Origin of the sequence: Vibrio sp. LaRot3 (genome assembly GCF_027587025.1) — a bacterium.
In the GTDB taxonomy this organism is placed as follows: domain Bacteria; phylum Pseudomonadota; class Gammaproteobacteria; order Enterobacterales; family Vibrionaceae; genus Vibrio.
In genome coordinates this window covers 1-55974 of record NZ_JAPPTI010000004.1, presented here as the reverse complement: position 1 = coordinate 55974, position 55974 = coordinate 1, and the positions used below count along the sequence as shown (strand labels likewise).

Annotated in this window: 65 protein-coding genes (1 of these 65 only partly in view); 18 read left to right on the top strand and 47 right to left on the bottom strand. The window is 45.8% G+C overall.

Translation table 11 applies throughout. The features are described 5' to 3' along the window. From icmH to rplT, 11 genes are all read left to right on the top strand, one after another. Positions 1-335, top strand: partial view of a type IVB secretion system protein IcmH/DotU gene (icmH, locus tag OH461_RS10820; protein ID WP_270020632.1) — the end only. 439 nt of this gene lie to the left of the window's left edge; the window shows 335 of its 774 coding nt (coding positions 440-774); the start codon falls outside the window, past its left edge; its stop codon occupies positions 333-335. A gap of 17 nt (positions 336-352) precedes the next feature. Next, positions 353-2950: a type VI secretion system ATPase TssH gene (gene tssH, locus OH461_RS10815; protein WP_270020631.1), complete on the top strand. Its 2598-nt coding sequence runs from the start codon at positions 353-355 to the stop codon at positions 2948-2950. After that, positions 2951-4513, top strand: a complete 1563-nt coding sequence (locus tag OH461_RS10810) for a sigma-54 interaction domain-containing protein (protein WP_270020630.1) — start codon at positions 2951-2953, stop codon at positions 4511-4513. Further along, positions 4510-5115 carry a type VI secretion system-associated protein VasI gene (gene vasI, locus OH461_RS10805; RefSeq protein WP_270020629.1) on the top strand — a complete coding sequence of 202 codons (606 nt, stop codon included), beginning with the start codon at positions 4510-4512 and terminating at the stop codon, positions 5113-5115. Before OH461_RS10810 ends, vasI begins: the two co-directional genes overlap by 4 nt. An 8-nt stretch (positions 5116-5123) precedes the next feature. After that, on the top strand, positions 5124-6479 hold the full coding sequence (gene tssA / locus OH461_RS10800; RefSeq protein ID WP_270020628.1) for a type VI secretion system protein TssA: 1356 nt from the start codon (positions 5124-5126) through the stop codon (positions 6477-6479). 16 nt (positions 6480-6495) lie between these two features. Then, positions 6496-10035, top strand: coding sequence for a type VI secretion system membrane subunit TssM (gene tssM, locus OH461_RS10795; protein WP_270020627.1), 3540 nt, complete (start codon positions 6496-6498; stop codon positions 10033-10035). A 349-nt stretch (positions 10036-10384) separates the two neighbouring features. Continuing rightward, the gene (locus tag OH461_RS10790; protein WP_270020826.1) at positions 10385-12013 is read left to right on the top strand and encodes a methyl-accepting chemotaxis protein; all 1629 of its coding nucleotides are present in this window, start codon (positions 10385-10387) and stop codon (positions 12011-12013) included. Positions 12014-12295: 282 nt separating this feature from the next. After that, positions 12296-14224 carry a threonine--tRNA ligase gene (thrS, locus tag OH461_RS10785; RefSeq protein ID WP_270020626.1) on the top strand — a complete coding sequence of 643 codons (1929 nt, stop codon included), beginning with the start codon at positions 12296-12298 and terminating at the stop codon, positions 14222-14224. A gap of 3 nt (positions 14225-14227) precedes the next feature. After that, positions 14228-14779: a translation initiation factor IF-3 gene (gene infC / locus OH461_RS10780; RefSeq protein ID WP_270020825.1), complete on the top strand. Its 552-nt coding sequence runs from the start codon at positions 14228-14230 to the stop codon at positions 14777-14779. 114 nt (positions 14780-14893) lie between these two features. After that, positions 14894-15088: a 50S ribosomal protein L35 gene (gene rpmI, locus OH461_RS10775; RefSeq protein ID WP_004401085.1), complete on the top strand. Its 195-nt coding sequence runs from the start codon at positions 14894-14896 to the stop codon at positions 15086-15088. 40 nt (positions 15089-15128) lie between these two features. Further along, a complete protein-coding gene (gene rplT, locus OH461_RS10770) occupies positions 15129-15482 on the top strand; it encodes a 50S ribosomal protein L20 (RefSeq protein ID WP_004401084.1) in 354 nt (117 codons plus the stop codon). A gap of 78 nt (positions 15483-15560) precedes the next feature. On the opposite strand, the gene OH461_RS10765 is transcribed toward rplT, so the two are convergent. Then, positions 15561-16514, bottom strand: coding sequence for an integron integrase (locus OH461_RS10765; RefSeq protein WP_270020625.1), 954 nt, complete (start codon positions 16512-16514; stop codon positions 15561-15563). A gap of 258 nt (positions 16515-16772) precedes the next feature. Between OH461_RS10765 and OH461_RS10760 the strand changes: the two genes are divergently transcribed. The 3 genes from OH461_RS10760 to OH461_RS10750 all read left to right on the top strand — a co-directional run bounded on the left by OH461_RS10760 (position 16773) and on the right by OH461_RS10750 (position 19684). Beyond that, positions 16773-17393: a hypothetical protein gene (locus OH461_RS10760; protein ID WP_270020624.1), complete on the top strand. Its 621-nt coding sequence runs from the start codon at positions 16773-16775 to the stop codon at positions 17391-17393. 142 nt (positions 17394-17535) lie between these two features. After that, positions 17536-17934, top strand: a complete 399-nt coding sequence (locus OH461_RS10755; RefSeq protein ID WP_270020623.1) for a hypothetical protein — start codon at positions 17536-17538, stop codon at positions 17932-17934. Positions 17935-18088: 154 nt separating this feature from the next. Then, positions 18089-19684, top strand: a complete 1596-nt coding sequence (locus tag OH461_RS10750; protein ID WP_270020622.1) for a P-loop NTPase fold protein — start codon at positions 18089-18091, stop codon at positions 19682-19684. 93 nt (positions 19685-19777) lie between these two features. Here OH461_RS10750 and OH461_RS10745 read toward each other — a convergent pair whose 3' ends face one another. From OH461_RS10745 to OH461_RS10520, 46 genes are all read right to left on the bottom strand, one after another. Next, positions 19778-20338 carry a hypothetical protein gene (locus OH461_RS10745; protein ID WP_270020621.1) on the bottom strand — a complete coding sequence of 187 codons (561 nt, stop codon included), beginning with the start codon at positions 20336-20338 and terminating at the stop codon, positions 19778-19780. Positions 20339-20346: 8 nt separating this feature from the next. Continuing rightward, complete coding sequence (locus OH461_RS10740; protein ID WP_270020620.1) at positions 20347-21276, bottom strand: hypothetical protein; 930 nt, start codon at positions 21274-21276, stop codon at positions 20347-20349. Beyond that, a complete protein-coding gene (locus OH461_RS10735; RefSeq protein ID WP_270020619.1) occupies positions 21276-21875 on the bottom strand; it encodes a YmfQ family protein in 600 nt (199 codons plus the stop codon). The genes OH461_RS10740 and OH461_RS10735 overlap by 1 nt, the downstream gene beginning before the upstream one ends. Then, complete coding sequence (locus OH461_RS10730) at positions 21863-22942, bottom strand: baseplate J/gp47 family protein (RefSeq protein ID WP_270020618.1); 1080 nt, start codon at positions 22940-22942, stop codon at positions 21863-21865. The genes OH461_RS10735 and OH461_RS10730 overlap by 13 nt, the downstream gene beginning before the upstream one ends. A 3-nt stretch (positions 22943-22945) precedes the next feature. Further along, positions 22946-23392, bottom strand: coding sequence for a phage GP46 family protein (locus OH461_RS10725; RefSeq protein WP_270020617.1), 447 nt, complete (start codon positions 23390-23392; stop codon positions 22946-22948). After that, positions 23392-23949, bottom strand: coding sequence for a phage baseplate assembly protein V (locus OH461_RS10720; protein ID WP_270020616.1), 558 nt, complete (start codon positions 23947-23949; stop codon positions 23392-23394). Before OH461_RS10720 ends, OH461_RS10725 begins: the two co-directional genes overlap by 1 nt. Beyond that, entirely contained in the window at positions 23946-24995 is a 1050-nt protein-coding gene (locus tag OH461_RS10715) for a phage baseplate assembly protein (RefSeq protein WP_270020615.1), read from the bottom strand. Before OH461_RS10715 ends, OH461_RS10720 begins: the two co-directional genes overlap by 4 nt. Then, positions 24988-26211 (bottom strand): DNA circularization protein, encoded by a 1224-nt coding sequence (locus OH461_RS10710; RefSeq protein ID WP_270020614.1) that lies wholly within the window; start codon positions 26209-26211, stop codon positions 24988-24990. The genes OH461_RS10715 and OH461_RS10710 overlap by 8 nt, the downstream gene beginning before the upstream one ends. Beyond that, positions 26211-28052, bottom strand: a complete 1842-nt coding sequence (locus tag OH461_RS10705; RefSeq protein WP_270020613.1) for a hypothetical protein — start codon at positions 28050-28052, stop codon at positions 26211-26213. Before OH461_RS10705 ends, OH461_RS10710 begins: the two co-directional genes overlap by 1 nt. Before the next feature lie 111 nt (positions 28053-28163). After that, entirely contained in the window at positions 28164-28559 is a 396-nt protein-coding gene (locus OH461_RS10700) for a phage tail assembly protein (RefSeq protein ID WP_270020612.1), read from the bottom strand. A 62-nt stretch (positions 28560-28621) separates the two neighbouring features. Then, positions 28622-28972 (bottom strand): phage tail tube protein, encoded by a 351-nt coding sequence (locus tag OH461_RS10695; protein WP_270020611.1) that lies wholly within the window; start codon positions 28970-28972, stop codon positions 28622-28624. Between the two features lie 52 nt (positions 28973-29024). Next, the gene (locus OH461_RS10690; RefSeq protein ID WP_270020610.1) at positions 29025-30524 is read right to left on the bottom strand and encodes a phage tail sheath subtilisin-like domain-containing protein; all 1500 of its coding nucleotides are present in this window, start codon (positions 30522-30524) and stop codon (positions 29025-29027) included. Beyond that, positions 30524-30721: a DUF2635 domain-containing protein gene (locus OH461_RS10685; RefSeq protein WP_270020609.1), complete on the bottom strand. Its 198-nt coding sequence runs from the start codon at positions 30719-30721 to the stop codon at positions 30524-30526. The genes OH461_RS10690 and OH461_RS10685 overlap by 1 nt, the downstream gene beginning before the upstream one ends. Beyond that, positions 30714-31394 carry a hypothetical protein gene (locus OH461_RS10680; protein ID WP_270020608.1) on the bottom strand — a complete coding sequence of 227 codons (681 nt, stop codon included), beginning with the start codon at positions 31392-31394 and terminating at the stop codon, positions 30714-30716. The genes OH461_RS10685 and OH461_RS10680 overlap by 8 nt, the downstream gene beginning before the upstream one ends. A 4-nt stretch (positions 31395-31398) precedes the next feature. Then, positions 31399-31944: a phage virion morphogenesis protein gene (locus OH461_RS10675; protein WP_270020607.1), complete on the bottom strand. Its 546-nt coding sequence runs from the start codon at positions 31942-31944 to the stop codon at positions 31399-31401. An 8-nt stretch (positions 31945-31952) separates the two neighbouring features. Beyond that, positions 31953-32387 carry a gp436 family protein gene (locus tag OH461_RS10670; protein WP_270020606.1) on the bottom strand — a complete coding sequence of 145 codons (435 nt, stop codon included), beginning with the start codon at positions 32385-32387 and terminating at the stop codon, positions 31953-31955. Positions 32388-32389: 2 nt separating this feature from the next. After that, on the bottom strand, positions 32390-32833 hold the full coding sequence (locus tag OH461_RS10665; protein ID WP_270020605.1) for a hypothetical protein: 444 nt from the start codon (positions 32831-32833) through the stop codon (positions 32390-32392). An 83-nt stretch (positions 32834-32916) separates the two neighbouring features. Next, on the bottom strand, positions 32917-33801 hold the full coding sequence (locus tag OH461_RS10660; protein ID WP_270020604.1) for a Mu-like prophage major head subunit gpT family protein: 885 nt from the start codon (positions 33799-33801) through the stop codon (positions 32917-32919). A gap of 42 nt (positions 33802-33843) precedes the next feature. After that, positions 33844-34794 (bottom strand): phage protease, encoded by a 951-nt coding sequence (locus OH461_RS10655; RefSeq protein WP_270020603.1) that lies wholly within the window; start codon positions 34792-34794, stop codon positions 33844-33846. Positions 34795-34884: 90 nt separating this feature from the next. Further along, the gene (locus OH461_RS10650; RefSeq protein ID WP_270020602.1) at positions 34885-36408 is read right to left on the bottom strand and encodes a hypothetical protein; all 1524 of its coding nucleotides are present in this window, start codon (positions 36406-36408) and stop codon (positions 34885-34887) included. Positions 36409-36564: 156 nt separating this feature from the next. Continuing rightward, positions 36565-37368 carry a phage head morphogenesis protein gene (locus OH461_RS10645; protein ID WP_270020601.1) on the bottom strand — a complete coding sequence of 268 codons (804 nt, stop codon included), beginning with the start codon at positions 37366-37368 and terminating at the stop codon, positions 36565-36567. Beyond that, positions 37361-38965: a DUF935 domain-containing protein gene (locus OH461_RS10640; RefSeq protein WP_270020600.1), complete on the bottom strand. Its 1605-nt coding sequence runs from the start codon at positions 38963-38965 to the stop codon at positions 37361-37363. The genes OH461_RS10645 and OH461_RS10640 overlap by 8 nt, the downstream gene beginning before the upstream one ends. 8 nt (positions 38966-38973) lie before the next feature. After that, on the bottom strand, positions 38974-40599 hold the full coding sequence (locus OH461_RS10635) for a terminase large subunit domain-containing protein (RefSeq protein WP_270020599.1): 1626 nt from the start codon (positions 40597-40599) through the stop codon (positions 38974-38976). After that, positions 40596-41174, bottom strand: coding sequence for a DUF3486 family protein (locus tag OH461_RS10630; protein ID WP_270020598.1), 579 nt, complete (start codon positions 41172-41174; stop codon positions 40596-40598). Before OH461_RS10630 ends, OH461_RS10635 begins: the two co-directional genes overlap by 4 nt. A gap of 223 nt (positions 41175-41397) precedes the next feature. Next, positions 41398-41694 (bottom strand): VpaChn25_0724 family phage protein, encoded by a 297-nt coding sequence (locus OH461_RS10625; RefSeq protein WP_270020597.1) that lies wholly within the window; start codon positions 41692-41694, stop codon positions 41398-41400. 3 nt (positions 41695-41697) lie between these two features. Next, a complete protein-coding gene (locus tag OH461_RS10620) occupies positions 41698-42006 on the bottom strand; it encodes a DUF2730 family protein (RefSeq protein WP_270020596.1) in 309 nt (102 codons plus the stop codon). Continuing rightward, positions 42006-42221, bottom strand: a complete 216-nt coding sequence (locus OH461_RS10615; RefSeq protein WP_270020595.1) for a hypothetical protein — start codon at positions 42219-42221, stop codon at positions 42006-42008. The genes OH461_RS10620 and OH461_RS10615 overlap by 1 nt, the downstream gene beginning before the upstream one ends. Next, the gene (locus OH461_RS10610) at positions 42218-42733 is read right to left on the bottom strand and encodes a hypothetical protein (RefSeq protein ID WP_270020594.1); all 516 of its coding nucleotides are present in this window, start codon (positions 42731-42733) and stop codon (positions 42218-42220) included. The genes OH461_RS10615 and OH461_RS10610 overlap by 4 nt, the downstream gene beginning before the upstream one ends. Continuing rightward, the gene (locus OH461_RS10605) at positions 42706-42978 is read right to left on the bottom strand and encodes a hypothetical protein (protein WP_270020593.1); all 273 of its coding nucleotides are present in this window, start codon (positions 42976-42978) and stop codon (positions 42706-42708) included. The genes OH461_RS10610 and OH461_RS10605 overlap by 28 nt, the downstream gene beginning before the upstream one ends. Further along, positions 42978-43541 (bottom strand): glycoside hydrolase family 108 protein, encoded by a 564-nt coding sequence (locus tag OH461_RS10600; protein WP_270020592.1) that lies wholly within the window; start codon positions 43539-43541, stop codon positions 42978-42980. Before OH461_RS10600 ends, OH461_RS10605 begins: the two co-directional genes overlap by 1 nt. A gap of 87 nt (positions 43542-43628) precedes the next feature. After that, positions 43629-43859, bottom strand: coding sequence for a hypothetical protein (locus OH461_RS10595; protein WP_270020591.1), 231 nt, complete (start codon positions 43857-43859; stop codon positions 43629-43631). Positions 43860-44037: 178 nt separating this feature from the next. Next, positions 44038-44841, bottom strand: coding sequence for a Mor transcription activator family protein (locus OH461_RS10590; protein WP_270020590.1), 804 nt, complete (start codon positions 44839-44841; stop codon positions 44038-44040). A 119-nt stretch (positions 44842-44960) separates the two neighbouring features. Further along, positions 44961-45134 carry a hypothetical protein gene (locus OH461_RS10585; RefSeq protein WP_270020589.1) on the bottom strand — a complete coding sequence of 58 codons (174 nt, stop codon included), beginning with the start codon at positions 45132-45134 and terminating at the stop codon, positions 44961-44963. Continuing rightward, a complete protein-coding gene (locus tag OH461_RS10580; RefSeq protein WP_270020588.1) occupies positions 45131-45706 on the bottom strand; it encodes a gp16 family protein in 576 nt (191 codons plus the stop codon). The genes OH461_RS10585 and OH461_RS10580 overlap by 4 nt, the downstream gene beginning before the upstream one ends. Beyond that, positions 45693-46130 (bottom strand): hypothetical protein, encoded by a 438-nt coding sequence (locus OH461_RS10575; RefSeq protein ID WP_270020587.1) that lies wholly within the window; start codon positions 46128-46130, stop codon positions 45693-45695. The genes OH461_RS10580 and OH461_RS10575 overlap by 14 nt, the downstream gene beginning before the upstream one ends. Then, complete coding sequence (locus tag OH461_RS10570) at positions 46123-46323, bottom strand: hypothetical protein (protein WP_270020586.1); 201 nt, start codon at positions 46321-46323, stop codon at positions 46123-46125. Before OH461_RS10570 ends, OH461_RS10575 begins: the two co-directional genes overlap by 8 nt. Beyond that, positions 46316-46507, bottom strand: a complete 192-nt coding sequence (locus OH461_RS10565; RefSeq protein ID WP_270020585.1) for a hypothetical protein — start codon at positions 46505-46507, stop codon at positions 46316-46318. The genes OH461_RS10570 and OH461_RS10565 overlap by 8 nt, the downstream gene beginning before the upstream one ends. Before the next feature lie 57 nt (positions 46508-46564). Continuing rightward, positions 46565-46759: a hypothetical protein gene (locus OH461_RS10560; protein ID WP_270020584.1), complete on the bottom strand. Its 195-nt coding sequence runs from the start codon at positions 46757-46759 to the stop codon at positions 46565-46567. Then, positions 46756-46968, bottom strand: coding sequence for an ANR family transcriptional regulator (locus OH461_RS10555; protein WP_270020583.1), 213 nt, complete (start codon positions 46966-46968; stop codon positions 46756-46758). Before OH461_RS10555 ends, OH461_RS10560 begins: the two co-directional genes overlap by 4 nt. A 9-nt stretch (positions 46969-46977) precedes the next feature. Further along, complete coding sequence (locus OH461_RS10550) at positions 46978-47592, bottom strand: DUF3164 family protein (protein WP_270020582.1); 615 nt, start codon at positions 47590-47592, stop codon at positions 46978-46980. Continuing rightward, positions 47592-47777, bottom strand: coding sequence for a hypothetical protein (locus tag OH461_RS10545; RefSeq protein WP_270020581.1), 186 nt, complete (start codon positions 47775-47777; stop codon positions 47592-47594). Before OH461_RS10545 ends, OH461_RS10550 begins: the two co-directional genes overlap by 1 nt. Next, positions 47762-48007: a hypothetical protein gene (locus tag OH461_RS10540; protein WP_270020580.1), complete on the bottom strand. Its 246-nt coding sequence runs from the start codon at positions 48005-48007 to the stop codon at positions 47762-47764. The genes OH461_RS10545 and OH461_RS10540 overlap by 16 nt, the downstream gene beginning before the upstream one ends. 68 nt (positions 48008-48075) lie before the next feature. Continuing rightward, positions 48076-49026, bottom strand: coding sequence for an AAA family ATPase (locus OH461_RS10535; RefSeq protein ID WP_270020579.1), 951 nt, complete (start codon positions 49024-49026; stop codon positions 48076-48078). 19 nt (positions 49027-49045) lie between these two features. Then, positions 49046-51046, bottom strand: coding sequence for a transposase domain-containing protein (locus OH461_RS10530; protein WP_270020578.1), 2001 nt, complete (start codon positions 51044-51046; stop codon positions 49046-49048). Then, on the bottom strand, positions 51039-51527 hold the full coding sequence (locus tag OH461_RS10525; RefSeq protein WP_270020577.1) for a hypothetical protein: 489 nt from the start codon (positions 51525-51527) through the stop codon (positions 51039-51041). The genes OH461_RS10530 and OH461_RS10525 overlap by 8 nt, the downstream gene beginning before the upstream one ends. A gap of 133 nt (positions 51528-51660) precedes the next feature. Next, positions 51661-51885 (bottom strand): helix-turn-helix domain-containing protein, encoded by a 225-nt coding sequence (locus OH461_RS10520; RefSeq protein ID WP_270020576.1) that lies wholly within the window; start codon positions 51883-51885, stop codon positions 51661-51663. 216 nt (positions 51886-52101) lie between these two features. Between OH461_RS10520 and OH461_RS10515 the strand changes: the two genes are divergently transcribed. The 4 genes from OH461_RS10515 to OH461_RS10500 all read left to right on the top strand — a co-directional run. Beyond that, positions 52102-52797 (top strand): LexA family transcriptional regulator, encoded by a 696-nt coding sequence (locus tag OH461_RS10515; RefSeq protein WP_270020575.1) that lies wholly within the window; start codon positions 52102-52104, stop codon positions 52795-52797. A 596-nt stretch (positions 52798-53393) separates the two neighbouring features. Continuing rightward, a complete protein-coding gene (locus tag OH461_RS10510) occupies positions 53394-54212 on the top strand; it encodes a DUF2971 domain-containing protein (protein ID WP_270020574.1) in 819 nt (272 codons plus the stop codon). A 135-nt stretch (positions 54213-54347) separates the two neighbouring features. Then, entirely contained in the window at positions 54348-54968 is a 621-nt protein-coding gene (locus OH461_RS10505; protein ID WP_270020573.1) for a hypothetical protein, read from the top strand. Positions 54969-55683: 715 nt separating this feature from the next. Continuing rightward, the coding region (locus OH461_RS10500; protein ID WP_270020572.1) for an SDR family NAD(P)-dependent oxidoreductase at positions 55684-55974 on the top strand (291 nt) is incomplete at its 3' end.

The window sequence follows — 55974 nt, the reverse complement described above, 5'->3', positions numbered from 1 at the left end:
AATATCGCACATTACTTGAGTTTATCCACCTCTGCTTGGCACTAGGGTTTGAGGGTAAATATCGAGTTATCGAAAACGGCCAAGCAGAACGCGACAAAGTGATTGCTCATCTACATAAATTATTAGGCTTTGATGAGTTACAACACAGTTTATCTCCATTGGTAGCGAACCCTAAACACAGCGCAAATGTGCCAATTAAATTGAAGCGCCGACTTTCGACATGGCAGGTGTTGTTTTTAATTGGCGGCATTGTATCAGCCGCTTATGTGACCTATTCACAGCTGCTCGCAAGCAACACTGACCATGTATTACAACAACTTCAACAATTACTTTAATTAGCTAGGTGACTATCGTGATTCGCATTGAATTACCCACATTGATTTCAAAACTAAACGAGCAGAGCAAACTGGCCCTCGAGCAAGCGGCCTCGCTTTGTATTGAACAACAGCAACCAGAAGTAACACTGGCACATTACATGGACGTATTGTTAGATAACCCTTTGTCTGATCTACGTACCATTCTTCAACATGCCAACATCGATCACAATGCGCTGAAAGCGGCGATCAAAGAAGATTATACCCGCGAACACACATTAGATACTTTCCCGCCGTTTTCGCCTTTGTTGGTGGAAGCGCTACAAGAGGCGTGGCTGATTTCGACCACTGAGCTTAATCAAACAGAGCTTCGCTCTGGGGCCATTTTTGTCATCGCGTTAGCCAGTAAAGAACGTTATTTGAATCTAGCAGTCAGACGTCTACTTGAGCCATTAACAGCAGAAGCGCTGAAACGTGAGTTTGAATTAGTGGTGGCTAATTCATCCGAGACCCCTGTTGTATCTGATGATAAATCCGCGAAACAGCCGCTATTGGCTGGCGGTCAACAATCGTTAGAAAAGTACTGCAAAAACATAACTCAAGACGCCGAGAAGGGTGAGCTTGACCCTGTACTTTGCCGCGACAATGAAATCAATTTGATGATAGACATTCTATGTCGTCGCCGTAAAAACAACCCAATCGTCGTGGGTGAAGCCGGTGTTGGTAAAAGTGCGTTGATTGAAGGATTGGCTCAGCGCATTGCGAGTGACAACGTCCCTGAAAGGCTTAAAGGGGTGACGATTATGTCACTCGATCTAGGCCTACTCCAAGCCGGGGCTTCGGTAAAAGGTGAGTTTGAAAAGCGCCTGAAAGGAGTGATTGAAGAAGTTAAGCAATCGGCTAATCCAATTATTCTATTTATTGATGAAGCTCATACCTTAGTGGGTGCCGGTGGTGACAATGACGCGGCTAACCTACTTAAACCTGCGCTTGCTCGCGGCGAAATCAGTACTATCGCAGCAACGACATGGAAAGAGTACAAGAAATATTTTGAAAAAGACGCAGCGTTAACTCGCCGTTTTGAAGTGGTCAAAGTGGATGAGCCTTCTGTCGATCAAACGATCGACATTCTTCGCGGTCTTCATCATGTTTACGAAAAAGCCCACACTGTGCTTATTTCAGAAACTGCACTGCAAGCGGCTTCTCAGTTGTCTGCGCGTTACTTGTCAGGACGTCAACTGCCAGATAAAGCGATCGACGTACTTGATACTGCATGTGCGCGAATTGCGATTAACCTTTCTTCGCCACCGAAACGTCTGGCACAGTTAGAAACTCAAAGCGTCCAACGTCAGCGTGAAATTGATATGTTGGAGCGCGCCAAACTTCTTGGCGAAGAAGTGGATGGTATTCGCTTAGATGAACTGCATACATTGCATGATGTGGAAAACGATGAGTATCAAGACCTTCACCAAGCGTGGCAACAGCAACAAGAGATGGTGCAGGGCATTATCGAAGCGCGTCAAATCATTTTAGGTTTCGACAGTGAGGAAGATGAGCAAGAAATCCTAACTGACGCTCAACAGAGTTTACGTGAGCTTACAGAGTCATTTGAAGCGCTATCAACCAAAGAATTGTTGATCCACCCACAAGTCGATGAAGAGCAAATCGCGGAAGTCATTGCCGATTGGACAGGCGTGCCTATCGATCAGATGAAGTCTGATGAGCTCAATAAGATCACTCAGCTTGCAGACACGCTGCGCGAAACCATTAAGGGTCAAGATATTGCCATCGAGCGAGTACATAAAAACTTGCTGACGGCTCGCGCTGATTTACGCCGTGCAGGTCGCCCGAAAGGGGCATTTTTATTGGTTGGCCCGAGTGGTGTCGGTAAGACAGAAACCGTGGTTCAACTGGCCAACCAGCTTTATGGTGGTAAACAGTTCCTCACCACCATCAATATGTCGGAATACCAAGAGAAACATACCGTCTCTCGTTTAATTGGCTCTCCTCCGGGTTATGTGGGCTACGGTGAAGGCGGCGTACTTACTGAGGCGATTCGTAAGAAACCTTATTCAGTTGTACTACTTGATGAAGTAGAAAAGGCACACCCAGAAGTACTGAACTTGTTCTATCAAGCTTTTGATAAGGGTGAGTTGGCAGACGGCGAAGGTCGTTTAATCGACTGTCAAAATATCGTGTTCTTCCTGACTTCAAACTTGGGTTACCAAGCCATTGTTCAACATAATGAAAACCCAGAAGTATTGGATGAAGCACTTTACCCAATTTTGGCGGATTTCTTTAAACCTGCGCTCCTTGCTCGTATGGAGACCATTCCATATCTACCGTTGGATAAATTGGTTCTGGCAGAAATTGTGGCCGGTAAGTTATCCCGCTTAGAGCAAATCTTTAGTCAGCGTTACGGCGCAGAAGTGCTGATAGAAGAGAGCGTTATCGAACTGATTCTGCAACGAGCTAACCGCTCAGAAAATGGTGCTCGTATGCTTGAAGCGATCATTGACGGTCAAGTGCTACCGCCGATTTCACTGGCATTGTTGACTCGTTTAGCCAATCAAGAGCCGGTAAATCAAGTAACGATTCGTGTCGAAGATGATGAGTTTGTCGGAGAGGTGAAATAAATGAAAGGCTGGATGGAATACAGTGTTGAGATCGTAGCAAAGCGTGACCGTCAAACGTTGACATCAAGCTTTTTAGATTCGATTTCTCAACGATTAGCGCTTGAAACAGCGTTTGTGTTAACTCCCAATGCAGAAGGGCGCACGTTGTCTTCCTCCGGCCTTACTCCACAACTGGTCTGGTCGGTAAATGATTTCAACGTCCCTTTTAGCCATGTCATCAACAAATCCGAAGTCAAAGTACTGACCAGTGATGAACTGATCTATTGGCAAAATGACGTTCAATTTAGTCAATTGGCGCAAAAAGTTGGCATGTTCTCAAGTATGGCGATTTACCCCCTACCGCTAAAAGAAAACAAGGTCGCTAACTTATTAGTGATGGTTGGTGACAACGATAAGCTCCACGCTTTAAGTGCCGACCAAGCCTTCTTGCAATATTTGGATCTTTTCTCAAATCAGTTCGCTCTGTTGGATGAAATGGCTTCTAGCAAGCTGAATCAGCAAATCCTCTCTGATTCATTGCAACATGCAGAAACGCGTTGTGAGCGTCAGAAACTGCAAAATGACATGGCTAAAACCTTAGTCGGGACGAGTGTCGCCATGCAGCGACTGCGCGAGAAAATCGTCAGTGCTGCAAGCTCACATTTAGCCGTTATGGTGCAAGGTGAAACGGGGACAGGTAAAGAGTTGGTCGCACAAGCTATTCACCAAGCTTCCAGCCGTAGCAGCCAAGCCATGATAGCGATTAACTGTGCGGCAATCCCTGAAAACTTGTTAGAGAGTGAGCTATTTGGTTATTGCAAAGGTGCTTTCTCAGGTGCCGATTCGGATCGTAAGGGGCTGATCGCGCAAGCAGATGGCGGTACGCTGTTTTTAGATGAAATAGGCGATATGCCTTTGGGCTTGCAAGCGAAATTACTTCGCGTTTTAGAAACCAAGCAGTTTAGGCCGCTCGGTGGTAAAGAAGAGCAGTACTCAGATTTTCGTTTAGTGTGCGCAACGCACGTGAACTTAATTCAGCAGGTAAGAGAAAAACAGTTCCGTCAGGACTTGTACTACCGCTTATGCCAGTTCCCACTCGCTATTCCAACCTTGAGCCAACGTATTGAAGACATTGATGAGCTAGCCCATGGTTTTATTAAACAATATAACCGTGAACATGATGCCAGTATTTCAGGTATCGACTCTTTGGCCATTGATCGCCTTAAGCAGTATGCGTTCCCAGGCAATGTGCGTGAGTTGAAACACTTAATTGAATTTGGCTGCGCACAAACTTTACAGGGCAAACAAATCTCGCTTAATAGTGTGAAAGATAGGCTGCATGTTCTTTCTAATCTTGGTGAGCCTACTCACATCGCAGTGCCAAGTATTGAGCCTTTGCATACCTCAAGCAATGAAATTGAAGCGATTGATGATCTAAAACACGCCATTCGCTGTTATGAGGCTTCGATTATTCAGTCTCGACTCGATAAATATCGCGGAGACCGAGCGAAAGCAGCGCGCAGTTTAGGCATTCCTAAGCGCACGTTAGCGTACAAGTGTCAGAAGCTGGAGTTGATCGGATGAAATTCTTTATCAGCGGTCTCATGGTCTCTGCCGTAACCGTCACCTTACCAAGCATCGCCAGTGAGCAATTATCACAAGCGTATCAATGCGCGGAAATTACCACGCCCAATCAGCGCCTAACTTGCTTTGATCGTGTGTTCGAATCGGCCAAAGTCAGTTCAGGAGAGAAACCGTTGTCGTGGCTATTGGTCAAGCGCTTAGAGCAAGAGAGGTCAGAGGGGGACTTATCCCCGAGAGTTGAGGTCGATGAACAAAATAAACGCGCGCTGATTACTTTGCCATCACAACAGGAAGGCAAAGTGTTGGTGATGAGTTGTATCGACAATATCTCACGCGTTGAGCTTTATTTACCTGAGCCAGTATCGGCGGCGCGCGTGTCTATCTCTGTGTTAAATGGAGAGCGTCAGTCATGGCGCAGTGATGACTCAGGTTTAATCTTTGAAGCCTCCAGAGGGTTGCCTGCGATTTCATTGATGAAGCGTTTAATGAATCGAGAAAGCGTCACTCTGCGCTCTAGTGCTCGTGGTTTTGATGGCTTGCGATTTGAAACCAGTCAGGTAGCGGGTGTTATTGAAGCACTCCGTGACCCGTGTAGTTGGTAGGTTTTGATATGGATATTTCAGATTTTCGCCACAAAGTTACTGCGGCGATAAGCGATGAAAGCCCTGCGGGTATCAAGCTTGAAGATGATGCAGAGTTTGATTTTATTGAACAAGAAATGATGAAACTTGGCACGCTCAATCATACCGACATTAAATGGGATGACGTGCAAAAACAGTGTCTCAATATTCTTGCCAGTAAAAGTAAAGATATTCGCGTACTGGGTTTTCTGCAGCTTTGTTTGCAAAACCATGCGGGTTTAGACCATTACTTAATTTCGATGCGAGTTTGGGTCGATTTTGTCACTCATTTTTGGGAAAACTGTTTTCCAGCTCCGGGTAATAAAGGCAAACGAATTCGCCATAAATACGCTCAATTGCATTTGCAACGTTTCGAGCAAGCATTGGATAAGCTGAATTTCGATGAGCTAACCGAATCTCGCCATCATAACTTTACTCAAACGCTAGAACCATGGGAGCAGGCGTTAGAAGCGATAGAGCTGTCTGAGCTAGATAAGGTCAGCACGTTACTCAAAAGCCGTTTGAATCAGTGGAAGGAGCGTAAAGCGGTAGAGAGTGAGCAAAGCGCTAAGCCAGTTCCTAAGCCGATGACTACAACTTCATCGCGCTCGAGTGACAAAAGCTTAAAGCAAACTTTGCAAGAGCTAGCGCAAGAGGTATCTCAGCAAGAAACGGGCACTCTCTTGGCTATCTCAATGCGTCGTTATGCGGTTTGGCACACGATCACCACCGCGCCCGATCATGATGGTAATGGGGTTACAGCGCTACGTTTTATGTCTACAGAGCGAGCTCAAGAGTATCAAGAGCGCATGGCTAGTCCGGACCTTGAATTATGGCAACAAGTAGAAAATAGCCTTTTGATTGCGCCTTATTGGTTTGATGGTCATTACATGAGCGCACATATTGCGTTGAAGCTTGGCCACCGAGATTGGGCGGATTGTATCGCTCGAGAAGCGAATGCTTTCTTAGACCGATTACCAATTATCAATGACTTATCGTTTAAATCAGGCGAGCCATTTGTTCCTGCTACTGTTCAGCAATGGCTACAAAGCGCCAATGCGCCTTCTGGAGGTAACAGCACCAGTTCTGGAGCGGGCATTCAGCTACCGGATACCGACGATCTAGAACTTGCTATGGCTGAACTGGATAAAGGCTTGTCATCAGCAAGAGAGTTGCGTGAGCAATCGTATTGGCGATACCAAATGGCAGAATTGATGAACAAGTCAAATTTGTCGTCCCTAGCTCGATTACAAAGCCAAGATTTAGTCGAAAAAATAAAGCATGTGACGGTCGAAGAATGGGAGCCGTCACTGATTAAAAAACTGCAAAACTTATCAACGTCGTAGGACAAAGGAAAAACACATGTTGACGTCACTAAGTCGAATTTTAATGCCGATCAGAATGTTGTGGTCAGCGTCAAAACCTACTTTATTCTTGTTATTATTTTTGTTTCCCATCTTCGCGGTTTGGTGGTGGGGAGCCGGGTGGACAATCGATGGTGAACAGCCATTAGCAACGACCACATCGCGAATTTTTTGTACCGTCGCGTATTTGTTGTCGTGGATTTTGGTCTTCTGGGCATGGCAATGGCGAAAACTACGCGTCACCATGCAGGCAGATCAACCAGCGAAACCGGATCCTAAAGAGCTTAAGAAAGCAGAACAAGAGCAGCAACGTTGGTACGAGCGCTTTCATTTTCAGCTTGATGGCGCAATGGAATCAGTACGTTCTTTTTCTAAACAGAGCCAGTTTCCATATCAAACACCTTGGTACCTATGCATCGGCGCTTCTGAGTGCGGAAAAAGCAGCTTAGTTAATCGCAGCGGCGAGACTTTTAAGCGTCAGAGAATCACAACCGATGGTCATGAAGTGGACCTTGATTGTTGGGTTGGTGAAAACTCAATGATTTGGGAGCCAAGCAGCGAACTATTAAATGCTGAACAGGCAAACAATGGTTCAGAGGAAAAAGGCACACAACAAATTTGGAAGAGTTACTTAGAGTGGTTAGCCAAATATCGTCAGCGCCAACCGCTTAATGGCATCATTATTGGTGTAGATGCTGCCAGCTTGATTACTCGCTCAGAAACGGAACGTAAAGCCCAAGCGGCGTTAATTCAAACTCGCCTAGTTGAAATTAACCAAACTCTCTCGAGTCGCGTACCGGTATATTTAGTTGTGACGAAGCTCGATTTGTTGGAAGGCTTTGAGCATACCTTCGCATCATTATCTGCCAAAGAGCGCGCCGAGGCGCTTGGTTTTAGCGTCAACCTTTCTTCTCAAGATGCTAAAACGGCAATTGCCTCTATTGAGTCTCAGTTTGAGCATTGGGCAAAAGATCTGGCTTATCGTGCTAGCGCAGGCATGGGTGAATCGCGTATTGCAGAGCGTGGTCAGCAATTATTTGCCTTTAGTCGTCAGATGAAAGGGCTTAATGAGATGGTCATGAGGCTGCTTAACGAGACCTTTACAGGTGAAGTTGCCCCGAGCGATCTTGGCTTACGTGGTGTGTTCTTAACCTCGGCATTCCAGCAAGGGGTGATGGTGAATGCGTTTTCAGATGCGACCTCACGCCGTTATGAAATCGATAATCCAATTGGTAAAACGGTTCGTAGTAAGGTGTCGCAAGCCTATTTCATTGAGCAGCTATTCCAAGCGGTATTGTATAAAGAAGCAGGATTAGCGTCAGGCAACCTAAGTTCATTGAAAAAGGCAGCGCGTAAAACGCGAGTGATTGGTGGTCTAGGCATTGCTGCTGCTGCCGCGATGGTCGGTGTTTGGCACGTTAACTATCAGCAAAACATTGAACGTTCTGACAGCGTATTGGCGAAAGCGAACAGCTATCAAGCTCTAAATCAAGTGGCTTCATCTACGTCACTTCGCTCAACTATCCAAGCACTTAATGAACTGCGTGATTCTGCTCAAGTCTTTGGCGACTACAAAGGTGATATGGCGGCGATGAAAGACTTTGCGCTCTTTCAGGGGCATAAAATCGCGCCGGAAATTGAGCAAACGTATCATGATGTATTGCAGAAACGCTTTGTTCCATTGTTGCTAGAGCAAGTGGTTTACGAGCTTAAACATGCGAAAAATGATGAGCAAAAACTCGAAGCGTTACGTGTTTATAAGATGGTGGTGGATAAGAGTGGTCGAATTACCCCAATGGTTGAAGAGTATTTCTCTCAGCTGTGGCAGGAGTATTACGTTGGCCGCGCGGCAATGCAAAATGATCTGATGGACCACTTGCTGGTGGCGATGGAAACCTCCGATCTAGAAACGGCAAAAAGTGATGCCGATGTCGATGCAATCATGGCTCTTTACCCACATGACGTGACAATCAAACATGCGCAGTACCAGCTTGGAAAATTGCCGATTGAGCAAAGGGTGTATCAAGGATTACGTCGTAACTCTCAATTTGTACTTGGGCCAGCACTTCATTTGGATAACCTTATTGGACCAAGTTTTGCCTTGGTATTTGATGAACAACGCGCTGCGAATCGTGTATTTACCGTGCCGCAATTATTCACTCCGAAAGGTTTAAATGAATACTTCATTCCTAAACTAGAAAGTGTCTCTGAACTGGCTCTTATCGACAGTTGGGTATTGGGCGAAACCGAATCGACCCAGTTTAGTGAGGCTGACGTACAAGCGCTTCGAGGCATGCTGCTTGACCTCTACATCTCGGATTACGCCCGCTCTTGGACAGATGTACTCGATAAGCTTGATATGCGCTACTTTACGACGCTCAGTGAAAGTACCCAAGTGCTAGAGAACCTTGTAGCCAACGCTGAACCTTTGATGCGTCTACTGCGAGTGGTTGAAGAAAACACCCAAATTGGTAGTGATAATCTGATTGACCAAGCGGTGAGTATTACATGGCAAGCTCAATCGCGTGAGAAGGTCAATCTAGGGTTGAAACGTCACTTTGGCGAGCTGAATGATATGTTAACGCCAGTGGGGGAAAAACCGCCGTATGTACATCAGGTTATCGACTCGATCGATACGCTGCATCAATATCTCGTTGCGATGGAAAAAGCACCAAGCCAAGGTGGAGCAGCATTGGATGCTATCAAAGACAAGCTGTTGTCTCAGCGTGATGACCCAATCGATGCCCTTGCGCGTATTGCTGAAGGTTTGCCGGCACCTTTGAACCGATTGATTGGCAAAGTGGCGGAGGAGTCTTGGTATGTCGTCAAACAGGAGGCGACCGCTCATTTGGGTAAAAAATGGTATCAAGATGTTTACTTGCAGTTTGAGCAGAAGTTGAAAGGGCGCTATCCGTTCAACCCTCATGCGAGAAAAGAAGCGTCTCTGCAAGATTTTGAAGCCTTCTTTGCCCCGAATGGTACGTTGGACGCTTTCTACGCAACGCACTTGAAGCCTCTTATTGTCGCGAGCCGCAACAAAGACGACAGTTCGTTTAATCTACCGATTAATCCGTATGTGCTGCACCAAATCAATCAGTCTCACAAAATTCAACAGGCGTTCTTTAATAAAAAAGGGATACTGGATGTGAGCTTCTCGATAGAGCCACGCAAGTTAACCAGTAACAAGCGAAGAGGGGTACTAAACATCGATGGCCAGTACTTAGCGTATAGCCATGGCCGCCGAGATAGCGTAGAGCTTATTTGGCCAAATAGCTTAAAAGAAAGTGCAGAATCCAAGGTAACGTTAGTTCCTATTCAAGGTAACTCCTCGCCTCGTAGCGTCGTGTTACGTGGTCCTTGGGCATTCTTTAGGTTGCTAGACCAAGGGGAAGTGGTCCGAGCGAGCGCGACCTCTATCGATTATCGCTTCTCATTTGATAATGGCGCAGTGACTTATCGAGTTGCATCTGATGAAGATGACAACCCTTTCACTCAAGATGTATTTAAGTCGTTTAAGCTAACGCGTAACCTCTATTAACCAAAAAATGGAAGTAGTCACTTCATACGGCCATAGTTTTTACTATGGTCGTATTTGTATTTTGTGTGTTTATTTATCCAACAGAGCCTGCTGAAAGTTTGTGCAACAAAGAAGGCGTTGACCTATATGGAACTTAATATTGTTTTTTTTCAGGCAGTTGCTTAAAGCGCCATTGCTTCGACTTAGTCTGCCGGAAAATTGGCACTGAACAATTACAAAAATATCTTAAAATTAATAGCTTACAGGGGTAGACAGCTATTCATATTTTGTAATAAACTTCGCGCTAACAAAACGTTGGGACTATTCCCATTGCATGGATGCGATTAACATTTACTTAGTTGAGGCATACATGCAGTTTTCCCTGAAAAACTTCTCTATTCGCACACAGGTACTCATCCCTGTGCTGTTTATCTCTATTGCTCTGTTTATCGCACTTTGGGTCACTAAAAACAATTTAGAAGCAGAACAAGAATTGGTTGCTTCAAATACAGACTCTTTGGTGTTTTATAAAGATACACTGGCTCATATCGATGATCGTGTTTACCCATTACGTATCAGTGCGGTATACGCGATTTACGATCCAGAACGTCGTGATTCGTTCATGACAGAACTTAAGCAAGGCATGCAAGAGATCCAAGTCGATTTGGATAAGATTGCTGCGCGCGAAACGTTCCGCAGCGAAGCGTTGAATGTAAATCGCGCCATTGAAGCGTACGTTAATTACTCAATTAATGCTGTGAGCTTCTTTGAGCGTCGCGACCAAGGCTTGGTAAGCCAAAAAGAATACAACGATTTTATCGCTCAATACCGTAAAACCGGTAACGTGATGGTATCTGCAATTAACGAGCTATCTCAACGTGTCAACGCAATTTCAAGCGAAGCAATGGAAGAGAGCAATCGTGCCGCGGCGAAAGTTCAAAGCGTTGCAATGTGGACGATTCTGAGCGTGTTCGCAGTATCACTTTCTGTAGCGTGGATTCTATCAGGCATGATCGTCACTCCAGTGCAAAAACTACAAGCAGTAATGCGTAAAGTCGCGCAAGGTGACCTGTCTGTTCGTGCTGACGCTGATGGCGACAACGAGATTGCACAGCTAAGTAATGATGTAAATGTGACTGTTGAACAACTGCATTCAACTGTAGATCAGTTAATCCGCATCAGTGAAGAAGTCGCGTCTGCTTCAACAGAGCTTGCAGCTGTAATGAACCAAGCGGAGAGCAATGCACAACAAGAACTGGCTGAAATCGAACAAGTTGCTTCAGCTGTTAATGAACTATCAAGCACAGCAGACAATGTAAGTGATAATGCACAGCTTGCTGATACAACGGCTCGCGATGCAGACCAGTTAGCACAATCAGCATTGGCTACGTTTAACGAAAGCAGCGATGCAAGCCAGCAGATGAATACTGCCCTGAATGACGCAGCGGTTGTCGTGACTAAGCTAAAAGAGCAATCAGAGCAAATCAACAACGTGATCGAAGTGATCAGCGGTATTTCTGAGCAGACCAACCTACTAGCGCTTAACGCAGCAATCGAAGCGGCGCGTGCGGGTGAGTCAGGTCGTGGGTTTGCGGTTGTTGCTGATGAAGTTCGTATGCTTGCAGCTCGTACTCAAGAGTCGACGGGTGAAATCCAAGCCATCATTGAAGAGCTACAAAAGCAGTCTGGTCTTGCAAACGACAGCATGCAGCTTAGCCTAGATATGCTGAACAAGAACAATGAGCTAGCTCAACAGGCGAACGAAGCACTAATGGGAATTACCGAGTCGGTAGCAAACATTAACGACACTAACACTCAAGTTGCGACGGCCGCTGAGCAGCAGTCACAAGTAACGCAAGACATTAACCGCAACGTGGTGAACATGTCTGAGCTGGTCAACCAAAATGTAACTGGTATCAGCCAAAGCGCGAGCGCAAGTACTGAGCTTTCTCAACTAGCTGAGAAGCAAAAAGCGCAGCTTTCATTCTTCACGCTTTAAGCGTTAAGTTATACCCCAATAAAATGCCGTTAGGAGTTCATTCCTAGCGGCATTTTTGTTTTTGGTCGTTTGCTTGACGTGTTTTGGTTTCAGTAATTTTGTGACTTTGATTGTTATTTTGTTTGGTTAGGTTACAATGTCTGCTTGCCCAACCTGTGCATCCGTACTTGCGCAGAACGGACAACTTACTTTCATTTACTCGCTTAATGCAGCAATCGTTGCACGCATTAAGTAAAAATGCATGTGTTGCTTGGTATGCAACACCACTGTAAAGGAAATTACATGCCTATTATTACACTTCCTGACGGCAGTCAGCGTCAATTTGACAACCCAGTTTCTACTCTTGAAGTCGCTCAATCTATTGGCCCAGGTCTTGCGAAAGCAACCATCGCTGGCCGTGTAGATGGCGTTCGCGTGGATGCGTGTGACCTAATCGAGCAAGATGCAAGCCTTGAAATCATCACAGTTAAAGATGAAGACGACGGTCTAGAAATCGTTCGTCACTCTTGTGCTCACCTTCTTGGTCACGCAGTTAAGCAGCTTTTCCCTGATGCGAAAATGGCGATCGGTCCAACCATCGACAACGGCTTCTACTACGATATCGATCTAGAGCAATCTCTAACGCAAGAAGATCTTGAGAAGATTGAAAAGCGCATGAAAGAGCTTGCTAAGACCAAGTATCAAGTTATTAAGAAAAAGGTAAGCTGGCAGGAAGCGCGTGATGCATTTGAATCACGTGGCGAAACTTACAAAATGGAAATCCTAGACGAAAACGTATCTCGTGATGATCGTCCAGGTCTTTACCACCATGAAGAATACATCGATATGTGTCGTGGCCCTCACGTTCCACATATGGGTTTCTGTCAGCATTTCACGCTACTAAACGTAGCTGGTGCATACTGGCGTGGTAACAGCGATAACAAGATGCTTCAGCGTATCTACGGTACCGCTTTCCACGATAAGAAAGCACTTAAGGCTCACCTAACGCGCTTAGAAGAAGCAGCGAAGCGTGACCACCGTAAGATCGGTAAGCAGCTAGACCTATTCCACATGCAGCAAGAAGCACCGGGTATGGTGTTCTGGCATCACAATGGTTGGTCTATTTTCCGTGATCTAGAAGTATTCATTCGTCAGAAACTGACAGAATACGATTACCAAGAAGTGAAAGGTCCTCTAATCATGGACCGTGTTCTTTGGGAACGTTCAGGTCACTGGGACAAATACGCAGACGCAATGTTCACTACGGCTTCTGAAAACCGCGATTACGCGCTTAAGCCTATGAACTGCCCAGGTCACGTACAGATCTTCAACCAAGGTCTGAAATCTTACCGCGACCTACCGTTACGTATGGCTGAGTTTGGCTCATGTCACCGTAACGAGCCATCTGGTGCGCTACACGGTATTATGCGTGTACGCGGCTTCACTCAGGATGATGCACACATCTTCTGTACTGAAAGCCAAATCCAAGACGAAGTAACGTCTTGCATTAAGATGGTGTACGACACGTACCAAACGTTCGGTTTTGAAAACATTGTAGTGAAGCTGTCTACTCGCCCAGAAAAGCGTGTAGGTTCAGATGAAATCTGGGATCAATCTGAAGAAGCTCTAAAACAGTCTCTTGAAGCGATGAACATCGAATATGAAATTCAAGAAGGCGAAGGTGCATTCTACGGTCCTAAGATCGAATTCACGCTACACGATTGTCTAGACCGTGCATGGCAATGTGGTACGGTTCAGCTAGACTTCAACCTACCTGGCCGTCTAGGTGCAACATACGTAGATGAAAACAATGAGCGTCAAGTGCCGGTAATGATTCACCGCGCAATTCTTGGCTCTCTAGAGCGTTTCATCGGTATTCTGATTGAAGAATACTACGGCTTCTTCCCAACGTGGTTGGCGCCAGAGCAAGCAGTAATCATGAACATTACTGATAAGCAGTCTGATTACGCGAAAGAAGTTGCACAAAAACTACAAAAATGTGGAATTAGAGCCAAAGCGGACTTGAGAAATGAGAAGATAGGCTTTAAAATCCGCGAACACACTTTGAAGCGTGTACCGTATATGCTGGTTTGTGGTGACCAAGAAATGGAAGCCGGTGAAATCGCAGTACGTACCCGTAAAGGTAAAGATCTTGGTAAATTTAAAGTGGATGACTTTATTGCATACATCCAAGACGAGATCTCTACCCGTAAGCTCAATCTGGAGGAATAAACTATTAAAGGCGGAAGACGCGGTCAAGTACCGGCCAAACAAAATGCTCATCGTTTAAACGGTGAAATTCGTGGCGTTCGTGAAGTTCGTTTAACTGGCGCTGATGGTGAGTCTGTTGGTGTTGTTTCTATTCAAGAAGCAGTTGCAGCAGCTGAAGAAGCGGGCATGGATCTAGTGGAAATTAGTCCTAACGCTGAGCCACCTGTGTGCCGTGTTATGGACTACGGTAAATTCCTCTTTGAGAAGAGCAAATCTGCTAAAGAGCAGAAGAAAAAGCAAAAGCAGGTTCAGATTAAGGAAGTTAAATTCCGTCCTGGAACTGATATTGGAGACTATCAGGTAAAACTACGCAACCTGACGCGTTTCCTTGAAGACGGCAACAAAGTGAAGGTAACAATTCGCTTCCGTGGCCGCGAAATGGCTCACCAAGACATCGGTGTTGACGTTCTTAATCGTCTGAAAGAGGACACTGTTGATTTAGCAGTAGTGGAATCTTTCCCTAAGAAGATTGAAGGTCGTCAGATGATCATGGTACTGGCCCCTAAGAAGAAGTAATTAACGGCTTTGCAAGTAAGAAAACCTAGCCGCCTTGCTTTATAGGTAAGTGGCTGGGTTTTGTTCGCCCTAATTACTAATGTTTAACAACTCAACAATGCGGAGTTATTCATCATGCCTAAGATGAAAACCAACAAAGGTGCTGCTAAGCGTTTTAAGAAAACTGCTGGTGGTATTAAGTACAAGCACGCTACAAAACGTCACATTCTGACTAAGCGTACTACTAAGAACAAGCGTCAACTACGTCCAAACGCAATCCTTCCAAAATGTGAAGTGGCTGCAGTTGTTCGTATGATGCCATACGCTTAATTCTTTTTAGTTATCAACCGTTTAGTTTAGGAGAAGCATAATGCCTCGCGTAAAACGTGGTGTACAAGCTCGTGCACGTCATAAGAAAGTTCTAAAACAAGCTAAAGGTTACTACGGTGCACGTTCACGTGTTTACCGCGTAGCTTTCCAAGCAGTTACTAAAGCTGGTCAATACGCTTACCGTGACCGTCGCAACAAGAAACGTCAATTCCGTCAACTATGGATTGCACGTATCAACGCGGCATCTCGTCAAAATGGTCTATCTTACAGCCGTTTCATCAACGGTCTTAAGAAAGCATCTATCGAGATCGACCGTAAGATCCTTGCTGACATCGCGGTATTCGACAAAGCTGCATTCGCAGTTCTAGTTGAAAAAGCGAAAGCTGCTCTTTAATTAGAGTTAGTTATTAGGGTTAAGAAAAGGAGAGCTTAGGCTCTCCTTTTTTATTACCTGAAGAATTTTCAAGGTAAGTTAGAGATTCGAAAGTGGGCTTAAAACGCCGCTCGCGCCTCTATCGATCACATGGGTGTAAATTTGAGTGGTTCTCACATCACTGTGGCCTAGTTGCTCTTGAACCGTGCGTATATCGTCGCCCCCTTCCAGTAAGTGAGTAGCGAAGCTATGCCTAAGCGTGTGGCAAGAGACATTCTTTTCAATATTCGCCCGTTTGGCCGTTGCTTTCACGCTACGCTGAAGCGCTGTTTCGTTGATGTGATGGCGTTTATAAAGGCCCGATTCGCTCTCAACAGTCAGTTTTGTGGACGGAAACAAAAAGTGCCAACCAAATTCAAATTGAGCATTGGGGTGTTTGGGTTTACGAGCTTGGTTAATTGACGTACCGCCATAGCCATTACTCAGCATATCTCTATCATAGTACCTCTTTACTAAGGCAATCTGTGCCTCTAACAGAGGGTGTAGCTCTTTTGCAAGTGTGACCGTTCTGTTCTTACCACCTTTTCCTTGCCAAATCCCATAATCAAAATCAATGTCTTGAACACGCAGCCTAACGCACTCCATTAGCCTCAATCCGCTGCCATACATCAGCATTAAGTGGAGTTGAAACTTAGGGTCAATTTGCTCAACGAAACGCCTCATTTCTGTTCGAGTTAGTACGACCGGAAGTTTTCGGTCTGAGAGAGATTTTTGAAAGCGCATATCTGGCTTAATTGGCGTTTTTAGATAGTCTCGATACATAAACTGCACAGCGTTTAGCGCTAAAGCCTGAGTCTTAACGGAGACCCTATAAGTGACTGCGAGGTCACTCAGAAACTCCTCAACATGCTTGGTATCAAGCTTACTTGGATGCTGAAGATCATGAAAACGGATATAGCGAGAGATCCAAATCAGATAGGCTTCGATGGTTTTGTTCGCATAATGCCTACTCTGCATATACTCTTTGAGGCTGAGCAAAAATTGACTCTTCATAGGTTATCTTGATACTGTTTATTTATACATGTGTATAAATATAGCTACCAGAACAAAATTAGCAGGCTTATTGCAGTATAACTGCGTAATGAAAAGCTCTAATTCATACCTAATATCCCAATATTTCATTAGCTTGTGTGATTCTGCTCAATTAAGGTAAATCATAAAACATGGCAGTATGTGGGTTGATAAAGTGGCTTTTGGTTGTATAGAAAGCGTTAGCACTACCCATATTTTCGATAACAAAGGAGTACGGAATTGGATATGAATCAATTGGCTGAAGCTTTACCAAAAGAAGCTATTACCAAAATAACAGATTTGGCATGCACAACATTTCAAAAGGTAACTTATCCTTTAACCGCTACGACTGCTGGAATTGGGCTACTTATCGAAACCAAGTTTGAAGCTTTAAATGAAATGCAAAAAGTACTTGCAGCTAAAGCTATCGAAAAAGCTAAAGAGAAAGTGGAGCAGGCTAGCTCCGGTACTTCAGAATCAATTAAACCTCAAATCTATTACATAGCACTAGAATGTGCGGACACATTTGTAGATGAGGTTCAGGAAGAAATTTGGACTAATGTACTTGCCCGTGAAACCGTACTGGGTGAAATACATCCGGAAATTGCAAGACTCTTGTCTAAGCTAACAACTGCGGATCTTATGCTTTTAAACGATATAGCGATGAATCAAGAGAAGAATTCATTTAGCCGCATATTAGCTACGTTTAAGAAAGATAAGTCAGCGTTAACTCCTGTTAGAAAAAGCTTTAACCACTTCTATCTCAGTGAGCTCGGTCTAATTACCCATCAGGAAAACCAGTGGATGACAACATATGCAGGTGTAGAATTACTTTGTAGCATCGAACCTTTGAGTTCATAGTGCTAACAAAGCGTTTAAGACGGATTCCCAACGCTTGGCGTTTTCGGCTTTCTTCAGTTTAAGTGTTTATGTCACAATGGTTTAAGTAGGGTGGTTGACGTTGCTCACCACTTAACGCGGCGTTAGGCATTAGGAGTCAAAATTGAATATAGATGGCATTAAAATGCTTCCTAAGATAATCACGGAAGTAAATGAATTAGAGAGTGAATTTAAGGAGTTGTTTGGTTCAGCTGAAGCCAGTATTGCTAAAAGTGTTATCTATTTCTTTCGCTCAGTTCGTCCTGTTCCTAGGTTAAGAGGCGAGTCTGATATCCTATATATTGGTAAGACGAAGCAATCTATTAAAGGGCGATATTTTCAGTATGCGAGACACTTAGCTACAGGCTCTAGTGGTTGCTTTTATCGTTACATTATCAAGAATTATGGCGGTTTGAGACTAGGATACATAGTTGTTGATAACCCAAACGAAATGGAAAAATACTACTTCAATGAGTACCGCTCTGTTTATCTAGAAAACCCGCCTAAATCAAAGGTGGGCTAATGCCTAACAAAGCGTTTAAGACAGATTCGCAACGCTCGGCATTTTCAGTTTGATTCAGCTTTAGAGTTTACGGCACAATATTTAGGTTTGGTGGTGGCGTTGCTCACTACTTAACGCGGCGTTAGCTGTTTCTAAAACTTCGGAGATAAATGAATTGATTGATAACAATAGTAATGTTTCCAACTATTTATCATATTACTATGAGTTACCATACTCTCCAGAGTACGCAGTCCTCATAGATGGTAGTTGGGGAGCTGGCAAAACTTGGTTTGTTAAGAACGGTTTAAACAAGACAGATAGTAAATATTTGTATGTGAGCTTATACGGTGTTACTAGTTTTGAAGAAATAGAAAACTCATTTTTTGAGCAGCTCCATCCCGTACTTTCTTCAAAGGGGATGAAAATCACGTCAAAAATTTTTAAGGGTGTATTGAAGACAGCAATCAAAGTTGATCTGGATTCAGATGGTAAGCCTGATGCTAGCGTTAATTCAACAGTACCGGACATTAAACTACCAGAGTATTTAACTAATACCGATAATTTTATTTTAGTATTCGATGACCTTGAGAGATGCTCGATTAACGTGAGCGATGTTATGGGTTACATTAACCATTTCGTAGAGCATCAGGGTTATAAGGTTATAGTTCTTGCTAATGAAAGTGAGATACTAAAAAAAGACGAAAAATATTCAAAGGTTAAAGAAAAGCTAATTGGTAAAACGTTTAAAATCAAGGCTGATGTCAAAGCGGCACTAAATGTTTTTATAAATGAAGTTAAGACAACTGATGTAAAAGAATTTTTCAGACAAAACTTTGACCTAATGGTTCAGATGTTTGAGAGCTCAAAATTTGAAAACCTACGTCATTTGAAGCATGCAATGTGGGACTTTGAGCGTTTTTATGCATACTTACCTAGTTCTTGTTTTAACAAAAATGGTTTGTTAGAAGACTTGTTTAGCCTTTTTCTGAGTTTTTCGTTCGAGTCTAAAAGTGGTGATTTGTCAGCATCTACCCTAAAAGCACTTCAAGCTAGTATGTACAGTGATATGTTCAATAAAGATAAGGAAAAACAAAAAACACCGTATCAAAAAATTTCAGAAAAATATCCAATGGTCAATTTTTCTGAAACTATCATTGATTTAGAGCTATGGTCTGAATTCATATTCCATGGCTGTGCTAATAGTGAGTCAATTGATTTGTCTATTAACAAATCTAAATACTATCAAACCGAGAATACACCATCTTGGGTAAAGCTTTGGCATTATTTTGACCTAAGTGACGATGATCTCGATATTCTTTACAGTGATGTACAACAGACTTTGAATGAGAAAGAAGTAACTGATGTGAATGTGCTAAAGCACATCACAGGCACATTCTTGAGCTTATCAACTCACGGGGTCATTTCTATTTCAAAGTCCGATATTCTTGCTGAAGCTACTAGTTACGTAGATTATTTAAAAGAAGCGGGCATGTTGGTTAAAAAAGACGATGTTGAGACTCGCTTTATGCGTCGCACTGGTTGGGGAGGTCTAGGCTTTCATGAGCATGAATCTGAAGAGTTTCGATCATTCGTACGATATGTCGACGAAAAAGAAGAAGCAAGTGTAGCCGAGCAAATGCCTGAAGTAGCAACCTCTCTTCTAAACCTTATGGTTGCCGATAATCTTGCATTTGTTCGGCAACTTATATTTATGAATCATGGTGACAATCATTATTACAAAACCCCAATATTGTCCCATATTGAGGTGTAGCTCGTCGCGCCGAATGGAAGTAGAAACCGCTTAAATTGAAAGTTTAGTGTTACTCTCAATTTAAGCGGTTTCTTTGAGTTTAAATCGGTAAGTTTAGATTCTTGGTGGTGTTGGATAAGGGTTCTCAGATTTTATCTTTAGCTCTAACTCATCAATTCGGTCATCAAGAATTTGAGCCTCTTCATTTTTACCTTGTCGAACTTTTCTCGCATATTCAGTTTCAAGTGGATCTGTTAACTCTGAGTAAAGTGCCGCACGTTTAGCATCTACTAATGCGTAATCATGAATGTACTTGTTGCTCTCGTTTGTTACCCATTCCCCGTTGGTGCGTTCATCATACTCAGTTAACGGCTTATCAGGCGTAAAGCCCTCTTTGATCTTTCCAAGCTCAGAAACTACTTTCGATTTCGTGCAATCCGATTCATCATAGATCGTCGCGCCACGATGGTCCTCGATATATTCAGAAGCAATCGCTTTTCCGGATTCATCAAAAACCGCAATAACCGCAAAACCTTGCTTTGGAGGTAGGGGGGCAGATTGCAGAGCGTTTTTGGGAATATGGAACATGCCACCTCTGTACTCAGCTTCGCACATTGCAAGCACTTCTCGCGTGGTTTTGTTTATCGGCCAGTATTTTTTTAGGTTTCCTTTCATTATTACCTCTAAATAATAATCGCCATTGGACGGGCTATGTTTCGTACACGGCTTCTAGCAAAGTCAGCTGTTTTACTACCTTGTCCTGGGCCTGTCATGCCGGAGGTGTTAACTTCACTTACAGTGGAACCGTACCTTAGAGTTATTACTTCTTTTTGGTCGCTCGGTGCATCAAATTCAAAGCCCAGCACTCTAAGATGTTGCGAGTTGTTCATGTTCGGAATTGGGCCATTTTGTCCATCACCATCCCCCATGAATGCGGTTGAATTTTGCCAAGAGTTAATAGTTCGGCCTGGATCAGCGCTTCGTCCTTGATCTAAAACACGCAGGAACTCACCACGAATTTCACCCGTGTTAATAAAATCACCTTCGACTAAATGTGGGTAGCGACGAGCCAACCGCCAATATACAGCGATTGGTAAATCGACGTTAATCTCCATCACTGCAAACTCAGGCGCACTCGTATCAAGCCAGAAAAACGGCATGCCTTCGATGTTACTTACATAAGGCACCCAGTAGAAAGGCTTGTCTGAGTGTTGCCAGCCCAAATGCCGATTGTCGATATCAAGAGGATCTTTACCTGCTAACCACTCTTTATTTGAATACCATTGCCAATAGATGATTTCATTGGCCGTTTTCGTATAGCAAACCTCACCCGTCATATAGACGCGTTTTGGGTCATATTCTGTAAACTGAGAGATACCTTTGCATACAGCTCTGATGGCGACAATTAAGTGATCAAACTTAGCTTGGTCAAACTCAACACCACCTTCTGCCAGCAGATTCTGAAACTCCAAAATCTGCGCATTAAAGTAGTCCGCACCAGGAATACTTGGCTGACCGTTTTTGCCTGATTCAGTGAAAAAGCCAGGGTCGCCAAGTGGGTTCTTGGGCGTTGGTCTTTCTACTGTCTGAGTGCCGTTCTGAAGTGGATGCATTAAAGTCCCTCCGCATAGTGGAAATCGTAATATTTACCGCCCATTTTGTATTTGTTCAGTGTGCACTCTAATACACGTGCGTCACTGTTAATGAGTGGTGTCATAACGTTATCAAGGCAGGTCATGTGAACGTTGGGCATGTCGAACACGGTGACTTTTAACTTATGCCGCCAGCTATCAACCCAAATAGGGTGGGTGCAAGCGCGTAAGCAGTGATGCGGGAGAATGTGTTCAACTTTCACCTTGTAACCGAGTGTTGCGGCTAGCTGTTCGATTTGCCATGTGGCGAGACCGCCTTGCATCTTATCTTTGGTTTCCACCGCATGACGGCGGCTTTGAATATCACCGAGTTGCCCCTCACATTCGGGCAAGCCTAGATAAGCTTCATATTCGGGTAGAAGGATATTCGCTTGCGAGGGTGTCATTTCGATTTCAATCGCGTCACACTGGCTGTCAGTGTCGGCCAGTGCTTTAGCTAGCGCGCGTAGTAGCTTGGTGAGCTCTGCATCATTGCCTTTTGGCCATGCGAGACCTTGCGGCATCAATAACTGCAGAACCTCTAGCCATGCCTCGGTGTTTTGTGCAGTTAAGCGCCCCATACAGGTTCTCCAAAGGTAATAAGTTCATGCTCTTCACTGGTTATGTCGGCAGTCAGCGTGCAGTGGTAATCATCTATACCGTTGGTGCTACCGATGGCAGTACGCACATGAGAGAGTTTAATGGTGCTGTTTGGGTTGGATTTGTCGCGTTCAAGCGCGTTTAAGCTCTGTTTAACGGCTGCGCGAGTTTGGTCGTTATCAGGGGTGAGTGTAATATCGAGTTGAACGGTTTTTAAACGCAGTTTAAACATGACTAGTTCGATGCCACCTGGCGCGCCCACTTCAATGCCGGTGGCTGGGTCTTGATGACGATAGATGTACTGGCTTACCTCTTGTTGTTTGGCATCGGTCGGGATGATGTCGTCAAGGTTGTCACACACAAATGCAAGCCCCATGGTGCTCCCGCCTTGGTACATATCGTATGGCCATGCGCGGGTGACTTCTGGCACTTCAATTGCCCAAGCCTTGTAGTCATGTTCCGCACCACCCATTGGAGGGTTTTGTTTGCGAAAGTACAAACGACCCAACAGCTCGCCGATTGGCTCTCGATTTGCACCGCCATCCATGGTGAGAATGGCGGCTTTTGACTCCAGACCAGGAACAGGGTTAACCAGTGTCAGCTCCATCACTTCGCCGGTTAAATTTCCCTCGCGGCCAGTGGTTGTGCATTGCAGATCAAACGCTATCTCACCGTCACTGATAATATTCGCATTGGTCACGACGTAGCGAAGGCCATTGGCGTGTTGCAATAGAGAATCAACGGGTAGACGACTGTTGGGCTGGCCCTTAATAGTCGCCGTTCCTGCTGCTTTTTTCTCTAGCTTGCGCGGCACGCCTTCATAAGCTGCACGTTCGACAATGGTTTGTTCGTCAGACTTGCTGCTTGGCACGATTTGTTTACTCAACCAGTCGATGTGGTCATGGGTATCACGCTTCGCCGCTGCCGCACCAAAGGCCACGGCACGCTCGGTGCAAATTGGCGGTAAACTACTGAGTTCTAACTCGGTGGCAATGTCGTTTTCAAGCTGACGGGTGATTTCTTTTAAAGATTGCGATTGGTAAGCCATGACTTAAAAGACCTCATTTATAGTATTTTCCCAACGTAGCGCGGCTTCATAACTGAGCTCACTGTCGTCGGGCTTGGTGATAGATATCGCGAGCGAGATTTGATACGCACCGGTGCGTGTCGCAGTCACGATGTAACGCTTGGCGTAGCCATAGTTCACTAGCGGTTTTAATGCTTCCGTGGCGTATTCTTTAGCGAGACTTTTGGTTTCAGTGGTGATTTTTCTGCGCATCAGTAACCACAGGCGAGAGCCCCATTCAAAGTCGCTGTAGGTGTTACCAGGCCAGCCTTTGCGGTCAGTGGATTGATTTGGCAGCTCATCGCTTTCATTGGCGCGTGCATCGGTAAATAGCATCAAAATCACTAGGCTCGACAGGCCATCATCTTGCGCCAGTTGGCCTTCACTAAGGTCATATCGCGCCCCATATTGTGTCCAAATGACTTTAACCATTAGCTGCCTCCATTTGGCTTATGGGTGACTGAGCCTGTTTCATTGTGAGTATGCTGAGTGCTGCTTATGCCGCTGAACAATCCCTCTTTGCCTGTGACGGTTCCTGTCACATCTAAATCGCCCGTGAGCTTGGTTTTCGGGCTGTCGATGAAGCATTCCTCTTCAGCAATAATATTGACGCGCTTAACGCGAATATTAAGCTCGGTGCCAACGCCTTCCATCACGCCGTTCTCCGTGACTTTGAAGTAATGCCCCTCTAGGTGATACAGCGCCGAGTCGCCGCTTTTTAAGTCCTTCAACCGCACCTCTGGGTCTTCCACACAAATTGCTACTGGCGAGGAGGCACTGCCATTGAGTAGGGCAAGTAAGACATCACTGGATTTAGGCGGGACAGAAGTATGGCCATAGTTTTGCCAGCGCGGCACGTTGTCGAGTGTATCGCCTGTCACCACACGTACTTGCAAGAGCTGACGTTGCACCTCATCTCGCACTACCAAGGCTAGGCCGCGAGTGACCAACAATCGGAGTTTATTGGTAATACGCTGAATTGGGCTCACCAGAACATCCCCTTGTCTTGGCTTTGTGGCGTCTCGATAGGCACCTCTAGTGCCTTGGGGGGCATGACGGTTAATACCGTAATGCGGCCACTGTCGCCTTCTTCTAAATCAAAGCCCGCAATTAACAGCTCGTCATTGATGTCTTGAATCGGATCAATAACCTTGACTAACTCATTCATTGGCCACAATCTGCCATTGAATGCCTCTCCCATGCGCCAACCCGTTACCGTAATTTCACTGCTGTTTGATTTGGCTTCGGCATGTTTGATGTGCCATTGGCCGCGGCGGCTCGCGCCTGCGGCAGTGAAAGGCTCTTCAAGCATGACAATCAAAGGGCGGTAGCGAGGGACGGTGACATCCTTCTCCGTGACAGCTTGGTAACCCGTCTTGGCTAAGGTGAACTCGCCCGTGTCAGAGTCGCCTTTTACAGTGACATCGCTGTAGCGCTCTCGCATCGAGAAACGGCCACGTGCAGCGCGGATGTTTTTGCCAGTTTCCAAGGTGATGCCAAGCTTTTTGGTACTGGCGGTGGTGATGACTAAATTGCCATAAGCGTTACTGGTTAGCAGTACACCACGCTGACGGGCTAATCGGTCTAAAAATGCAAACACGGTTTCGCCATGCTCGATACGCACCACATCAAAAGCCGCACCAACATTGGCTTCTACCACCACATCAATGCCAAAAGGCTTACACACATCGTTAGCCAATTGGGTTAACGTGGCGTTATTCCATTGGCCCGTGCTGTGAATGAGAGAGCACTCCACAAGGTCAATGGTCTTGTCGTGACAAATCAACTCGTAGCGTACTTCTTTCGCGTCATAGCTAGGAATGAACTCTGAAATATAACCTGTGGCCACGCACTCATTGCCAATCTCAATCACAATAGGCTCACCCTTGGTCATGATGATTTTGCGCGCTTCATTCCACTCTTTGGTCACACTGAGGCGCACCTCTCCAACAACACTCTTAAGAGAGCGGCGTACGTTGACCTTTTTCCATCCCTCAACGGATTGATTACGTACTTTGGCCACCACGTTATCCATTCTTCACCACCTCAATCTCATAATGAACCGTGATAAATGATGGGCGTGATAGGCGATTGCGCTTAATGATTTGGTCTCGCTGCTCGGTGTCACCGGTTTGCTGATAGGCCAGTAGTGCAACGGGTATCAACCCTTGCGGTTTTACGGTGACCACGTCGGGTAACTGACGAATACGCTCAGCCATATCGATAAGCGCCGCCGCTCTAAGAGAACGTAGGGCACGCCAGCCGCCACGGTTGCCACTTTCAATCGCATCCTCGGCTAAATCGTTAAGCTGCTCATTGAGGACTTTAGACGCCTCACTGGCTTGTTCGCTGTCGTTAAATCCTCCTTCATTGCCAGTAATAGGCGCGGCAATAATCGCTTCGACCTTGCCAATGACGGCACTGGTTTCTAAGGTGCGGTAGGTGACTTTTTGCGTTTCTGCTGCAAGCTTGTCTGACTCATTCCATGTTGGATCATGAGCCTCGGCCATGCCTTTCCAGCGCTGAGCCATCTGGTCATACACATCCAAGCTCTGAGGCATCTCAGTAAATAAGTCCGTGACATCTTCAACAATGTTGGTCACTTCGCGCATTAGCTTGCCAGGGTAAGCCAGCAGGCTTGATACCGAATATTTGAGATGGTCTAAGCGGTCGACCCATTCGCCAATCTCACTGGGTAGTCCTGGTAAGTCCGCTACAAAGCTATCTAAATCATTCAGCGCGTTATCTATTGATTCGCCCAGCGTGAGCTCTTGCTCAGGCGTCAGTTCTTCGGTTTGTTCGTCGAAGTTCTCATGGTTAGCCGCTTTGGCTTGTTCGGCTTTTTCACTGGTATCGGCTTGGGTATCGGCTTTTTCAATGGTTAAGTCATTACCTGCAGCAAACACCTGAAAGCTGACTCGGGCGACGTAAAACTCCTCGTTATCGAAGTCATAATCCACTTCGCCAATTTGTACCTGCAAGATACCAAAGTAAGGGTGCACCAGTTCACCAGGGCCAGCGACATTGAGTGCGGCAATCAGAGCTGAAAATTGCTGCTCAGCATCAGGGCCAACAAACACCGCTCTAATCGTCTCGTTGTTGAGTACGCCGCCATTGTCTTCGGTAAAGCCGCCATCGCGTTTCGGGTATTCGTGGGCAATAGCACGGCGGCCTGTCTTGCCTTTTACCGTCGCAAGAGGAAAGGCAACACCACGAAAGGAGGCTTCAATACGCTCTAGTTCTTCAGCCATTAGTCCTCCATTGCTGCGCCAGGCAGACCACTTAAATCGATAGAAACATTTGGTTCACGACCATCATGAAAGGTTTTTACGCTGACATCGATGCGCCCATTCAGTGGCGAATAGTTGGATCCCGATTGCGGTTGTTGGTAGTCGCCCGTTAGATAACTACTTGGAGCAAAGGTTTTGGGATGATAGCGCTTAGGGTCTGCACCGAAGTACTTCACCATTTGTGCTTGTGCTTCCTTGCTACCAAATGCCGCTTTAACCTGAGTGGTAAACTTTTTATCTGCCTCGTGCACCCAGTCAGGCATCATACCCATTGCCATATCAGAGCCTTCGTAGGCTAATAAAGCCGGAAGAAAGAGTCGCCCAGCATTTTTAGCACCATTTAGCATTTTGTTGGTTTTAGTCGGCTTGCGAGTTGAAGGCGTCTTGCCTCCTGAAGTGAGGCTACCTCCAAGGCTTCCAGGCATATTGGTGACAAACACGGGCATGACGCCAAGGCCAAATCCCATGTCAGCACCACCTTGGCTTTTCGCTCCCTTTTTACCGAAGACCGATTTTAAGTCCTTAGCGATGCCAATCGCTTTGCGCGCGACAATCAAAGAACCAACGGTATAAGCAATGTATTTGCCAGTCTTAAGCCAGTTATCTACCGCTTGTTGATCTAAAGAGTTAATTGCATCCGCGAGCTCTCCGATTGGGCCAGATAATTCGTTTCTAGCTAAGCTGTCGAGTGCGGTAACAAGGCTTTGAAAGGCAGCTGCGGAGTCTGAAGCTACTGTTTGGGCGTCTTTTAAGGTTGCTGTGCCATCGCCACTAATTTCCATGAATTGATCAAAGCTCTTTACTTCTCCATCCTTTATGAAATCAGAACGGATGGCATTGATTACTTTTATTGATTCAGATTCAAAGCCAACCCAAGCTAAGAAATCACTAAGAGTTTTGCCTGCATTCTTAGCTGCTCGATCACCTTTCGTTAAAACGTCTGAAGCAATCTCATTCATTGGCCGCATTATCTCAATGCCTTCTTTCAATTTTTCAGGATCGAAGATGTCTATACCAACTTGATTGAGTTTTTTACGTTTAGGGGCACTTAGAACGGTATCGCGCAAAAATGCTTCAACAGCAGTCACCGCTTGAGCTTCAGTACCAGCAGACGCATTGACGACTTGCATGATCGCTCCGAGTTCCTGCACTCCTTCCATACCAGTGCGTCCTGTCGCTGCGTATGCTGAGAAAATTGCGTTACCATATTGAGCCATATGTTGAAGGGTAAATGCTCCTTGTTTACCTTGGAGGTTCAAAATATCGATCGCTTGAAGGATCTCATCCTCGCTCTCTAACCCCATCTTTTCTTTTAGGTTGGTAAATACAGAGCCTACCGATGCACCATCAGCTCCCGTGGCTTGGATAACCATGGAAATATTGCGTTTGTTGCTCATGGCGTAATCGAGATCTCCGATTTTTTCCATGATTACATTTACTGCAGATAGAGCTTGAGCTGGGTCAATATGAAATTCTCTGCTTGCCCCTTCAATATCATCGTAAAGGGTTTTGACATTTTCACGAGTAATACCAGCAGCTACGGCCAAACGTGATAACTGACGATCGAGTGTCATGATTCGATTACCAACCGCGCCACCTGCCACCGCTGCAACGAGACCGACATAGCGATTTTCAACGCTATCCAGACTACGGTTGACCAGCGTCATAGAGCCACGAATAGAGCGAGCCATTTTTGAGTTTGATTGTGCAAAGCTCTGCATCGCGCCAGAGTACCTTTTCGCCTTTTGAGCAAGGTTTCCGGATAGGTTAACAACAATTTCACTGTTTAAACGTTGGCTCATTTTTGACTCACTTGGATTTGGTAAACATGATCGTAAAGCCAATCAACCGGCTTAGAGCGGAAATAGCTAACGTCAGTGTGGTGACGGCCAGCTAAATTAAGAGCTATCCACTCAAGAGTTGCTGATTGACTTTTCCATTCGCCCCCGCTTTTCAGCCACCTGCGTCGCTTTATCCAATAACTCGGCACGTTGATTGATTGTTTCAAAATCATCGGGGTGGAACTTACGCAGTTGGAACATTTCTAATGGGCCATGAATTTCACCAACGGATGCAATTTGGCGGCGCAAAAGCTCAAGGCCCATGGTGACATCAGAGACAACAGTGATGGCTTTAGTGATTTCAGGGGAGTCTGGGTCAGGCGCAAAGATCACTTTTTCTGCGGCCACGCGAGCATCAATAACATCACCAGTCGTTAATGTGCGGAGTTTTACGTCATACTGCATTTCAGCATCGACACCTTTACCCAAAGGTAGGCCATGCTCAATTGTAAATTCGTCTGTAGCCATAATAGTTCTCTTATTTAAACAGGGTTTAAACGCCCATTACTGAGCGTTTAAAGCGGTTGGGGTTAGGCTTTCTTGGCTTTTTTACCAATCCATTTACCTGGGTCGGTTTCGCCACCTTCACTAATACCGATTGGGCTCTCCAGTGCTGAGCCCGTCATGATGTATTTCAAGCCGTTATCGCATTCGAAGGTGATAGTCGCATCACGGATATTGTTGATTTCAATGACATCGACGTCTTCATCAACCGCGAGAGGCGCTTCAACGTAGGGCGCAACGAATTTTTCTGTATGGCCGCGCACTTTGCCGCCACCCATTTTTGATTCTCGCTCATACCCACCAGGGAAGAACTTGGCGGTGCCAGTGGTCTTGAGTTCGGTGCCATTGCAACGAACGGTGGCTACTCCAAATAACATAATTGGTTCCTCATTTAATTAGTATGAGCGCCACTGAGTGGCACCCAAGGCATTACAGTTTAAAAGCAGCGTGAGTGGCCAAGATGCGCAGGCCGTTAATCACGTTCGGGTTGCAGTAGACTTCAAGGCGATTGGCATCATCTTTGTTACGGTAAACGTGAAGCGTAGATTTAAACCCTTCGTAGTCTTCCATGATCCCTTTCTCGACCATTTCAATATATTTGGCCAAGAAAACGTCATGCATGATGCTTGGCGTAACGATAGGCTGCCCTGGTTCTAGCTCGGCAAGAATGTCGTCACCACCGAGTTTGTGGTTTGGATAGTTCTGCTGAATGTGCGCTTTCATGGCGTAGCGGTAATAGCCCAGCGTGGCTGGGGTGGTGATATCGAGATAACTTGGATCAGGCGAACCAAAGCTATTGACTTGGTAAGTCGAGATTTCGCGCTCGATACAGACGTTGCCACCGGCATCAACAAAGTAAGTCGCCACACCATCAAACAGGTGCAGGTTACGCTCAGTCATGTCCCAACGGTCTTCTTTGCTTGGTGGTAATACACCAGGCAAGATAAGTGTTTGCAGTGGACGGGCTGGGTCAATGGCTAAGTTGTAGGCCGCGACACCGGCATAGCTAGCCGCGACTTGCCAAGGTGGCGTCGGCATTTTATTGGTGCCCATACAGGTCACTAAGAAGTCATTACGGGTTTCGCCCCACGTAGAAGTCTCAGCATGCGTACCACGAAAGGCGGTGTAAGCAATGGCCTCCATCATTTTAAGTGGGCCCCAACGCTCAATCAGCTCATCACGTAGGGTGTTTAGTGATTGCTGGTCATTCCATGGGCAAATAATATGGTTGATCCACTCGTCACCTAGAGCGGCAATGATCGCGGTCATATCTGGTGTGCCTTCACCACCCGCCATCACGCCACACTCGACTTTAACGCCTTTCGGTAGCGACTCACCCACGTAGTAATTAACGCGAATATCGATGTCGTTACCAAGCTTGCCTTTCTCTTTGGCGGTTAGCTCAACAATGTTGTCATTACCACTTTTAACGGTAGCGGTCACTCGTAGCTCACTGCCTGCCGTGCTGTTCAAATCGTTGATAGCCGCGACGGCTTTGCTGGTCATTGTGGCCGAGTCATCACCTTGGTCAATGCCCACTTGTACGCTACGACCATGAATCATTAAATAAAGCACGCCTGCGTTTTGTGCGCTGCCAGTGAACGTGTACGCATCGGCTTTAGCACCTGAGCCTGCGTTAAGCCCATCAATCCCCATAGCGACCAGCTCAGTGAAGCTATCGGCTTTACGCGTGGCGATGATGGTATCGGTCAGCATTGAATCACCAAAGTAGTCGTAGGCTTGCTCGTCAGCAGTGATGGGGATTTGCTGATAAGGACTTGCCAACACATTCGGTGCCGGTGCTTTATACTGACCCAGCACTAAAATCTTATGCATCATGACGGGCGTACCACTGACCGCCATTGAGTTATCAAAGGTCATGTAAAAGAGAGGTACGCGCAGAGCGGAAGGAATGGCAATGGCACTCATTATTTAGACTCCTTGCTTTTGATTGATGTCGCAGGTGGCTTGGGTAACTCTTTAAGCGCTACCACATCGTTGTCTTTTAAACGGCGCAGCCAGAACGCAGAGCGAACCACTTGCTCGCCATCTTTGGCTAAGGGCTTACCATCAGGCTTGCGTACTTTTAGCCCTTTGTTTGGTTTTAAAATGAGAGTGTTACTCATCGGTTGAGTCCTCTGGTTGAGAAGTGGCTTCATTGCTTACCGTACTGTCAGCACCAATAGGCAGTTCAATGTCACCTTCAATCTTTGGCGCGCCTTCAGCAATCGAACCACTGAAGAACGCGGTCTTGAAGTCATCGAGCTTACTTGCATCCACCGGCACATTGAGTCGGCATTCTTGTGACCATTCCACGGCAAACATCGATAATCCCGCATCATCAAACGGAGCCGTGGTGATGTTGTCCCATTGGCTTTGCGATACGGGTTTATGAGCAAGGCTGTTAATGGCTTGGCTAAAGCTTGGTTTGAGCACCTCGACACCCAAACGGCTCGCTATTAGTTCACCACGTTGGTCACGGTTGTCGCCATATTGGTTATTGACCATGACGAACGCTGCAAAGTGAACGTTACCCACGGTGTAGCCGGATTCGCGACGCACGTTCTTGACGCTATGCGCAATGACTCGGATAGCACCGGTGCCCGTGACATCAGCTTTAACATCGGCCACGGTGTCAAAGCGCTTGCCATGGCGAGCGACACTGGTGACTTTATGCACTTCGGTCTGTTTGCCTTGGAACGCTTTCGCCAGTGTTTTTGCGACGATATCCGCTATCACAATGGTGCTGTGACTGACATCGAGCTCGGCGCTTTGGGGTTTGGTGTAATGTTTACTCATAGGGTTATTCCAACAGCTCCTGGTTAAAGCGACCGATTAACGTCAGTAAGTCCTTGCGATTCTCACTAGAGAGTCCTAAGTATTGACGTTGTGGTGTGTTCATCTTGCGGGTGTGCGCCTTAATGCTTTGATAAACAGGGAACTTAAGCGCACGACCAAAGGCTTGCTCAATGCGGCGGTTATGCGCGGCTATCTTGACCGAGCCTTTAAAGCCGTCTTGGATAGCTCTGGCATAAGCGAGGGGAGAGCCGGTATGCACCGCATCATTGCCTTTAACGAATGACTGAATCGAATCATCTAGCTCACCACTTGCCATGAGTAATGACTGACTGCCTTGGCGGCTCTTGGCATAGCTTGAGCTCCACGCTTGCCACTTGCTTCCATCTGGGGCGCGTTTGGTTTCCCGAAAACGTTCGTGGGTTTGGCTTTCAACTTCTGCCCCTATCAGCCTAAGCAGCTTGCGCTTGTTGGCTGGGTCGGCCAGTCTGTCCATGCGCTGTACGATACTGCGCAGTTCGACATCCCCCGAAACCTGAACGCTAATTCCCATGGCAACCTCTAAAAGAATCGATTGAAGCTGTGACGCATTGATGGGCGTGACGCTTCAATCACTTCCACCTTACCACTGGTGGTCTCGGTCGGCTTTTGCGCTTCAGGTAGCCCTAAATCACGCTTGCCGCTACTGACTTCACGCAGGGTTTGTAAAGCGGCATCGTAGCGTTTTTGCAGCAGCTCGCTGACCGCGTTATCGCGATCGGCCAGCCAATAGAACGCCATCGAGATAGCTTGACGCTTGATGAGGCTCGGCACACTGTCAAGAGGCAAGGCATAACGCTTGAGAAATGAGTTGATTTCATCGGTCGCATCATGAATTGCTGTCTCAACTGCATCGACGTCGAGCTGATTGCTGTCATCGATGCTCGTCGCCAACGTCCAAACCAGAGACTCATCGCGTGCAAGCAAATCTTCAATCGTGGCGTAAGGCTGGCTCATGGCTATAGCTCCTCAACCTCAAGGCGTGGCTCACTCACCAAACGCTGATACTGCTCATAGGTCACACTGACTAGTTCAACACCATCCTCGGTTAAGAACGGAGCGTGCTCTTCATCGTCTTTTGGATGAACACCAAGCGTGGTGCCTTCATCACTAAAGAACAGGCCACAACGCCAGAACCCGCGCTTTTGAGTACTGCGAACACTGATTAACAATGGCTCGTTATCGCCTTGCCTAGCTGCTGTTAAAACGGTGTTTAAAGCATTTGTATTGGGGTGGTTTGTTGGTGGTAGCACTGCCTGGTAGTGACCTACGACTTGAGACTGCACATCACTCGGTTGCGATGGCGCAGCGGCAGTTTGAGTAGCCGTTTTGCTTTTTCCAATTGGAGCTTTTGCCTTGCGAGTTTGATGCGGTTTACGTGGCGACTTGGTATCATTTGGCATTCTCACTTCCTCGTTGAGTGGGGGGAGTTAACTGCACACCTACGAGTTAGCTTTGGGGTGTGCAGTTGAACTGACGGCATTATTTACTTAACGAACGCACTTACCAGTAGCTTCACATCGTTGTGGTAGATGTTGGTTTCACCGGACGCTTTCACCACGCGCTCAAGGATGTTTTTAGCGGCCGCTCGGTTGTTACGACCGACGACGAGCAACTTCGGCATCATGTCGAGCGGAGTACCGTTGTTCTTGGTGACGCCCATCATCTGCTTGATGGCTTTTTCGTAGTTCTCTTCGGTTAGTGCGGCTTTACTGCCAATTGCGGTTTGCCAGAAACCAAAACCGACATTGCAACGACCATCTGTACCTGCTGCCATTTCATTGTTGAACCAAGTGAACTCTTCATTTGGGTTCATGTTCTTAAACACAAATGGACGGCGGTTTTGGAAGATGATCGCTTTGAGCACCTTTGAGGTATCGAGCAAGAACCAAGGTTCGCCATTATCAGTGTCGGGGTTACCGATCACGTTGGAGTAAGTTGCCCCTGCCATTGGGTGATCAGTATCAAAGAAAGGCTGACCATCAAAGCAGAGTTCGGTGAAGCCTTTACACAGCAAACCAAATGACAGTTGGTCAGGGAAAATCGCGACCTCTTGGCCAAAGTTCTTAGCAAGAACGGAGTACATACCGATTTGGTCATCGTCTACATCGTCACGCTTAACTTTGATTGAGGTTTCCCAGGTTTTGTTTTCAATGGCATAGGCATGTTTACCCACGGTCGCTAATTGACGCTCTGCCACCCATTCTTTAATGCCTGGTATATCAGCAAGCCAGCCATAGTTATTGGCACTGGTACTGGATGGCACTTCAGTCGCAATTTCACGCCACTGTGGGTCGACAGCGTCTAAACCGTCGGTGTAGGCCGCGCTCATACCAGTAAAAAGCGCTTGAAGAATTTGAGCTTCATTCATAGGTGTTTCAATCCTGTTTAAATAAAAGGTAAACCGCAGGCTCTATAGAGCTTTTTGGTTAGCGTTTTTGGTGGCTAAGAACTTCTCTTGGCTCATGCCGAGCTTACGACACGTCGCGAGTTCGACTTCTGAAAGTTGTTCGGTTTTCGCTGGGTCTTTGGAGTGTGAAGGCTCGGTTGCCACTTTGGACTGAGCGCCGCCTAAGAACTTCTTAAATCCGGTTAAGCCCTCTTCAGTGCGGCAAGTGGCGAGATACATCTCTTTGTCGGCAGGTGCGACTTTACCGTCTGCAATTGCACCATCGACCAAAGATTCAATCTCTTGGGTGTGGAGTTCAGCCAGCTTATCTTCTGCACTTTGGGCACGGTTCAAAGCAAGCTGATAGGTTTCTTTCGGGACGTGCTTGTCTAAGTCGATTTGCTGAGCGCGGTTTAATGCCAATTGGTGGTCAGTGTTCATTTGGCCAACGGCCGCTACGGCATCGGCGACACTGGCTGTAGGCTCAAGACCTAATGCAGCAGCGAGTTCTGGTGATAGATTCATCGCGGTTTTATCCTTATGGTTGAGAGCAGGGAGTTGCTTTGGAAGATTGGGTTGATTGGTAAAGCCGACCGATTCAATGGAGTGAACCACGCCAGCAGAAGTAAAATGAAATGCCGGAGAGTAAAAGCGGTAGCTCTTTTTCTCGATGAGGCTTAGGCCATCGTCATTGAACTCGACGCGCCCCCAGACCTCGCCATTGCGAACCTGGTATTCGACAACCCAGCCATAGGCAGGCGCAGGCTCACCAATTGGGCCTTTGATGTGAGTGGAGTGCTCAATATCCCAAGGCGTGTTGTCAGGGTTGGAGTTGGCGACAACCAATTCAGGATTGCTGTTGTTCCAGCTGCGGCTATCGTCTCCAGTAAACTCACCTGCAGGGATAAGTAGTAACCAGCCATCTTCAAATTTTGGCAGTTGACGACATAGAGCAAGTTCGAGAGTGCGAGACATAAAAAAGGCATCCAATTAACGAGTAACTGGATGCCAGATTAAGAGTTTGAGTTTTTAGAACGGATTAACGTGGGTTAGCGAACGGTTGATCTATTCGGGGTTAACTTCAAATAGCCGTTCACTGTCTAGTTCGTGTTGTTTGACGAGGTTTTCCAAAAGCTCTTTATCAGGAATTGTTGGGAAAGTGTAGCACTCCAAGGTCTCCACGGAATCTACGACATATCGATTGTTTATTTTATTCGCGAAAAATCTAGCAATACAACCAATTAGGGTTGATCCTAGTCGTAAAAAAACTGGCGTAATAGAAAAGACACGTTCTGGACCATCTTTATCTTCTGGCTGTTCTTCCATTTCAAATCCTGGATCTCGATTATTAACAAGGTGGTCCAAAATTTTAATAAGAGAACGGGACTCAGTTAATTCACCTAAATAAAGAGTTGTTCCTTTGTCTAATTCGAACGTTTTAACCAGTACTTCTAGTGATGCGCGAAGTTCGCTGTAGTCTTCGGTATATTTTGTTGGAAGGGTGATTTCTCCCTCCCATGGCATCTCCAAAAGGTCAGAATGAATCTCAAAAATTGAATACTGCTCAGATTGTGATCTGCAGAATAGGCGTAGCCATTTTGTAGCTTCATCTAGGGTTACTATTTTATCGGCTGTAAAATATGTTTTTAACTTATTATTTTTGGGAGTGATATCGAACTCTAACGTAAATAGTTTGGTTCGGATAAAAAAGGTATTTGGCTTATTTATTAGAGCTGGATAGCTGAGTATTTCACCAGTAAATGATAGCGGCGGTGCGTATTTGCCTTTTTTAAAATCAATACGACATGCTCCTAGAACGTTTGTTTGTACATCCATTGTTAGAGTTCCACCATTGGATTCGTGAATGGTGAAAGAGGATTCTTCAATATTGAAGCGGTTATCTTTTGTAGAAAAATCTATTAGCTCTAATGAGCTCTCTTTGCCAAGAATGATATCTAAACAGTATTGCTCAATGTCATCAGCTTTAGCCGTGAATTTACCTACAATTCCCCCATCTTCATAACCAACCCGTTTAGTGGTTGCAATCTTTTCTTTTTGATAGTTTTCAATTCCATCTGGAATATAACTCGCGATCTTTTCTCTGAGCGCTTTACCTGATAGCTCGTTAATATGATGTTTTCGATAAGAGACACTTAGGGAATCTAGGTGGAGTGGTTTTTTACCCGAGTTCTCACGGATCTTTTTTAAAGTACGATAGATTAGTTGTTCATCGATGTGAACTAAATAAGCGTTATTAAGCTCATAAGGTTCAGCTTTAGAGAACTCGTAAAACAGAATAAATGCAGGGCTTGTGTAATCTATTAAGCGTTTTAAGGCAGACAGCTTTATATCCCATGCCCCTTTATTACCTTGCGTCGACTTGACTTGTACTTTGCACTCAATTGGCTTTGGACGAAGATCATCAGGTAATTTTGATTTAACATATGGAAATTCTACAAGAAAATCCCAGCCATGCTTATCATCATGCTCAGATGGTATTGACGTGATTTTGCCTGCACGACACCATTGGTCGAACGTACTTTCCCCTAAAGCTCCTACATCAAGAGAATCATCAAATTCTAAAACCATATAATTTTCCAATCACACCTTAATTCAAACGTAGCTCTCACAATATACACTGTTTAAACCCGTTTAAACGCCGTTTAAATCAAAACAAAGCCCTAGCTCACGACATCATCTAGGGCTTTCTAGTTTCAATTACCTTAGAATCGCTTACAGAGCGTTTTAGCTTTTTGTCTCAAATGGGGATCGATTGATGCCAGGGTTATAGTTCCATCCTGGGTCGATACCTTCTGGTACATCTTCCACTTCGCCCGTTCGTTTGTTAACCATTTTGCGTGTGTTTATCTTGGGGGCTGTGGTACTCACGGCAACTCGGTCATCGGTAAAGTGGCCTGTGGGTAAGCCGGTGTGCTCATCCACTTCAGCGATGCCAGCATTGATACCTGATTGTTTAAGCTTCTCTGCTTGAGCGTGACTCACTTGACGCACTCGGCATTTGCACCCCCAGCCATTTTGTGGGTAGTGAGTTTTCCAAAACTCATCATCAACGGGCAGTAGTAAGCCATTCCATTTAACGTGTTCGACGCGATGCTCAATACTTGGGCCTAACTCATAGAGCAAATAAGGGTGTGACTCCTTGGTACGTTCGATACGCTCCCATTGGCCAGCAGCACGCGCCGTTCTCATGTTGGTGCGATAGATGGTTTTCAGCCGATGATCACTGCCCAACTGCACCGGCTTACTCTCTTTGGTGTGAGGGTCATCCATGACCTGAACGCCCCACCATCCACGTTTTATTAGGTACGGTTTTAAGTAATCGCGGAACTGCTCGAATGTTTGACCGTCAGCCAATGCAATGGCTACTGCTTGTCTTACGTCTTCTAGAATGTCTTCTTGCATCAGCTTGGCCACGGTAAACACATGGTTGTGCTCTGCCTTCCAAACGTCTCGATAGTCAAAGCCTGGTTGAATCCCTTTACTATCAAGGTAGAGAAGTGCCTCTTCGGGGATAATCGTCTCATTCATCGCTGACATCTCCTAGCGCACGAGATTGCCAGCAAAGCTTGGTTAACTGCTCAATAAACGCACCATCATCCATTTGCTCTGCGATTCTTGGTAGCTGCTCCGCAAACGCCTCAAAGCTATCGACTTGCTCAGCGAGTTCTAAGATAGGGTTTAAGATCGGTGCGCTGACTTCCTGCCAATCGTCTAACGCTTCAAGGACGAATTCATTGATTTCGTCATCACTGACCAATTCATCTGCAGAGCGTTTCGCGTTCATAGCCAGTGTTAAACGGGGTTTAAACGGTGCGCTGCGATGATTTAACGCCAAGTCTTGTTCATGAGGTACTTGATGCTCAGGGTGCAAAAGTTCCGCCCCTTGCTCTGGGTCAGCGAGCCCCATTTTATCGCGAACGTCAGATGCCTGTACTTTTAGACCTCGGTCAATGAGTGGCGTTAGTGCCTCAACCCAAGCTTTTAGGTCTTCGGTCTCTTCGATGGTGAGCTTGATTTCTGGGTAACGTTCTTGAGGGCCAAAATTAAAATCAATAAAGCGTTTTACTAAGTCGCGATTGAGTGTGTTGGCCAGTTGGCGAGCATCCCAATTGATGATGTCTTTGCGTACTTCATTGTGCACGGTAGCTTGTGATTGACTAGAACCATCATCGGTAGTCATCGTTTGACCCAGTACCGCTTTAGAAATTTGTTGGTCAGCCCACTTGGCCATGTTTTCAAACAGAGTGTCGCCGCCATTGCCTTTCGCCGTGTCTATCATGTCGATTTGCATTGACTCAGGAATAGCCGCACCGGCGTCACTGGCGATCGACGCAATGGCATTGACTAGGGTGCGAATGTCATCTTCGCTGGCATTGCTGTGATATTTACCGATACGTACTGGCATGCCAAAGACTTCGGCAAACGCCCACCAATCTTTGACGGTGTAGCTTTTGAGCATGTACATCACCGCGACGACACGAGCTAAGCCATTACGGATCCAATGGCCAGACTTCATACGTGGCTTATGAATGATGTAGCCGTTGGGTTTGAGTGGCTCACCTTTTAAAGTCTCGTCGTCACTTTTCAATCGAACGGTGTGGAGATCATCCATATCAATTTGGATATGGACTGGGGAAACCCACTCATACTCTTTTGGTACCCAAGCATAGGGCTTGCTGTTGGTATCCCAGATTTGCTCAACTAGGCTAATGCCTTTACCAATTCCGTCGAGCAAATCCATCATCAACTCTGGCACTTCTGGATGGCGTAAAATTTCACGTATCGCATCGGCGTGGGCAATGTGCTGCTTATCATCACTTGCTGCTTCAACTACGGGTTCAATACTAGCGACGGCCAGCTTACGGGTTGAGAGAACGGCGCGGTAATGGGTGTCACGCTCTTCCATCTCTTCAGCTAATAAAAAGTAGTCTTCAGGCTGACCTTGTAGCGCGCTGCGTAATGTGGTGGCGAGCTTGGCTGGGGTCAGTCCTGACGCAATTGAACGCCACTCAAGCGGCTTGCGCACACTCATGACATGAGCTTTAGATTGATGTTGAGTAATTTGCTCGCGCTCTTCTTTGGTAAAGGGCTTATTGGTGTTCGGATTAATGATTGGGCTATTCATGGCGCATCCTACAACATACCACCACGTTCACCACGAAAACCGTGGGTAGTGCGAATATGCTTATGTTTTTGGTGTAAGTCTTCTTGTTGGTCTTGGCGTGTTAAGAAATTGGCTCTAGAGCCTTGTTCGGCTGGTTTGGCAATCGTGTGCAGCTCATAACGGCGGCATTCTTCTTTTGAAGCGATGTAACCTAAGAAGATGGCAATGGCCGAGTCACCGTGTCGGTTGTTACCATCGACCCCTTTAGTCCGGCTTTCATCAATGCTAGGCACACCACGGATAATCTGAATGGCTGAGAAATCATTGATCACATCCTCGTTCTTCGGTATCTGCAGCTCATCATCTTCGAACGCTGATTTAAAGCTCGGCATGTGCTCGCGGTAATAGGCTTGCGAGAGCATGACCTCTTCCACCTCGGCCCCGTATTTATATCGGGCTTGTTCTGCGAGATATTGACCATTGCCTCGAGCATCCAGCTTGATGCCGTCACGACGGGGCAGGCGGTCAGCAATATAATAGAGCACTTGTTCTTGCTGCTTAAACGGGACATTAGATAACTCCACTAAAAACGGGAAGGTGCGTTTGGTGTTGGTGTGCACGGTACATGGGGCGAACACGGTTAAATCGCCGTTACGGGCAAAGTCTTCCCCAAGTGTATGGCGCAAGTTTTGTGGCAGTGCATCGAGCAGCGGCTTAACATTCAGCTCTAGCCACTCATGCATTTCTAACTCACGCAGTCTTTCTGGCAAGCCGTTAAACACCGTTGTGCCGGTATAGGTGACCACTTGGTTTGGCAGAGCGGCAGCACGCTCTCGATATGAACGAGGGATGTAGACGCCAGAGCCCGCTTTAGGTACGCAGTAATACTCTTCCAGTGCGTCATCTTCGGTCTTGGTCGCTTTGAGCAATCCGGCTTTCCAAGCGTCTTCTTTCTCTTGCGTCCACTCTTGGCCGGAGACCTGACAGATACGTTTATACAATCCATCATGACAAGCATCATCTAAGGTAATGGTGTGAATGCTGTAGTCTTTCTTTCCTGCTCGGCTCTCTTGGATAAGCTCGTTGAAGTCGTTATCTGCACCATTGTGAGTGGAGATGAGTCTAACTTTACTGCCCCACATAGTAAGGGCGAGCGCGGCCTTAAGCACCTCTGCCAAGCGGTCATGGAAGGCTGCCTCATCAATGGTGACGTTACCCTGCATACCACGCAGGTTGGATGGGTTACTGGATAGTGCTTGAACCTTGAAGCCCGATGCAAAGTAAATGACGAAAGTGAGAATGTCCTTGTCTTCATCTTCGATGACTTCTTCACAGATTTCTCCTGCGGCTTTATCGAACGCTTTAGCCCACATGGCGACCGCATCGATAAACTCTCGCGCCATCTCCTTGTTAGACCCCACATAGAAGTGGTGACAGCCGCCATCGGCCTTCGTAAGGGAGGTCGTTAATGACGCATCACACGCTTCAGCCCAGGTAACACCTGTACGGCGTGATTTCTCGCCAATCTTGAGTTGGCTCTTATCTTCAATCCAATATTTCTGGTAAGGCAGTAAAACCTCATCAGGTGAGTATGCGTAATGAAGATGCGCCACTGTTTTTGCAATGGGTGAGCGCTCAAACGTAGATGAGATCATGTGCTTAGCCCCAATATAGAATCACGGATGACCTTCGCGCCTTCAGACGTCATGCCTTGTTGTTTCGCTTTGGTCTCCGCTTGGTCTGCGGCTTCTTCGAGCACCTGCTTACGAATTTGCTGCTCTAATTTCACGCTGCCAGTTTGCGCTTCTTGCAGGCGCTTAATACAAAGAGCCAAGTGGCCCAGCGTTTTCGGGTCGAGGGTTTTATTCTCTTCCAACGCTTTCATTTGGATGTCGAATACCTGAGATTTACCTATCTCAATTAATGAACGAGCAATATCGGTCTGGGGCATCTCGCCAAACTGCTGTACCCATTGCTTGGTCATTTCTTGCGCTTGTTGGTATTTTTCCATCCCTTTACGAAAGCTTTGAGCGTAGCGACTCATGGCATTACGCTTGATGTATTCAGGATCATCGGCAATGCCTTGTTCATCAATCTGTTTGTTGATGAGTGAGCGAATCTGCTCTTGAGTCATGTTTTTTTCACGCAGCAAGATATTGAGCTGAGTCTTGAAGTCGTCGGGGAGCTGGTCGATTTTACTCAAGCGATTTTTGGTATGGGGTTGACTCATAGGAATCGCTCCCTATGCCAAACAAAGACTTTACCAAAGCCCCGACGTGGACGAGGTGTAAGAGCAAGAGCTGGCATGATAAACGTAGACCAGTTAGCTCGACGGATAGGCGTAGACTTTGTCGTGTTAATAAATAAGCGCACACACAACCAGAATAAAAGGATGTCGATAGCGCACCAAATCACAAGAAACAGAAGCACAGTGAGTAGTGTCATAAGCGATCCTATAACGTTGGGCTTGGGCGCTTAACACCAGGGTGAGTGGTTTGTCCCTCAGCTACATCGATACCGCGCTGGGTAAGCGTGGCCACTTTGGTATTGAACGCTTCATCAATCGAAATGAGGCTTTGCTCTTCAAGCCAGTGCATCTCGGTAATGACTAAGTCTCGGCTGACTTTATGACCCAAGCGGTCTAGTGACTCATCAAGAATGCTTTCGTTTGCGGTGTAGGCAGCCGACTCGTTAAGAACGCGAAGAATAACCAAGCGACGGTCTTGCTGCAGGATGTCTTTCATTGCCATTGATTAGCTTTCCTTATCTTTTAAATCGTTTTCTAAACGCAGGTTGTTGATGTGTTGTAGTGGCTGCAGTGCGGCATTAATTGCTTTTAGATCACCGCGCATGGCTTCGATACTGATTTTGAGCTCGTAGAATTCGTCGTGACTTGGCAGGTTATCTACTTGTGACTTGATCAGCTTTTGCTCTTGCTTGAGGTGTTCTACTTCTTGTTTGGTTGCAAATGATCGTTTGATTGCCCATGCCACTAGAGAGCCACCAACTGAGCAGCCCCCTAGTAGCCAAGGTGTGATGGTTTTAATCACTTCTAAATCCATCAGCCCTCCAGTTCAGATAAACAATCAACGCAGTGGGTTGAGTCAGGATGCGCCTCAATGCGGCCACAAGGGATGGGTTCTAAGCACTCCGCGCATAGCACTTCATCACCGGCTTTGATTTGCTTTACGTGCGGCGCTGCTTGACGAGCTGCAGCAATGCTGCGCTTTAACTCACGCTCTTGGTTTAAAACAGATTTGTCGATCCAATCGGTCATAAGGTGAGCCCCTTATCTTTTTCACGATGACGAATGCCCATATAAGTCGCGCCAAGGCCAAACAGCACTCCGGCAACGGTGAGTTCCGGCTGTGGGTTAGTGATGATGTAGTAACAACCCGAGCAGGTGCTAATCAGTGCCATTAAGGGGCGTGTGCAGCGAACCACCCAATAGCTAGAGCTATCACCATGGCGAATGGTGGTTTGAGTTTCATGGTGCTCTGATTGTCTGTCTTGCGCGGCCACCTCTTGCTGGCGAGTAACTTGTTTTTCCATTTCAACTTTGAGGGCTTGAAGCTCAACAAGATCTTCTGGAGGCAACTTACTAAGCTCATTTTCAATGGCTTTTTGCTTATCTTGTGGCGACAGTAGTAGCTTGTCGGCTTGCTCTACGATGTCAGCAACTTCGTCAGCGACTTCACTGCCGCCAAATAATTGAGACACGCCGCGAATAACCGCTGGGCCGGCTTTAAATGCAAGGCTCGCTAGCCCTGCGATGGCTGAAAGTGACATTGTTTCAATCTCCGGATTTGGTCTAAGGGGGAAAGCGGCATTGATTGAATGCCTTGCAAGTGTTGGTAGACTTGAGCTGGAGTCACACTGTGCCAACCTCGCTCGAAATAAGACTGCATAGTGGCATCGTGACTGTGGAGTGGAGGCTTACTAGGCGATGATGTGCCAGTAGACTGAGCGCATTGCTCAGCCTCTAGCCTACGTTCAATACCGCGTTGATAAGACCACTCCCAGTTCTTGCCCATTAGATAAGTTCCCAAGCATGATTGGTTAACTCAACTAGGCGGTTGTGCCAGCCTTCAATAAAGCGGCATTGGGTATGGTTCTTTTTGATGATTCGCGCATAAAAACGACCACGACGCAGTCCATAACGAGCGACTAAATACGCTTGATCGAATGATTGAACAGCCGCACGAGTTTTAGGGCCGACCTTACCATCGGCTTTAGTACCAGCAATCTCTTGCAGCATGCGAATGGCTTGATTGGCTCCATGCTGAACTGCAGCATCAAACATTAGTACAGCAGTTGCTGGTTGCCAGTCTTGGCAGTACGCTACTCGCCAGTAATTGCGGTGGTACAGGCGGACAATTTTGTCGAGTGTGAGTGCTTGAATGTCAACAGAAGGAAAGGCACGTTTGCTGATACCGCCTTTGGTTTCGCCGCCTGCGTCTTTGGGATCATTTACATAGCCCAAACCAGGGCGAGCTTTACCATTGGGGTATAAAGCACCTTCTGCGATTAAGATAAACTCAACCGCATGACAAAAGCTTTCTGAGTAGCCTTTGGTAGAGAACGCGAAGTTTTTCATCACTAAGCCTATTGGATTAAGGGATACCGAGTAGGCTTAGTGTCTATTTTTAGTGGAGAAAGAGCGGATTAACGTGGGTTATGGATGTTAATTAGAAATTTCATCTCTCTCCCGTGTGACAAAAAAGTAAGTGGCTAAGATAGCAAGCGAGCCGAATGGCCATAGTGCCGCAAACCAAAGCCAGAATCCCCATTGTTCTGAAGAGAACCCTTCAAAGAAACCAATAAGCGCGCAAAGTAACACAGATGCTACAGAAAGCCCGGCTGCTGATACTACTGCGCTAACAAGCTTGGAAAACCTTCCCAGGAAATTATCCATATGACTGCCATGCTTTAATAAAACGTACCTAATACTCTACCTCACACATAATCATTGCAGCTAAATTAACCTCCTTATTCGGGATTTCGATCAAAAAAGCCCTCCGAAGAGGGCTGCAAGCGAGGTGTTTTGTTACAGTAAGTCAGTTTTTAGTACCGACTGTATGGATAAAGTCTGACTAAAAGAGATCGGGTTGCCACTTTTTTGATTCGAGCTTTTTCATTTTGGCGAGAATTTCGTAGATGGTTTTATCTGTCACCTTGTATTGGTGGGCAAGCTGCTTAACGTTGTTGCCATTGTATGATTCCCAAATCTCAATATTGCGTACATGACGATAAAGAATATCACCACGAGCAATATATTGGTGCTCACCTCCCATCTTTTGACCAATGGCTAACACCATTGATAACGCGACCTCATGCTCATTAACGTCATACGCTTCAAGCTCTTTGAGTAGCAAGGTTCTGAGCTCTAATAGAGCCATCGGCCATTTCTTTTTTTCTTCTTCTAAGTGGATGTCGCCCTCTACGCCTACTGGCTCAAAGTAACGATTCCACTTACTGTCCACATCACCAATGCGACCACGTAAAATTTGACTGCGCTGACTGCTAATAGCGCGCATACGATGCAGAACTTGGTAGATGGCTTTCTCACTAAGACGGTGCTGCATCGCTAGGCTTTTTACGTTATGGCCTGTGAATGCTTCCCATATGTTGATGTCTCGAATGTACTTTTGCAGCAATTGCCCAGTAGGTAAGTAATTCGACATTCCACCTAAGTATTGACCAATCACAAGAGCAAGAGAGAGCGAGACCTTTTTGTGTTCAGGCAGTAGCTCATTCAGTTCACTATCCAGAATATCGCGCAGCTTTAGGAAGGTGATAGGCCATTCATTTTCGTCATCAAGTAAGTGGTCAAGGTTGTCGAGCACGCGAGGGTCGATTGCTTGGCTTGCAAACATATCTGGTTGTGTATCGTTCATCTTGCCTCCTAACATTCCCACGTAATGTAGGAAGAGTAAAACAGGTAAAATGATCCTCAATCGGAAATTAGCGTGAAAATGATCCATTAAAAAACCGCTCGGAAGAGCGGTTATTTAATTTATTCTGTTTCACCACTACCTAATGGTTTCAATCGTTTCGCCTTAGGTAGTGGCGTTCCTTGCCAGTTCCCACAATATCGATCGAGGTAGGCGATGGCCTCGGATTCGCTTTTACCACCAAATTGTTTTACATGGTTAATAAGCTCTCGATCTTTGCGGGTAAACTCTGTCACTGCACCTCCTTACGCGCTTGCAGCATTTCACAAAAAGCATCCGCTATCGCTTCATAGCCCATAGGCTTGCCAGTACGTTCGTTGATAGGCACTGTCCAGCCTTTGTTCTTTAGCTCATCAATCATCACTCGGCGATGCCATGACTTAAGAGATTCAAGAACAGTGTATGACTGATTGCCATTACACCAAGCAACATGGTCTACGCCCTCATTCTTGTTGCGATTGGTAATGCGGCGAACGTAAGCATCAAGCGCAGTTTCGCTGCCATCGCGCACAAAGCCTTGTTTGCTCATGGTGATCCAAATGGCGCGAATCTTATCTACTTCCGTTCTTACCCCTTTAGCTTTCGGGCTTAAACGCTTTTTAAACGGCGTTTTAGAACCGTTTATTTTGCGTTTAAAACCTTTGCTTTCCATAGCAGCAAGCACCGTTTCTAGCTCTTTGATGCTCATTTTGCTGCAAGAGGTTTTATTGGTTTCAACCTCAAGCAGTAGGCGATAAACATCATCTTCAAGCGCCAGCTCGCGCTTAGCTACGTGGATAAGTTGGATTAAGCGGTTACGGTTGCTCATGACACCCCTCGATAAGCTCTAAATCTTCGAGCTTTTTGAACTGACGGCAAAGAACGGAAGCTTTAGGGAAAAATGGTTCATAGTATTCTATGCGCGCATCCCAATCAGGAATCGCATTGTGAACGCGGCGTTTGCCATGCTTTTTGATTAATTTCTGGATAGTTGATGGTTTGTGCATTGCTATGGAGCGCTTGCGCCATACTTCTTTAATGATGTCAGGGGCATCACCATCTTCACGGTCAGGGTTTCCCCACGAACTCTTATAGACATCATCGATATAAACACACAGTTCTGTCTTATTTTCTGCCGTTCTGATTCGCTGAACCGAAAGCTCATAACCTTGATATTTAAAGCGGATAGAGACAAAACTATAAGTCATCTCTTCTTCAAGTTTTTTCCATTGGTCTTTGGTGATGTTAGCCATGGTAAAGCCTCTTTTGCTTGTTGAAGTAACGAAAGGCGACTTCAGCTAACGGTGTCACCATATTGTTTGTTGAGCATAAAGACTCACCAAATATCTTGAAATACGAGATGCCAGAGAGGCGAGGCACTCCAGCATTAGCGAGCTTATCTAGCTCTTCTTTTTGGGGTTTGGTTAGGCGGATACGCTTAGTCATGTTCAGCCCCCTCAACAAGTAAACGACATTTCGAGCAGTAGCTAATGCCACTATCCCAGTCATAGTCCCAGCCTTGTTCTTCTAATTTTTCTACTTCAATAACAGCATCGTCGGGATGGTTGAGTTCGAGGTCGATTTCGTTATGACAACCATTTGCATCACATTCGAGTTTTGCGCTTAGCATCGGTAATCCTTAAGTATCAGGTAATAAAAAGCCCGCAGTAGCGGGCGTATATAAAGGCTACTGTTCTAAATGCTCTATCGCATCAGAGGTTGGCTGAGGCCATCGCCCTTGCACCCAACGAAGAGCTGCGATGACGCCATCTTCAAACGTGTCATCAGGGTAACCAGTGCCTTCCAGTTCAATCAGCATTTGGGCCAAATCAATCTCGGCCTCAATTGCTTGGGGAGTATGCGGACATAGAAACGTTGTCATGCGGCTTTACTCCTTTGGTAACGACGCGCCCAGGAGTTGCAAAAGTCAGCTCGGGATTCCGCCCAATGACGATTCTCTGGCGAGCGAGCGTGATGCGCAGCTGCCATCCAAGTAAACGCGGCATTTGAGTACATACCATCACGCTCAAGTTGAGCTGCTAACTCTGCGTGTTCGGGGTATTCACTTTTTGCGGGTGTGGATGAAAACATGATGGCCTCCTAGAGTTTGGCGATATCGAGAGCGAGCTGTTTGTAGCTGCCGTTCTCTTGGCGCTCATAAATACGCAAGTACGAGCTTGTTCCGGTGATTTGAATTGAATCAGCAATGGCGTCCATCGCTTCAATCCAGTCTGGGTCATCGATATTCAGTTGGCGCAGGCTCAGCACTTGGTTGACATCAATATGACCTTGCTTGTTGACACGAAAGGCGTGCTCAACAAGGGATTTGATTTTGTCGTCAGAGCCTTCCGCCCAGCGATGAATGCACTCATCAATTTTGGCTTTAGCCGCTTGGATGCGCTCATCAAAGGTGCGGTGTTCACCCATGGCGCGCATCAACTTGTATTTGCCGTCAAAACTCAACAGCGAAACGTTGCCTTTTGTTCCACCGTACTTAACGTCGTATTCCTCTGCGCTTAGGTCGACAAAGTCTTTGATTTGGTTCATGGCCATCACTTTGAATTCAGCAAGGGCTTGTTGTGCTTCTTTGGCTTTTTCAACCACGGCAAGAACCACATCATCACGTAAGATGTCGATCTGTTTGACTTGTGACTCTGGTACATGATGGCCAAGCGCGTTGATTCGGTGACCTGGTAGTGCGACTGCTTGATTCATTATTCTGCTCCTGTAGGTGTGGCACATTTTGGCAAGGCTGCCATCACGCTTTGTTGTAGCTTTTCAGCCAGTTGATTGATGCCAGAGCTTTCGCCCTCGTGGGTACACACGATGTATTCCACACGGCCTTGCTCTGGGTTAGGGGTAATATTCACGATGACTTGGGCACTTAGTGGGTTGTGCATGGTGCACCTCCTTGCCAACGGATGGTGCAGCCGCTCAATTTCAAGGTGTAAACGAGGGTTTGAACGCCGTTTAAACACTGTTTAATTTCGGTGGCTTGCTTGGCCATTTCAGGCGTTGGCTGCGCAATGCAGATAAACGCGCCGCGTGGGGTTTTAAGTGGCGGTTGAGGCATGCATCCTTGCGCCTGTAATTTCCCCATTAATTTGTAGACTTCGGTTGAACGTGTCATGTGTCACCTTCCTATGTGGTTCAGTTTCCTCCTTTATGTAGGAGGAAGAGGATTCACGTGGGTTACTGTTAGTTGCTGTCGTGGACTTCTTCTAAGTCTTTAAACGCCGCTTTGATGTGATTGACCGTAATAGCTTGGCCTTGTCCTTTTGCGGTCAAGGCGGCCAGTTGTAAGGTGTGGTCAAGTACTCGCAAGCCGCCAGGTTTCAACGCGATTTGTAACATGAGGTCTCGCTCTGGTTTGTTGACGATGCCCCATGCGTCAGCCACATCGCGGACGTCGTATTTTTTCACGCGGTGAATCACTAATTTCTTACCTACACGAGAGAACAAACGCGCGAAGTCCATGGTGCGGTTGCCACCTGTGAGGTTGGAGTACACTTGATGGTTACCCACCAATGCCATCCCCACATCGGCACGGTCTTGAATGGAGCGCAGCTCTTCAAGCGCTTCATAAGAAAGCTGGTCAGATTCATCGATGATTAACAGACCTTGGCAAGCATCTAACTTTTCGATGATTTGGCGAGCTAGCGGTGCGCTACGACGAGGTGGATTGTGGATCCCAACCTCTAAAGCGATTTCGTACAGACACTCAAGCACGCCGCGACGTGATGGACTCGCAGTAACAAGCCACACGTTTGGGTTGTTCTTTTTGTACTGCTTGATAGCTTGGGTTTTAGACACGCCTGGGTTGCCAAAAATAATGGAAATGTTCGACGCAATCTGAGCGTATTGAAGCGCGCCCCAAATCTGCTTTACCGTGGTGGTTGCAACAAAACCTGGTGATTGGGGGGCCGTTGTTTGCTTACGATGACGTAGGTCAAGCCAAGCACTCAACTCTTGGGTGACGCGGTTAGCATCGCCAGGGTAGATGCCTTTTAAGTACTGACTAAGCGCAGTCTTAGACACCCCAGACTCTTTCGATATGCCAGCTTGCGAGATGGCCCCTTCCTCAAGGATCACGCGAACAGCGTCAATAACACTCTCTTGACTTCGAGGCATTGAACTTACGTTGGTCATAGGTCTTTCCTTTTGTGTTTTAAATTGAATTCTTTTGTTGCTCTTGGACGAGCTGGGCTAGGCCACGTTGAAAGGCCGCTTGGTATTCTTCGCTGTCTATCTCTTGTTCTACTTGAGTAACGCGCACGGTGTTGCCTTGTTGCTGGAAGATTTCAACCACCTTGGTCTCTGGTACTTCAGGCTCTTCAGTGGTAGGAAGTCGAGCTGCGGCCTCGTTGATGCCCATGCGTTTTTTCGCTGCTAGCGCCTGCTTGTTGGCTTTCACGAATTGCTTGCGGTTACGGTCTTGCTCACGTGCCGCTGACTTATCATTGAACGCCACTTTTTCAATACACTCTGCTTCACAAATAAAGCGGCCATCTAAGGTGTAGCAGTAGACAGAGTCATGCAGCTGCTGTGGGTCAAAGCGCACGACGAGCTTGTTTTTCTTAAATGTCTTTTCAGCTAACTTAACGTTGTAGTAGCGGTTCTTACGCTGCTTGATTGAGCCGCCAGATTCTAAGAAGAACGTGCCATCCGATTGCACTCGGCTCACTTCTGCCATCAGCATCAGTAGACGAAGTTGCTCTTTCGTCGCTTTCTTAATTTGCTGTTGTGCATAACTATTAGCGAAGGCTTCATCGAAACTCATCATGCCGTTACACACTTCAGTACGGCGGTTAGGGCGCGCATTGAATTGGTTGATGCCAGTTTCTAGAGCCTTAAGGAAGACATCCACACTTACGGCGTTAGCCGCATTGTAATTGCCAGGCTTATCCATTGGGTTAGCGCCAGTGTATGCACCTGCTAATAAAGGGTGTTTGTCGACCAGCTCACCTAAACCGCCATGGGAAAACGCACGTTCAACCGGTTTTGCTTGTCCATGACCCGTGCCAAACAACACTTGAGTCCAATGCGTATCGATGCCAAGCATTGGTAGGATACCTTTGGGATCGTCTTCTTTGACTTTAAAGCGGTAGCGGTTAGGCACACCACCAGTTAGCCATTTGTTCGCGGCGGCGCGAGTGTTATCGATGGTCGCATGATGGGGAATGCCATAGCGTTCAATAACCTGCATTAGTGCCAAGCGTATCGAGTCACTATTTTCAGAAATGTCACAGTAGTAACCCAACACTTTTCGGCTGTAGATGTCTTGCCATACCCATGTTTTAGGACGCAAGATTTCGCCGTTGTGCCAACGAACAAAGACATTGTGTTGATAACCGTCACCGTTAATCCACTCCATCGCATGCAAGCCAAGCACGCTACGCTCTTGCGCTGGATAGAGCTCCGATGCCGCTCGCTCACCTTTGCGAGCTAATACGATCTCTACTTTGGTTAGCTCACGTTCTATTTTGCGGTTTAGAGAGCTTTCAGAAGGCACTTCCCAACCATGAGCTTTCGCGGCTTCCAGTAAGCGGAGATAGCACGCGGCTTTTGTCGGTTGCTCAGGGCGAAGGTAATCTGCCAAGAAGTAATCCCATGCTTCTTGCGTAAACTCTGCATCCAGGTACTCACGGCGCGAGCGATGCTTTGGCAGTAGCGCAGGAGCCCAATCAGAAACTTCATAGTGCTTTGCGGCATAATAGGTACGTCTGACCGAACCCTCTGAAGATTGATACTCATTCGCTACCATGACAAAGGCAGACTGAGCCGCAATGCCTGACTTGATTAGGCGGCGTACAGCGTTAGCGAGCATCGCTTTTTTACTGGCTCTTTGACGCTGGCTTTCGGTGGCATTATCCCATTTTGTCCATAGTGCATCACGGCAGTAGCTGAGTTCGTTTTGCTCTGGCGCGACAGGAAAGTATTTACCATTCGCTTCAATGTAACCTTGCTTGAGGATAATGGCTGCGCGAACCGATTCTGGTAGAGAGTCGATGTGGTATTCTTTGCCGCCACCTTGACCACTTCGGGTTTGATAGATCCATTGCTCCGATTTAGCCTTGAATCGTATTCCTTCTGGTGTCGTAGGAACTCCGACTATTTGTAAATCTACAAGCTCAGTCGCACTAAACCATTGCTTAACGTCATTAGTCATGCTGTGTTTCCTCAAACAAGAGTAACTCCGGCTCAAGGCTACGGTTTACATTTTCGTGGTGGTAGGCAACATCACGCATCACTTGAGTGAGCGCAGCTAAGGTATCTTCAGCATCTTCGCGATCAGAATAAAAACTAATGAGCAGGCCAACCGCGCTAGTGAATGAACTTTGTAGTTCATTAATATCCTTGGCGTCGCTGATACGACCAGAAGGAATATCAATAAGCAGTTTATGGCTTGAAGATGCAAGATATTGGGTGACTAAGTCGATACCACAAGCGTATTCGAATGGACGAATGAGGCTGGCAGGCATTCGACCGTTCTCCATCCATTTGTATAGGTTCCACTTGTTCGATTGGCCCATAAGATCTGCCACTCTGTCTACCGACAGATTTTTCTTTTGCCTTGCATGCTCAAGGCATAGCTCCATTGAATGACGGAGCGAGTTAGGGTGAACTTTTTTCCAACTACGTCGTGCCATTGGAAATCTCCTAAAAACTACTTTCCAAATAAAGAGGATCATTGCCTCTACCGATTTGATCATGTCGCGCTTATGCTGAAGGTATTCAGAGCAAACAAAGCAAGGATGTAACATGACCATTTTTCCTATAGCGTTATGCTGCCTTATTGGAATATCGACTAGGCCAGATTACCTCAGGTGTAACCCCTATAGCGTCAGCAATAATCTTTTCGCCTTTTGGCCAATGACGAACCAAAGCATTGTGCAAAGTCCCAGATTTGAGACCAGACTTTCGAGAAAGCTCGGCGTAGTTAAGTCCTTTCTTTTCAAGGGCTGCTTTGATATCAGCACGGTGCCAATCAGAAATTTGATGTGTCATTTAATCACCTCTATACTTAAGCGTTTTTGTAATTAATTATCCTAACGCGGCAACGTTACGATTAATCCTATAGGGCAACAATAAACACTATTGGAATGAATTGCAAACCCAAAAGGAAAAATAATTTGCACTTTTGGGTTATTGGTTCGGGGTTACTTGTCGGACTTTGCTTTAATTCATTTAAAAACAAGGTGTTATTGATATTTGAGAGCTGAAATGGAAACTAATAAGACACTTGGTAGTTCTGACGATAAACACCAAAGTACAATTCAGGATAGATTGAAAACACTAATGGGTAATGAAACGGAGAGTTCTTTTGCCTTAAAGTGTAAAATTCCACTTAGTACTATGAGGAAATACCTCAATGGCTCAACCCCAGGACTCGATAAAGCCTTACAAATTGCCCGTATAAATGACGTATCTCTGGACTGGTTGGCTTCTGGTGAAGGACTTGTAGCTCCAGAAACTAAAAAGGCCGATGATGTTGAAAGTGAATTTGCCCTAATTCCTGGGTATAGCGTCCAAGTTTCCGCAGGTCATGGTTGTTTAACAAAGAGTGATACAAAGCCAACTAGATACCTAGCATTCAGACGTAAGTGGTTGAAGTGGAAAAGATTTGAAGAAAAAGACCTGTCGGTAGTTTGGGCGAAAGGCGACAGCATGCACCCAACGATTAGCGATAATGACACGCTCGTAGTTCACCTAGGCCGTAAAGACCCGAAAGATGGCTATATCTATGTATTCAGGAATGGTGATGAGCTGTTTGTTAAGCGTTTCCAAGACATGATGGGTTCTTGGAGGTTAATTAGTGACAATGCACTTTATGCTGCGATGGACATTCCAAAAGAAGATCAACATCAGTTTGAAGTTATCGGCCAGGTAGTGCATTTAGCGAAAGACATAGCTGATTGATTTAAACGCTGTTTGAACGCCATTTAAAAGTTCAACGCTGATTTTTTATGATGATCACTTTACGTGAATGAAATTGAGAGAGTTGGTGGATCTTTCTCATTTTACTATCGAAGCCGCGCAGACTCAGAAATCCACCTCAAACCCTTACAGTTAAAGGTTTCGTCCGATTTATTCCTCATTAGTCCCATCTATTCCCTAGTTTTCATTTATAGTGGTTCCTTACATGAGGTAAATGAATTTGTGAGACAGTTGCTTACTTTAGAGGGCTCCGAGCAAAGAAGGACGGGTTCAATGTTTAAGGAAAGATACTCGGTAAGCTCATTCAATGAAAGCCTCAAAACGGAACTACCTTGGTTAATTCAATTACGGGATGCTTTAGATATTGAGTACCAAGAACGATTGAACAAACTGAGTGGATATAGACTCAAGCTTATTATCGAGGATGATCTAGAGCCATCAATTGAGGCTCTTTCGTGCTTAAACAGCTAACAAAGCATTTAAGAGTGATTCGCAACGCTTGGCGGTTTCGCTTCGCTCAAGTATAGCCAAGCGTCGCTCACACCTTAATGCGGCGTTAGCTTTTTCGAGGAAATACGTTGATTTTATATAAATATATGTCGTTTCAATCGGCAAAGTCTGTTATCGAGAATAATTCTCTTGGCTTCTCTTGTTTAGAAGACTTGAATGATCCTTTCGAATGTACTTCCTTTGGCTTTCAAGAAGATAGTGACTCATTTATTACGGCTAGTGTAGCAACAGGTGCGTGCAAAAATAGGTTCTCTCGAAACTATGGTGTGTTGTCTCTTACAAGACAGCCATTGAACCCACTTATGTGGTCTCACTACGGTGACGAACATCAAGGAGTAGTAATCGGTATTGACGTTGATATGGCTGGTTTTTCAGACAAAGAGTCGTGCGTCATACCTAGCCAATATGGAGAGGTCATTTATTCTGCAACTAAGCCTCATAGCAACCTTCCAATAATTGATACTGACGAGCTAATGAGTATTGGAAATGGTATTGAATTTAACTCTGACGCGTTTAACTTAGTAAAAAGAGCATTTTTATATAAATCACTTGAATGGGGTTATGAAGAAGAAGTAAGGGTTGTCAAAGACATCTCTGACTTACCTTTTAGCTACCACTTTGGAAAAGGTCGTAGTAATGCGTGGAATAAAATCTCGGTATCAGGGCGCCCATTATACTGCTTAGACATACCACCAAACTCGATTAAAGAGATCTATTTGGGTCGAAATATCTATAAAAATGTAAGTAAAAAGAAAGACTTTTCACAGCAGGAACTAAAGGACATTCTGTTGGCTTGGGGGCGCAAAGATGTAAAGTTACTCCAATGTGAGCCTGATTTACACTCATGGCGCTTAATAGCGAAGCAATCAATTAACCAACAAAGCTAACAAAGCATTTAAGAGTGATTCCCAACGCATGGCATTTTTCATTCCATCGTTGAGTTCAGTGTTTACGGTGGTATGGTTAAGTTTCGTGGTCGCGTTGCTCACACCTTAATGCGGCGTTAGGCTTCAGGAGGATAAATGTCAGAATTATGGAAAGCTATTAAGTATGACGTAGTTAAGAGTTTGATAGATAAGCTCTTCATTGGAGCGATAGTTAGCGCGGCTGCATTTTATGCAGCACATTTGTTAGAAGAAAATAAGTCTATTAATAATGCTTATGTCGAATTTAACAAAACAAAAGTGATGAAGCTTGCTGAAGTCTGGGAGCAGGCTTATCTACTCAACACCTCTCTGCATTTATATGATGACTACTACAAATCGGTTGATAAAGAAATTAAGTCTAAACTGATAAAAATGCAGCAGCAAATCAAAGATGGCGTTCCAGCTAAGCAAGCTGAGTTAACCGTTTTGAATGCAGAGAAAACAATAGCTAGGGATTTTAAGAGACAGATCCTAGTCCTCAATCAAAAACACTTAAAGCCTTTTAATGATATATTAAATAAAAACATGTTCTGGTTAGAACCAGAGCATTTGACTCCTCTGTTAGAGTATTCGAAAGTTGTAAATGAAATAGCGAGAACTGCCTCGTTAACAAATGAGGCATCCAAACAACGAGTAAAAGTATTGCGAGCTAAGGCTGACGAGTATTCAAAAACTATCAATGACGTGAGGGATCAACTATTGCGGCAATCACTCTGAAGCTAAGAAGCCTAACAAGCAATTTAAGAGGGATTCACAACGCTTGGCACTTTTGCTTCTACTTCAAATTTAGTGTTTATGGCACAATGCTTTAGGTTTGGGTGGAGGCGTTGTTCACCCCTTAATTGGGCGTTATGTTTTTACACTCCAACAGGCATGTTCGAGGTTAGTGAAGTTTTCTTAAAAACTAAAATAAATCGTATAAAATATGTCCTATACACTACATGTGGGGCGTAGAATGAAGACTGGTTTATATACGTATTGGCACCATCGTATCTTTTGGCTTTCTCCCAACCGATGGCTTCGAATTATTGAAAGAAATTTGACTAGTAGGGCTCATTATAAAGCAGCAAGCTTAGTCATAACTTTCCGTGATTCGTGGGTTCAATTAGTCGTGTTGCTTCAAGCAATGAGGTCGCTTGAGGGGAGCTTCTTTGGAATTGAGCGTTTTAGTTTGTATTGCTACGTTGCTCTCTTAGTCTTAACGTTAGTGTTTTTACGTTGTTTTTTGGAATATAAATTACTAGTGAGTTGTGTAAACTTACGATCACTAAGGGTTCAACATCAAACATAACAAAGCATTTAAGACGGATTCTCAACGCTTGGCAATTTCAGTTTAGGTCGGCTTCAGTGTTTTGTGTGGCAAGGTTTAGGCTTGGGTGGTCGCGTTGTTCACCACTTAATGCGGCGTTATACGAATAAGGAAATTCAGCAAATGGAAACAGTCTTAATCACTGGAGCTTCAAGAGGTATTGGGCTTGAATTAACTCGTCAGTTTTTAGCTTTAGGTTATAGTGTCATCTCTACTTATCGTGGTCAGCCTTCAATGCAGTTAAAAAGCATGCTTGTTAATAGTTCGCTGACACTACATGAACTAGAGGTCACTGATGAAACCTCAATAGCTAATTTGGCCTCTAAGCTATCCAATGTTCAGTTAGACATACTTATCAATAATGCGGGTGTTATTGGTTCAGACGAGCAATCCATGGCGACTATCGACCCACAT

What these genes read in the sequence shown, in the direction of transcription:
- OH461_RS10810 (WP_270020630.1), top strand. Translation starts at nt 2,951, where the DNA reads ATGAAAGGCTGGATGGAATACAGTGTTGAGATCGTAGCAAAGCGTGAC.
- vasI (WP_270020629.1), top strand. Translation starts at nt 4,510, where the DNA reads ATGAAATTCTTTATCAGCGGTCTCATGGTCTCTGCCGTAACCGTCACC.
- tssA (WP_270020628.1), top strand. Translation starts at nt 5,124, where the DNA reads ATGGATATTTCAGATTTTCGCCACAAAGTTACTGCGGCGATAAGCGAT.
- tssM (WP_270020627.1), top strand. Translation starts at nt 6,496, where the DNA reads ATGTTGACGTCACTAAGTCGAATTTTAATGCCGATCAGAATGTTGTGG.
- OH461_RS10790 (WP_270020826.1), top strand. Translation starts at nt 10,385, where the DNA reads ATGCAGTTTTCCCTGAAAAACTTCTCTATTCGCACACAGGTACTCATC.
- thrS (WP_270020626.1), top strand. Translation starts at nt 12,296, where the DNA reads ATGCCTATTATTACACTTCCTGACGGCAGTCAGCGTCAATTTGACAAC.
- rpmI (WP_004401085.1), top strand. Translation starts at nt 14,894, where the DNA reads ATGCCTAAGATGAAAACCAACAAAGGTGCTGCTAAGCGTTTTAAGAAA.
- rplT (WP_004401084.1), top strand. Translation starts at nt 15,129, where the DNA reads ATGCCTCGCGTAAAACGTGGTGTACAAGCTCGTGCACGTCATAAGAAA.
- OH461_RS10765 (WP_270020625.1), bottom strand. Translation starts at nt 16,514, where the DNA reads ATGAAGAGTCAATTTTTGCTCAGCCTCAAAGAGTATATGCAGAGTAGG.
- OH461_RS10745 (WP_270020621.1), bottom strand. Translation starts at nt 20,338, where the DNA reads ATGAAAGGAAACCTAAAAAAATACTGGCCGATAAACAAAACCACGCGA.
- OH461_RS10740 (WP_270020620.1), bottom strand. Translation starts at nt 21,276, where the DNA reads ATGCATCCACTTCAGAACGGCACTCAGACAGTAGAAAGACCAACGCCC.
- OH461_RS10735 (WP_270020619.1), bottom strand. Translation starts at nt 21,875, where the DNA reads ATGGGGCGCTTAACTGCACAAAACACCGAGGCATGGCTAGAGGTTCTG.
- OH461_RS10730 (WP_270020618.1), bottom strand. Translation starts at nt 22,942, where the DNA reads ATGGCTTACCAATCGCAATCTTTAAAAGAAATCACCCGTCAGCTTGAA.
- OH461_RS10725 (WP_270020617.1), bottom strand. Translation starts at nt 23,392, where the DNA reads ATGGTTAAAGTCATTTGGACACAATATGGGGCGCGATATGACCTTAGT.
- OH461_RS10715 (WP_270020615.1), bottom strand. Translation starts at nt 24,995, where the DNA reads ATGGATAACGTGGTGGCCAAAGTACGTAATCAATCCGTTGAGGGATGG.
- OH461_RS10710 (WP_270020614.1), bottom strand. Translation starts at nt 26,211, where the DNA reads ATGGCTGAAGAACTAGAGCGTATTGAAGCCTCCTTTCGTGGTGTTGCC.
- OH461_RS10705 (WP_270020613.1), bottom strand. Translation starts at nt 28,052, where the DNA reads ATGAGCCAACGTTTAAACAGTGAAATTGTTGTTAACCTATCCGGAAAC.
- OH461_RS10700 (WP_270020612.1), bottom strand. Translation starts at nt 28,559, where the DNA reads ATGGCTACAGACGAATTTACAATTGAGCATGGCCTACCTTTGGGTAAA.
- OH461_RS10695 (WP_270020611.1), bottom strand. Translation starts at nt 28,972, where the DNA reads ATGTTATTTGGAGTAGCCACCGTTCGTTGCAATGGCACCGAACTCAAG.
- OH461_RS10690 (WP_270020610.1), bottom strand. Translation starts at nt 30,524, where the DNA reads ATGAGTGCCATTGCCATTCCTTCCGCTCTGCGCGTACCTCTCTTTTAC.
- OH461_RS10685 (WP_270020609.1), bottom strand. Translation starts at nt 30,721, where the DNA reads ATGAGTAACACTCTCATTTTAAAACCAAACAAAGGGCTAAAAGTACGC.
- OH461_RS10680 (WP_270020608.1), bottom strand. Translation starts at nt 31,394, where the DNA reads ATGAGTAAACATTACACCAAACCCCAAAGCGCCGAGCTCGATGTCAGT.
- OH461_RS10675 (WP_270020607.1), bottom strand. Translation starts at nt 31,944, where the DNA reads ATGGGAATTAGCGTTCAGGTTTCGGGGGATGTCGAACTGCGCAGTATC.
- OH461_RS10670 (WP_270020606.1), bottom strand. Translation starts at nt 32,387, where the DNA reads ATGAGCCAGCCTTACGCCACGATTGAAGATTTGCTTGCACGCGATGAG.
- OH461_RS10665 (WP_270020605.1), bottom strand. Translation starts at nt 32,833, where the DNA reads ATGCCAAATGATACCAAGTCGCCACGTAAACCGCATCAAACTCGCAAG.
- OH461_RS10660 (WP_270020604.1), bottom strand. Translation starts at nt 33,801, where the DNA reads ATGAATGAAGCTCAAATTCTTCAAGCGCTTTTTACTGGTATGAGCGCG.
- OH461_RS10655 (WP_270020603.1), bottom strand. Translation starts at nt 34,794, where the DNA reads ATGTCTCGCACTCTCGAACTTGCTCTATGTCGTCAACTGCCAAAATTT.
- OH461_RS10650 (WP_270020602.1), bottom strand. Translation starts at nt 36,408, where the DNA reads ATGGTTTTAGAATTTGATGATTCTCTTGATGTAGGAGCTTTAGGGGAA.
- OH461_RS10645 (WP_270020601.1), bottom strand. Translation starts at nt 37,368, where the DNA reads ATGAATGAGACGATTATCCCCGAAGAGGCACTTCTCTACCTTGATAGT.
- OH461_RS10640 (WP_270020600.1), bottom strand. Translation starts at nt 38,965, where the DNA reads ATGAATAGCCCAATCATTAATCCGAACACCAATAAGCCCTTTACCAAA.
- OH461_RS10635 (WP_270020599.1), bottom strand. Translation starts at nt 40,599, where the DNA reads ATGATCTCATCTACGTTTGAGCGCTCACCCATTGCAAAAACAGTGGCG.
- OH461_RS10630 (WP_270020598.1), bottom strand. Translation starts at nt 41,174, where the DNA reads ATGAGTCAACCCCATACCAAAAATCGCTTGAGTAAAATCGACCAGCTC.
- OH461_RS10625 (WP_270020597.1), bottom strand. Translation starts at nt 41,694, where the DNA reads ATGGCAATGAAAGACATCCTGCAGCAAGACCGTCGCTTGGTTATTCTT.
- OH461_RS10620 (WP_270020596.1), bottom strand. Translation starts at nt 42,006, where the DNA reads ATGGATTTAGAAGTGATTAAAACCATCACACCTTGGCTACTAGGGGGC.
- OH461_RS10615 (WP_270020595.1), bottom strand. Translation starts at nt 42,221, where the DNA reads ATGACCGATTGGATCGACAAATCTGTTTTAAACCAAGAGCGTGAGTTA.
- OH461_RS10610 (WP_270020594.1), bottom strand. Translation starts at nt 42,733, where the DNA reads ATGTCACTTTCAGCCATCGCAGGGCTAGCGAGCCTTGCATTTAAAGCC.
- OH461_RS10605 (WP_270020593.1), bottom strand. Translation starts at nt 42,978, where the DNA reads ATGGGCAAGAACTGGGAGTGGTCTTATCAACGCGGTATTGAACGTAGG.
- OH461_RS10600 (WP_270020592.1), bottom strand. Translation starts at nt 43,541, where the DNA reads ATGAAAAACTTCGCGTTCTCTACCAAAGGCTACTCAGAAAGCTTTTGT.
- OH461_RS10595 (WP_270020591.1), bottom strand. Translation starts at nt 43,859, where the DNA reads ATGGATAATTTCCTGGGAAGGTTTTCCAAGCTTGTTAGCGCAGTAGTA.
- OH461_RS10590 (WP_270020590.1), bottom strand. Translation starts at nt 44,841, where the DNA reads ATGAACGATACACAACCAGATATGTTTGCAAGCCAAGCAATCGACCCT.
- OH461_RS10580 (WP_270020588.1), bottom strand. Translation starts at nt 45,706, where the DNA reads ATGAGCAACCGTAACCGCTTAATCCAACTTATCCACGTAGCTAAGCGC.
- OH461_RS10575 (WP_270020587.1), bottom strand. Translation starts at nt 46,130, where the DNA reads ATGGCTAACATCACCAAAGACCAATGGAAAAAACTTGAAGAAGAGATG.
- OH461_RS10570 (WP_270020586.1), bottom strand. Translation starts at nt 46,323, where the DNA reads ATGACTAAGCGTATCCGCCTAACCAAACCCCAAAAAGAAGAGCTAGAT.
- OH461_RS10565 (WP_270020585.1), bottom strand. Translation starts at nt 46,507, where the DNA reads ATGCTAAGCGCAAAACTCGAATGTGATGCAAATGGTTGTCATAACGAA.
- OH461_RS10560 (WP_270020584.1), bottom strand. Translation starts at nt 46,759, where the DNA reads ATGACAACGTTTCTATGTCCGCATACTCCCCAAGCAATTGAGGCCGAG.
- OH461_RS10555 (WP_270020583.1), bottom strand. Translation starts at nt 46,968, where the DNA reads ATGTTTTCATCCACACCCGCAAAAAGTGAATACCCCGAACACGCAGAG.
- OH461_RS10550 (WP_270020582.1), bottom strand. Translation starts at nt 47,592, where the DNA reads ATGAATCAAGCAGTCGCACTACCAGGTCACCGAATCAACGCGCTTGGC.
- OH461_RS10545 (WP_270020581.1), bottom strand. Translation starts at nt 47,777, where the DNA reads ATGCACAACCCACTAAGTGCCCAAGTCATCGTGAATATTACCCCTAAC.
- OH461_RS10540 (WP_270020580.1), bottom strand. Translation starts at nt 48,007, where the DNA reads ATGACACGTTCAACCGAAGTCTACAAATTAATGGGGAAATTACAGGCG.
- OH461_RS10535 (WP_270020579.1), bottom strand. Translation starts at nt 49,026, where the DNA reads ATGACCAACGTAAGTTCAATGCCTCGAAGTCAAGAGAGTGTTATTGAC.
- OH461_RS10530 (WP_270020578.1), bottom strand. Translation starts at nt 51,046, where the DNA reads ATGACTAATGACGTTAAGCAATGGTTTAGTGCGACTGAGCTTGTAGAT.
- OH461_RS10525 (WP_270020577.1), bottom strand. Translation starts at nt 51,527, where the DNA reads ATGGCACGACGTAGTTGGAAAAAAGTTCACCCTAACTCGCTCCGTCAT.
- OH461_RS10520 (WP_270020576.1), bottom strand. Translation starts at nt 51,885, where the DNA reads ATGACACATCAAATTTCTGATTGGCACCGTGCTGATATCAAAGCAGCC.
- OH461_RS10515 (WP_270020575.1), top strand. Translation starts at nt 52,102, where the DNA reads ATGGAAACTAATAAGACACTTGGTAGTTCTGACGATAAACACCAAAGT.
- OH461_RS10505 (WP_270020573.1), top strand. Translation starts at nt 54,348, where the DNA reads ATGTCAGAATTATGGAAAGCTATTAAGTATGACGTAGTTAAGAGTTTG.